The 57,671-nt window shown below is 44.6% G+C and carries 52 protein-coding genes, 4 tRNA genes, 1 other RNA gene and 12 pseudogenes (1 of these 69 running past the window's edge); 26 read left to right on the top strand and 43 right to left on the bottom strand.

Going from position 1 to position 57,671, the window contains the following annotated elements; all coding sequences use genetic code 11:
• The 16 genes and pseudogenes from A5N84_RS13215 to A5N84_RS10175 form a co-directional block, all read right to left on the bottom strand.
• A pseudogene (locus A5N84_RS13215) lies at positions 1-1,149 on the bottom strand (HlyD family type I secretion periplasmic adaptor subunit); it reaches 268 nt to the left of the window's first position.
• 6 nt (positions 1,150-1,155) lie between these two features.
• Positions 1,156-3,279 carry a type I secretion system permease/ATPase gene (locus A5N84_RS01970; protein WP_072281075.1) on the bottom strand — a complete coding sequence of 708 codons (2,124 nt, stop codon included), beginning with the start codon at positions 3,277-3,279 and terminating at the stop codon, positions 1,156-1,158.
• 286 nt (positions 3,280-3,565) lie between these two features.
• Positions 3,566-3,862, bottom strand: a complete 297-nt coding sequence (locus A5N84_RS01965; RefSeq protein ID WP_072281074.1) for an RNA recognition motif domain-containing protein — start codon at positions 3,860-3,862, stop codon at positions 3,566-3,568.
• Positions 3,863-4,088: 226 nt separating this feature from the next.
• Positions 4,089-4,685, bottom strand: a complete 597-nt coding sequence (locus tag A5N84_RS11350) for a protein kinase family protein (protein ID WP_233119855.1) — start codon at positions 4,683-4,685, stop codon at positions 4,089-4,091.
• Positions 4,577-5,721, bottom strand: a pseudogene (locus A5N84_RS09380) (AarF/UbiB family protein). The gene A5N84_RS11350 and the pseudogene A5N84_RS09380 overlap by 109 nt, the downstream one beginning before the upstream one ends.
• Complete coding sequence (locus tag A5N84_RS01950) at positions 5,721-6,320, bottom strand: ubiquinone biosynthesis accessory factor UbiJ (protein ID WP_072281071.1); 600 nt, start codon at positions 6,318-6,320, stop codon at positions 5,721-5,723. Before A5N84_RS01950 ends, A5N84_RS09380 begins: the two are co-directional and overlap by 1 nt.
• 1 nt (position 6,321) lies before the next feature.
• Positions 6,322-7,086, bottom strand: a complete 765-nt coding sequence (ubiE, locus tag A5N84_RS01945) for a bifunctional demethylmenaquinone methyltransferase/2-methoxy-6-polyprenyl-1,4-benzoquinol methylase UbiE (RefSeq protein ID WP_072281070.1) — start codon at positions 7,084-7,086, stop codon at positions 6,322-6,324.
• Entirely contained in the window at positions 7,083-7,436 is a 354-nt protein-coding gene (locus A5N84_RS01940; RefSeq protein WP_072281069.1) for a gamma-butyrobetaine hydroxylase-like domain-containing protein, read from the bottom strand. Before A5N84_RS01940 ends, ubiE begins: the two co-directional genes overlap by 4 nt.
• A complete protein-coding gene (locus A5N84_RS01935; protein ID WP_072281068.1) occupies positions 7,433-8,089 on the bottom strand; it encodes an HAD family hydrolase in 657 nt (218 codons plus the stop codon). Before A5N84_RS01935 ends, A5N84_RS01940 begins: the two co-directional genes overlap by 4 nt.
• Positions 8,076-9,089 (bottom strand): UDP-N-acetylmuramate dehydrogenase, encoded by a 1,014-nt coding sequence (murB, locus tag A5N84_RS01930; protein WP_072281067.1) that lies wholly within the window; start codon positions 9,087-9,089, stop codon positions 8,076-8,078. The genes A5N84_RS01935 and murB overlap by 14 nt, the downstream gene beginning before the upstream one ends.
• On the bottom strand, positions 9,089-10,480 hold the full coding sequence (locus A5N84_RS01925) for a sigma-54-dependent transcriptional regulator (protein ID WP_072281066.1): 1,392 nt from the start codon (positions 10,478-10,480) through the stop codon (positions 9,089-9,091). Before A5N84_RS01925 ends, murB begins: the two co-directional genes overlap by 1 nt.
• Before the next feature lie 50 nt (positions 10,481-10,530).
• Entirely contained in the window at positions 10,531-11,703 is a 1,173-nt protein-coding gene (locus A5N84_RS01920) for a sensor histidine kinase (protein ID WP_072281065.1), read from the bottom strand.
• Positions 11,700-11,981 (bottom strand): hypothetical protein, encoded by a 282-nt coding sequence (locus A5N84_RS01915; protein WP_143324783.1) that lies wholly within the window; start codon positions 11,979-11,981, stop codon positions 11,700-11,702. The genes A5N84_RS01920 and A5N84_RS01915 overlap by 4 nt, the downstream gene beginning before the upstream one ends.
• The gene (locus tag A5N84_RS01910) at positions 11,978-12,307 is read right to left on the bottom strand and encodes a hypothetical protein (protein ID WP_072281063.1); all 330 of its coding nucleotides are present in this window, start codon (positions 12,305-12,307) and stop codon (positions 11,978-11,980) included. The genes A5N84_RS01915 and A5N84_RS01910 overlap by 4 nt, the downstream gene beginning before the upstream one ends.
• Positions 12,294-12,920: an RsmE family RNA methyltransferase gene (locus tag A5N84_RS01905; protein WP_072281062.1), complete on the bottom strand. Its 627-nt coding sequence runs from the start codon at positions 12,918-12,920 to the stop codon at positions 12,294-12,296. Before A5N84_RS01905 ends, A5N84_RS01910 begins: the two co-directional genes overlap by 14 nt.
• A gap of 12 nt (positions 12,921-12,932) precedes the next feature.
• Complete coding sequence (locus A5N84_RS10175; protein ID WP_158008613.1) at positions 12,933-13,094, bottom strand: hypothetical protein; 162 nt, start codon at positions 13,092-13,094, stop codon at positions 12,933-12,935.
• 45 nt (positions 13,095-13,139) lie between these two features.
• Here A5N84_RS10175 and xth point away from each other — a divergent pair.
• The 5 genes and pseudogenes from xth to purB all read left to right on the top strand — a co-directional run bounded on the left by xth (position 13,140) and on the right by purB (position 17,507).
• Positions 13,140-13,912: pseudogene (xth, locus tag A5N84_RS01900) on the top strand (exodeoxyribonuclease III).
• A gap of 219 nt (positions 13,913-14,131) precedes the next feature.
• Entirely contained in the window at positions 14,132-14,293 is a 162-nt protein-coding gene (locus tag A5N84_RS11345; RefSeq protein WP_233119850.1) for a hypothetical protein, read from the top strand.
• Positions 14,275-15,048 carry a 3-phosphoserine/phosphohydroxythreonine transaminase gene (gene serC / locus A5N84_RS01895; protein ID WP_233119849.1) on the top strand — a complete coding sequence of 258 codons (774 nt, stop codon included), beginning with the start codon at positions 14,275-14,277 and terminating at the stop codon, positions 15,046-15,048. Before A5N84_RS11345 ends, serC begins: the two co-directional genes overlap by 19 nt.
• 3 nt (positions 15,049-15,051) lie before the next feature.
• Positions 15,052-16,059 (top strand): quinone-dependent dihydroorotate dehydrogenase, encoded by a 1,008-nt coding sequence (locus A5N84_RS01890; RefSeq protein WP_072281061.1) that lies wholly within the window; start codon positions 15,052-15,054, stop codon positions 16,057-16,059.
• A 49-nt stretch (positions 16,060-16,108) separates the two neighbouring features.
• Positions 16,109-17,507: pseudogene (purB, locus tag A5N84_RS13210) on the top strand (adenylosuccinate lyase).
• Positions 17,508-17,754: 247 nt separating this feature from the next.
• On the opposite strand, the gene A5N84_RS01880 reads toward purB, so the two are convergent.
• Genes A5N84_RS01880 through A5N84_RS01870 form a run of 3 tightly spaced genes read right to left on the bottom strand, consistent with a single transcriptional unit; the run spans position 17,755 to position 20,320 of the window.
• Positions 17,755-18,435 (bottom strand): hypothetical protein, encoded by a 681-nt coding sequence (locus A5N84_RS01880; protein WP_072281060.1) that lies wholly within the window; start codon positions 18,433-18,435, stop codon positions 17,755-17,757.
• Positions 18,422-19,690: a M48 family metalloprotease gene (locus A5N84_RS01875; RefSeq protein WP_072281059.1), complete on the bottom strand. Its 1,269-nt coding sequence runs from the start codon at positions 19,688-19,690 to the stop codon at positions 18,422-18,424. Before A5N84_RS01875 ends, A5N84_RS01880 begins: the two co-directional genes overlap by 14 nt.
• Positions 19,691-19,729: 39 nt before the next feature.
• Complete coding sequence (locus tag A5N84_RS01870) at positions 19,730-20,320, bottom strand: LemA family protein (RefSeq protein ID WP_072281058.1); 591 nt, start codon at positions 20,318-20,320, stop codon at positions 19,730-19,732.
• 139 nt (positions 20,321-20,459) lie between these two features.
• Between A5N84_RS01870 and metA the strand changes: the two genes are divergently transcribed.
• The 3 genes from metA to A5N84_RS01855 all read left to right on the top strand — a co-directional run bounded on the left by metA (position 20,460) and on the right by A5N84_RS01855 (position 22,001).
• Complete coding sequence (metA, locus tag A5N84_RS01865; protein ID WP_072281057.1) at positions 20,460-21,515, top strand: homoserine O-succinyltransferase MetA; 1,056 nt, start codon at positions 20,460-20,462, stop codon at positions 21,513-21,515.
• 60 nt (positions 21,516-21,575) lie between these two features.
• Positions 21,576-21,924, top strand: an RNA gene (gene rnpB / locus A5N84_RS01860) — RNase P RNA component class A.
• A tRNA-Arg gene (locus A5N84_RS01855) sits at positions 21,925-22,001 on the top strand.
• 5 nt (positions 22,002-22,006) lie between these two features.
• Here A5N84_RS01855 and A5N84_RS01850 read toward each other — a convergent pair.
• Positions 22,007-22,774 carry a methyltransferase domain-containing protein gene (locus A5N84_RS01850; RefSeq protein ID WP_072281056.1) on the bottom strand — a complete coding sequence of 256 codons (768 nt, stop codon included), beginning with the start codon at positions 22,772-22,774 and terminating at the stop codon, positions 22,007-22,009.
• Positions 22,775-22,846: 72 nt separating this feature from the next.
• Here A5N84_RS01850 and A5N84_RS01845 point away from each other — a divergent pair, with 72 nt between their 5' ends.
• On the top strand, positions 22,847-23,659 hold the full coding sequence (locus tag A5N84_RS01845; protein WP_072281055.1) for a ferritin-like domain-containing protein: 813 nt from the start codon (positions 22,847-22,849) through the stop codon (positions 23,657-23,659).
• Positions 23,660-23,860: 201 nt separating this feature from the next.
• Here the strand turns inward: A5N84_RS01845 and A5N84_RS01840 are convergent, their stop codons facing one another.
• From A5N84_RS01840 to A5N84_RS01810, 7 genes are all read right to left on the bottom strand, one after another.
• Positions 23,861-24,412, bottom strand: a complete 552-nt coding sequence (locus tag A5N84_RS01840; protein WP_072281054.1) for a hypothetical protein — start codon at positions 24,410-24,412, stop codon at positions 23,861-23,863.
• Positions 24,405-25,361, bottom strand: a complete 957-nt coding sequence (gene pfkB / locus A5N84_RS01835) for a 1-phosphofructokinase (protein ID WP_072281053.1) — start codon at positions 25,359-25,361, stop codon at positions 24,405-24,407. Before pfkB ends, A5N84_RS01840 begins: the two co-directional genes overlap by 8 nt.
• Entirely contained in the window at positions 25,358-27,784 is a 2,427-nt protein-coding gene (gene ptsP, locus A5N84_RS01830; RefSeq protein ID WP_072281052.1) for a phosphoenolpyruvate--protein phosphotransferase, read from the bottom strand. Before ptsP ends, pfkB begins: the two co-directional genes overlap by 4 nt.
• A 234-nt stretch (positions 27,785-28,018) precedes the next feature.
• Complete coding sequence (locus A5N84_RS01825) at positions 28,019-28,759, bottom strand: alpha/beta fold hydrolase (protein ID WP_072281051.1); 741 nt, start codon at positions 28,757-28,759, stop codon at positions 28,019-28,021.
• 8 nt (positions 28,760-28,767) lie between these two features.
• Complete coding sequence (locus A5N84_RS01820; RefSeq protein ID WP_072281050.1) at positions 28,768-30,459, bottom strand: potassium channel family protein; 1,692 nt, start codon at positions 30,457-30,459, stop codon at positions 28,768-28,770.
• A 4-nt stretch (positions 30,460-30,463) separates the two neighbouring features.
• A complete protein-coding gene (locus A5N84_RS01815) occupies positions 30,464-30,928 on the bottom strand; it encodes a DUF6394 family protein (RefSeq protein WP_233119847.1) in 465 nt (154 codons plus the stop codon).
• Positions 30,906-31,847, bottom strand: coding sequence for a lysophospholipid acyltransferase family protein (locus A5N84_RS01810; protein WP_233119846.1), 942 nt, complete (start codon positions 31,845-31,847; stop codon positions 30,906-30,908). Before A5N84_RS01810 ends, A5N84_RS01815 begins: the two co-directional genes overlap by 23 nt.
• A gap of 155 nt (positions 31,848-32,002) precedes the next feature.
• Here A5N84_RS01810 and A5N84_RS01805 point away from each other — a divergent pair, with 155 nt between their 5' ends.
• Positions 32,003-32,581, top strand: a complete 579-nt coding sequence (locus A5N84_RS01805) for a Maf family protein (RefSeq protein WP_072281047.1) — start codon at positions 32,003-32,005, stop codon at positions 32,579-32,581.
• On the opposite strand, the gene sppA is transcribed toward A5N84_RS01805, so the two are convergent.
• On the bottom strand, positions 32,540-33,481 hold the full coding sequence (gene sppA / locus A5N84_RS01800) for a signal peptide peptidase SppA (protein ID WP_072281046.1): 942 nt from the start codon (positions 33,479-33,481) through the stop codon (positions 32,540-32,542). The genes A5N84_RS01805 and sppA overlap by 42 nt on opposite strands.
• A 33-nt stretch (positions 33,482-33,514) precedes the next feature.
• On the bottom strand, positions 33,515-34,447 hold the full coding sequence (locus A5N84_RS01795; RefSeq protein WP_072281045.1) for a pseudouridine synthase: 933 nt from the start codon (positions 34,445-34,447) through the stop codon (positions 33,515-33,517).
• 192 nt (positions 34,448-34,639) lie between these two features.
• On the opposite strand from A5N84_RS01795, the gene A5N84_RS01790 reads away from it, so the two are divergent.
• The 6 genes and pseudogenes from A5N84_RS01790 (at position 34,640) to A5N84_RS13200 (ending at position 39,718) form a co-directional block, all read left to right on the top strand.
• Positions 34,640-35,122, top strand: a complete 483-nt coding sequence (locus tag A5N84_RS01790; RefSeq protein ID WP_078055514.1) for a c-type cytochrome — start codon at positions 34,640-34,642, stop codon at positions 35,120-35,122.
• Between the two features lie 106 nt (positions 35,123-35,228).
• On the top strand, positions 35,229-36,209 hold the full coding sequence (locus tag A5N84_RS01785) for a TRAP transporter substrate-binding protein (protein ID WP_072281044.1): 981 nt from the start codon (positions 35,229-35,231) through the stop codon (positions 36,207-36,209).
• An 86-nt stretch (positions 36,210-36,295) separates the two neighbouring features.
• Positions 36,296-36,838 carry a TRAP transporter small permease gene (locus A5N84_RS01780; RefSeq protein WP_072281043.1) on the top strand — a complete coding sequence of 181 codons (543 nt, stop codon included), beginning with the start codon at positions 36,296-36,298 and terminating at the stop codon, positions 36,836-36,838.
• Positions 36,835-38,231 (top strand): annotated as a pseudogene (locus A5N84_RS13205) (TRAP transporter large permease). Before A5N84_RS01780 ends, A5N84_RS13205 begins: the two are co-directional and overlap by 4 nt.
• A gap of 212 nt (positions 38,232-38,443) precedes the next feature.
• Positions 38,444-38,520, top strand: a tRNA-Ile gene (locus A5N84_RS01770).
• A gap of 432 nt (positions 38,521-38,952) precedes the next feature.
• Positions 38,953-39,718, top strand: a pseudogene (locus A5N84_RS13200) (3-hydroxybutyrate dehydrogenase).
• Positions 39,719-39,846: 128 nt separating this feature from the next.
• On the opposite strand, the pseudogene A5N84_RS01760 reads toward A5N84_RS13200, so the two are convergent.
• The 12 genes and pseudogenes from A5N84_RS01760 to A5N84_RS01710 form a co-directional block, all read right to left on the bottom strand.
• A pseudogene (locus A5N84_RS01760) lies at positions 39,847-40,059 on the bottom strand (hypothetical protein); the annotation flags it as partial.
• A gap of 144 nt (positions 40,060-40,203) precedes the next feature.
• Positions 40,204-40,807 (bottom strand): annotated as a pseudogene (lipB, locus tag A5N84_RS13195) (lipoyl(octanoyl) transferase LipB).
• Entirely contained in the window at positions 40,807-41,118 is a 312-nt protein-coding gene (locus tag A5N84_RS01750; protein ID WP_072281042.1) for a YbeD family protein, read from the bottom strand. Before A5N84_RS01750 ends, lipB begins: the two are co-directional and overlap by 1 nt.
• The gene (locus A5N84_RS11310) at positions 41,118-41,444 is read right to left on the bottom strand and encodes a hypothetical protein (protein WP_233119854.1); all 327 of its coding nucleotides are present in this window, start codon (positions 41,442-41,444) and stop codon (positions 41,118-41,120) included. Before A5N84_RS11310 ends, A5N84_RS01750 begins: the two co-directional genes overlap by 1 nt.
• Before the next feature lie 120 nt (positions 41,445-41,564).
• Positions 41,565-42,145 (bottom strand): annotated as a pseudogene (locus tag A5N84_RS11305) (D-alanyl-D-alanine carboxypeptidase family protein); the annotation flags it as partial.
• A gap of 126 nt (positions 42,146-42,271) precedes the next feature.
• Positions 42,272-42,877 carry a septal ring lytic transglycosylase RlpA family protein gene (locus A5N84_RS01740; protein ID WP_233119842.1) on the bottom strand — a complete coding sequence of 202 codons (606 nt, stop codon included), beginning with the start codon at positions 42,875-42,877 and terminating at the stop codon, positions 42,272-42,274.
• Positions 42,878-42,930: 53 nt separating this feature from the next.
• The gene (gene mltB / locus A5N84_RS01735) at positions 42,931-43,911 is read right to left on the bottom strand and encodes a lytic murein transglycosylase B (protein WP_072281040.1); all 981 of its coding nucleotides are present in this window, start codon (positions 43,909-43,911) and stop codon (positions 42,931-42,933) included.
• Positions 43,908-44,995, bottom strand: a pseudogene (rodA, locus tag A5N84_RS01730) (rod shape-determining protein RodA). Before rodA ends, mltB begins: the two are co-directional and overlap by 4 nt.
• Before the next feature lie 46 nt (positions 44,996-45,041).
• Positions 45,042-46,928, bottom strand: coding sequence for a penicillin-binding protein 2 (gene mrdA, locus A5N84_RS01725; protein ID WP_072281039.1), 1,887 nt, complete (start codon positions 46,926-46,928; stop codon positions 45,042-45,044).
• Positions 46,925-47,407, bottom strand: a complete 483-nt coding sequence (locus A5N84_RS01720) for a hypothetical protein (protein ID WP_143324782.1) — start codon at positions 47,405-47,407, stop codon at positions 46,925-46,927. The genes mrdA and A5N84_RS01720 overlap by 4 nt, the downstream gene beginning before the upstream one ends.
• Positions 47,408-47,414: 7 nt before the next feature.
• Positions 47,415-48,317 (bottom strand): rod shape-determining protein MreC, encoded by a 903-nt coding sequence (mreC, locus tag A5N84_RS01715; RefSeq protein ID WP_072281037.1) that lies wholly within the window; start codon positions 48,315-48,317, stop codon positions 47,415-47,417.
• A gap of 12 nt (positions 48,318-48,329) precedes the next feature.
• Positions 48,330-49,385 (bottom strand): rod shape-determining protein, encoded by a 1,056-nt coding sequence (locus A5N84_RS01710; protein WP_072281036.1) that lies wholly within the window; start codon positions 49,383-49,385, stop codon positions 48,330-48,332.
• 82 nt (positions 49,386-49,467) lie between these two features.
• Here A5N84_RS01710 and gatC point away from each other — a divergent pair, with 82 nt between their 5' ends.
• From gatC to gloA, 3 genes and pseudogenes are all read left to right on the top strand, one after another.
• Positions 49,468-49,776: an Asp-tRNA(Asn)/Glu-tRNA(Gln) amidotransferase subunit GatC gene (gatC, locus tag A5N84_RS01705; RefSeq protein WP_233119841.1), complete on the top strand. Its 309-nt coding sequence runs from the start codon at positions 49,468-49,470 to the stop codon at positions 49,774-49,776.
• Positions 49,777-49,792: 16 nt separating this feature from the next.
• The gene (gene gatA / locus A5N84_RS01700) at positions 49,793-51,247 is read left to right on the top strand and encodes an Asp-tRNA(Asn)/Glu-tRNA(Gln) amidotransferase subunit GatA (RefSeq protein ID WP_072281035.1); all 1,455 of its coding nucleotides are present in this window, start codon (positions 49,793-49,795) and stop codon (positions 51,245-51,247) included.
• An 18-nt stretch (positions 51,248-51,265) separates the two neighbouring features.
• Positions 51,266-51,738, top strand: a pseudogene (gloA, locus tag A5N84_RS01695) (lactoylglutathione lyase).
• Between the two features lie 53 nt (positions 51,739-51,791).
• On the opposite strand, the gene rpiA reads toward gloA, so the two are convergent.
• A complete protein-coding gene (gene rpiA, locus A5N84_RS01690; RefSeq protein ID WP_072281034.1) occupies positions 51,792-52,451 on the bottom strand; it encodes a ribose-5-phosphate isomerase RpiA in 660 nt (219 codons plus the stop codon).
• Between the two features lie 19 nt (positions 52,452-52,470).
• Between rpiA and ilvA the strand changes: the two genes are divergently transcribed.
• The 7 genes from ilvA (at position 52,471) to A5N84_RS01660 (ending at position 57,103) form a co-directional block, all read left to right on the top strand.
• Complete coding sequence (gene ilvA, locus A5N84_RS01685) at positions 52,471-54,006, top strand: threonine ammonia-lyase, biosynthetic (protein WP_072281033.1); 1,536 nt, start codon at positions 52,471-52,473, stop codon at positions 54,004-54,006.
• A 44-nt stretch (positions 54,007-54,050) separates the two neighbouring features.
• Complete coding sequence (locus A5N84_RS11295) at positions 54,051-54,302, top strand: DUF2959 family protein (RefSeq protein WP_233119839.1); 252 nt, start codon at positions 54,051-54,053, stop codon at positions 54,300-54,302.
• A complete protein-coding gene (locus A5N84_RS01680) occupies positions 54,265-54,699 on the top strand; it encodes a DUF2959 family protein (protein WP_233119838.1) in 435 nt (144 codons plus the stop codon). Before A5N84_RS11295 ends, A5N84_RS01680 begins: the two co-directional genes overlap by 38 nt.
• Positions 54,686-55,417, top strand: a complete 732-nt coding sequence (locus tag A5N84_RS01675) for a phosphatase PAP2 family protein (protein WP_072281032.1) — start codon at positions 54,686-54,688, stop codon at positions 55,415-55,417. Before A5N84_RS01680 ends, A5N84_RS01675 begins: the two co-directional genes overlap by 14 nt.
• Before the next feature lie 98 nt (positions 55,418-55,515).
• Positions 55,516-55,590, top strand: a tRNA-Gly gene (locus A5N84_RS01670).
• 43 nt (positions 55,591-55,633) lie between these two features.
• Positions 55,634-55,707: transfer RNA gene (locus A5N84_RS01665), tRNA-Cys, on the top strand.
• Positions 55,708-55,942: 235 nt separating this feature from the next.
• The gene (locus A5N84_RS01660; RefSeq protein WP_072281031.1) at positions 55,943-57,103 is read left to right on the top strand and encodes a tyrosine-type recombinase/integrase; all 1,161 of its coding nucleotides are present in this window, start codon (positions 55,943-55,945) and stop codon (positions 57,101-57,103) included.
• Positions 57,104-57,466: 363 nt separating this feature from the next.
• On the opposite strand, the pseudogene A5N84_RS01655 reads toward A5N84_RS01660, so the two are convergent.
• Positions 57,467-57,671, bottom strand: a pseudogene (locus tag A5N84_RS01655) (transposase); the annotation flags it as partial.

The raw sequence follows: 57,671 nt of genomic DNA, 5'->3' as shown, positions 1-57,671 counted from the left end.
ATTTTAATAACTGCTTGCTGTCCAGTATGAACAAAGCCAATATCTTTATTAAGAATGCGAACTTTTACAACCAACTGGAAATTATCTGGCACAATAACCATCAATGGCTGCGCTGCTGTAACTACGCCTCCTAATGTATGAACCGCTAATTGTTGTACAGTTCCACTTACAGGGGCTTTTAGGGTCATTAAAGCTTGTCGTTGTTTGGCTTTGAGTAGCTCAATAGATAATCCACGCAATTGCTCTTCTGCTTTATGAAGCGCATCGGAAGTATCGCGCCGTAGCATTTCTGTATTAACTCGCTGACTTTCTTTTGCCTCATCAATAGCTGCCATTATTTGCATAAGCTGTTTTTTGTTTGCTTTTTTGGTCATTCTGATTGGCAAGAGATTTGCTTTTTTGCTCTAAGTAAACGTGTTCGGCGATAAACTTTTGTTGCGCTAATTTGGCTAAATCTTCTGTTTTACGATTTTCTATATTACCCAGCTCTTTTAATTTGCTTATTTCACTGCGTATAACTTCCGCTTCTGCTTCATTTTGGCGAATACGCGCGCGAATCTGTTGGTCTTGTGCCAGCCAAGCCTGATATTGATTATTCAGTAATATTTGTTCGCTCAAACGTTGAGAATCTGCAATGGGTAATTCTGGAGATAATAGCGGAGGTTGTCGAGTTTCTAGTGCTTGTAATAATGCTTCATACCGCCATTTAGCCAATTGAGCGGTTTGTCGCGCGTTTTCAACTTGATTTACATCACTATCACTTCCCAAAGCGCTTAAAATAATCAAATGCTCGCCTTGTTTTACCACCTTGCCATCTTGTACATTAATTTCCTTAACTTCCGCGGTTTCTAGGGATTGAATAACCTTGCTTTGCCCATTAGGTTCTGTTTTACCTTGCGCAACTGCCACAATATCTAATTGACCAAACCATGCCCAAATAATCGCTAAAAACATAAACAATATAATTAAGCGCGCCACCCACTTAGGCGCTGCAGAAACTGGTGATTCTGTTAATTCTAAATGGGCAGGCAAAAACTCATATTCATCCTTTTTCCTTTTAGGCGGGTCTAGCTCATGTCTTACTTGCCAAACACTACGCCAAGTAGCGATATAGCGTTTTATTAAATCTATAAATGCCTGCTTATGAATAGTCATCTAACGATTTTGTAGCTGATATAAATAATGATAATACCCCTCTTTATGAGCCAACAATTCATCATGCCGACCCATTTCAATAATCTTACCTTTATCCATTGCGATAATACGATGTACGTGGCGCACTGTAGAAAGTCGATGTGCGATAATTAATACTGTACGATTTTGACAAATTGCCGCCATATTTTTCATAATGGCGAATTCAGATTCATAATCTAGCGCACTGCTTGCTTCATCTAAAATCAAAATACGTGGATTAACAACTAAAGCTCGTGCAATAGCGACTCTTTGGCGTTGTCCACCTGAAAGTCCCCCTCCTTGTTCCCCTACAATCGTATCGTAACCCTCAGGAAGCGCCATAATAAATTCATGTGCACCTGCTAGCTTTGCTGCTGCAATAATTCGCTCTAAATCCATAGAAGAATCGCTTAAAGCGATATTGTCGCGCACACTTGCATTCATTAAAACATTGTCTTGCAACACTACGCCAATCTGGCGCCGCAACCATGCAGGGTCTGCCAGTGCCAAATCATTGCCATCAATCAATATTCTTCCTTGCTCTGGCACATAAAGCCTTTGTACTAATTTAGTTAACGTGCTTTTCCCTGAGCCAGAGCGCCCAACAATTCCCACAACCTCACCTGCAGCAATTTGTAAAGAAAAATCCGATAAAATCAATTGCCCATCAGGACGATATCGAAATCCCACCGCCTCAAATGTAATCTCCCCACGAATAGGCGGTAAATTAAGACGCGCACTAGAATATTCAGTTGGTGTATTCAGAATATCTCCCAAGCGCGCTACAGAAATGCCAACTTGCTGAAAATCTTGCCATAATTGCGCCAAACGAATAACAGGCGCTGCCACCTGACCTGCTAACATATTAAAAGCAACTAATTGACCAACCGTCATTTTGCCCTCAATAACCAATTTTGCACCAAAATATAGTGTTGCAATCGTTACCCCTTTTTGGATTAACGCAATTCCTTGTTGACCAATAGTCGCTAATTTGGTTACGCGAAAACTTGTTTGTACATAGCCTGCTAACTGCTTATCCCAGCGACGGGTCATTTGTGGTTCTACAGCCATTGATTTAATTGTAGCTAATGCCGTTACAGACTCAACTAAGAAAGATTGATTATCCGCATAACGCGCAAATTTATCATTTAACCTAACCCGCAACATTGGACTAATAATTGCAGACCACAATGCATATAAAGGCAAAGAAATAACCACAACCATAGTCAGCCAAGCACTATAAAACCACATTACCGCAATAAAAATAATCGAAAATACTAAATCTAAAATAGAAGTAAGCGCTTGTCCTGTTAAAAAATTACGTATTTGCTCAAGCTCTCGCACCCGCGCTACAGTATCTCCCACACGTCGAGATTCAAAATATCCTATCGGCAACCGCAATAAATGACGAAATAAGCGCGCCCCAAGTTCAACATCAATTCGTGAAGTCGTATGCGCAAAAATATAAGAGCGTAAACCATTTAATATGACCTCAAATAAAGTCACAATAATAAATGCAACAACAATAACATTAAGCGTACTAAATCCCCGATGCACCAATACTTTATCCATCACCACCTGAAAAAATAAAGGCGTAATTAAAGCAAATAACTGCACCACCACTGATACCGCCAAAACTTCTAATAAGATGCGACGATATTTAATAACTGCAGGAATAAACCAAGTAAAATCAAATTTAGCTAAAGAGCCTAAAACTGAAGCCCTAGAAGCTACTAAAATCAACCGCCCTGAAAATTCAGCTATAAACTCAGCCTTATTTAATATCTTAGATTTTCCAAGTATCAAATCTTGAATCAGATATTGTTCACCATCAATCCTTGCAAGAATAAAATGCCGCCCATCCTCACGCCAAATCACAGCAGGCAATGCTAATAAAGGTAAACGTGCCAATTTAGCCGAAATTACGCGCACTTTTAATCCTAAAGACTTTGCCGCCAATAGCCACTGCATTTGTGATAAATCATGTCCATCTTCAGAAAACTGATGTAAAACATCTGCGCTATTGACCGCAATTCCATGATAATGCGCCATAATTATTAAAGCATTAAGTGCAGTAGACGACTGATTAGATGAGGAATTAAGCATAAATTTAGATGGAAATTAAATCTATAAAATAATACTTATTCTTACAGAAAAATTACAGATTAGTCAATATATAACTAACCTAAACAGAATATTAATTCTAATGAATAAATTATGATCCATTTTATGGAAAAATCTTTATAAGACTAATAAATTAATCATAAGAGATATAATCTAATCATATTTCACTGGATAAAATTATTAACAATAACGAGTTTTTACTTTGAAATAAGCTAGATACAAAAAAACGGGCTATTGCCCGTTTTTTACGCTTAAAATCGATAACGACTTACCAACGATTATCACGTCCAAAAGATGAACGTTCACGACGTGGATTGTCTTCACGAGGGCGTGCTTCATTTACGCGAAGGTTACGACCGCCAACATCTTTGCCATTGATTTCTTCAATAGCTTTCTTGGCAGCTTCAGCATCAGGCATTTCAACAAAGCCAAAACCTTTTGAGCGGCCACTGTCGCGCTCTTTGATGATGCTGGCATTTCGTACTTCGCCATAAGCTGAAAATAGCTCACGCAAATCGCTGTCTGTTGATTGGTAAGATAAATTACCGACATAAATATTTGTCATTCCTAAAACCCTAAAAAATGCGTTAATCTCAAATACTAGCAATACCGTAACGCAAAAAGTATTGATAGCGACTTACCTAAGGTAAGTTCTCGCGAAGTAGTATAATGGAATTACCCCACAAAGGCAAAGCAATTTTTTAAAAATAACCATTTGATTTCACAAAAAAATATAAAATAAAACTTTATTTTTCTATTGCATTAAGCGCAATGCCATATTTTTAATTGATTTAGCGCTTGGATAATAGGAGTTGCCACAATCCACAAATACCCAATCCTATAACACACCACCACTTAACTCCATATTCACTTTCTGGCAAATACGCAAAGAAGCTTGCTGCAATTAATAGCATTGCCCCAGAAATTGATGAAACATTTATATATTTATCTGAATTATTATGCTTGGTTTTTTTGATTGTATTATTTGCTTTAGCGCGCCGTTCTTCTACTAAATAATTGAGCAATTCCGAAGTTAAAATTGGAATTTTAGGTAGCAAAATAGAATAGTCATGCGCATTTTCGCGTAATTTTTTTAATCCTGCCTTAGGCCCAACCTGTTGTTTCATCCAATCTTCTAATACAGGTTTTGCTGTCTTCCATAAATCTAGCTCTGGATATAAGCGCCTGCCTAAACCTTCAACATTAAAAAATGTTTTTTGCAACAATACCAATTGCGGTTGTACTTCCATATTAAAGCGTCTAGCGGTTTGAAATAGCGTTAATAAAAAAGCGCCAAAAGAGATATCTTTGATAGGTTTACCAAAAATTGGTTCAGATACTTTGCGGATGGCTGCTTCAAAGTCAGTAATGCGCGTATCACTTGGCACCCAACCTGATTCAATATGCAGTTCTGCCACACGTCGATAATCGCGATTAAAAAAGCAAGAAAATTTTCTGCTAAATAATGTTGGTCTTCGGGGGTAAGAGAACCCATAATGCCAAAATCAACCGCACAATATTTAGGATCGTTTGGATTGCTAATATCAACAAAAATATTACCTGGATGCATATCTGCATGAAAAAACTATCTCTAAATACTTGGGTGAAAAATATTTCCACGCCACGCTCACCCAATAATTTCATATTTGTACCTGCTGCCTTTAGCGTGTCCAAATTGGCGATATTTTCTGCAAAAATGCGCTCTTGTACTAGGATATTTTTACGGCAATATTGCCAATAAACATCTGGCACATACAACAATTCAGAGCCTGAAAAATTCGCTTTTAATTGGCTTGCATTAGCAGCTTCATACATTAAATCCAGTTCTTTTTCAAAACTTTGCTCAAATTCGCTCACAACTTCCACAGGGCGAAGACGTTTACCATCACGCGTTTTTGCAACCAATTTTGCTATTATATACATCACTGCAATATCTTGTGCGGCAATTTTTTCTACATTAGGTCGCAATACTTTTACTATTACCTCTTCCCCGCTATGTAAAGTTGCTGCATGTACTTGCGCTACTGAGGCAGACGCCATCGCTTCTGGCGCAAACTTGCGAAAGAGTGCTTCAACTGGCTGATTTAAGCTTTGCTCAATAATTGCATTGGCTTGCTCTAGTGAAAAAGGCGGTACTTTATCTTGTAACTTACTCAGCTCTATCACAATATCAACGGGCAATAAATCTGGGCGTGTAGACAGTGTTTGCCCAAGTTTGACAAAAACAGGCCCTAAACGCTCTAATGATAAGCGCAAGCGCGCGCCTAGTGTCCGCTCAGTTTTATCACGTCGATAATGCGCTGGATGTAAGTATGCTAACCAACGGATAATGCGAAAACTCCCTTGATTTGGCAAATAGTGATCCAAATGATAATAAATGGCTACGGAGAAAATACGATATAAACGAGCAATAGAAACCAACATTAAATGTTTTCCAAAGTATTAATTTGCGCTTCAAGCTTATCAAGCGTTGCGCGAAGTTGTGCCAATTGTTTTTGATATGTTGAGAATTCTCGGCGTTGTAAAAATCCGTGCGTCTCATCTGCAAAATAAGCCTGCAATTGTTGCTTAATTTGCTGTTGTGCTTGATTGCCCAATGCTTGAGTTTCCAATAAGGCATTGTATAAAATCCCGCCTAATTTCTCGCCGAAGCGCTGCTCTAGTGCATAACTAAAATTCGGCTTTAATGTACTCATCACTTGTTGAAATTGTTGTGCAGCGTATAAATCGCCTTCAATATACAACCTATCCTCACTATTAGCTTGTTTACGCTCACTAAAAAGTTGTAAAAATGCGCTTAAACTCCCTTTTAGTTTCACATCACACATTGCGGTAGTTTCTATCTCAATTTTAAGCCGCGCATTATCAATTAAGAAAACCCAAGGCTTATCCCGTAAATTAAGCTCAATACTAACGCGCTTACCATTTAGAGGTTGCAACTTTTCTGCTGCTTGGGGGTCAAGCTGCAGCGCTTGATTTAGCACCGTTTGTATCAGTGTTTCATTTAAAAATTTCTCTAACATCTCAAACCTTCACGCCTTTATGAATAGCAACAATACCATTGGATAAATTCTGATATTCACATGCGCTCAACCCTGCCTGTGCAAACATTGTTTTGAGGGTTTCTTGATCTGGATGCATCCGAATTGACTCCGCCAAATATTGATAACTATCGCTATCTTTAGCGATTAACTCACCCATTTTGGGCAAGAAAGTAAAAGAATACCAATCATAAACCTTTGTAAATACGGGAGATTGCGTCTTAGAAAATTCCAACACCAACAACCGCCCCCCTTTTTTTAATACCCGTGCCATTTCATTCAGCGCTTGTTGCTGATTGGTTACATTGCGAAGTCCAAATGCCATAGTAATCAAATCAAAACTCTCATCAGCAAATGGCAAGACTTCAGCATTGGCTAACACAAACTCTAGATTTTGCAAATATCCCTTATTAATCAAGCGCTCACGCCCTATATTTAGCATTGAGGCATTAATATCGCTCACAACCAATTTGCCAACCACATCACCGCCAACCTCTGCAGCGCGCATTTTTTTAGCCAATCGTAAGCTAATATCGCCCGTACCAGCGGCAAGGTCGAGCACCGCCTCACCGCTTTTAACCTCAGTTTGCCATACATACCAATCTTTCCATAGACGATGCACCCCCAAAGACATCACATCATTCATCACATCATATTTTTTTGCTACAGAATCAAAAACCTCACCCACTCGCTCGGTTTTCTCCTCCATTGCGACTTTCTGATAGCCAAAATGCGTTTGCTCTTTCATAATTTATCCTGTTGTTTATTTTTTAATTCAGTGAGATAGCGCATCCAATAATGACGGTGATTTTGCGCTAAATCATGCAAAATATCCCACGAATACAATCCACTATCATGCCCATCGCTAAAGACCAAACGCACCGCATAATTGCCAATAGGAACAATCTGCTTAATGGTTACATCCTCCTTACCCGCCAAAATATTCCACTGTCCGCCATGCGCCCGCACCTCTGCCGAAGGTGAACACACGCGCAAATACTCTGCCGAAAGCGGATAACGCATTTGTTCAAAAACAACTGTTAGCGTATCCCCTTGTTTATTTAAAGAAATTTCCTGAGGAATCAGCGGTTGACTCATAAAAGATAATCCAATAAAAATTTAGGATGACGAATAACCGCGGTTACTCGCTGTGTAAGCTCATCTGATGCTCTACCATCGGGACGATATAACAAAACTTTTGCCTGTGCGGCACAAGCCGCCTCACCTCCTACATCAGAATCTTCAAGCACTAGTAAAGACTCAGGCGCCACCCCTAAAAGAGCCATTGCGCGCTCATAAGCTTCGGGATTAGGCTTAGCTTCATTTACATCATCTAGGGTAATAATCACGCGAAAATACGCCAACAAATCAGGGCGCGTTGAAGAAAAATCACGCAACACACCCTCTTGCGAATCCGCCGTTACCAATGCTAAGGGATAGCCTTGGTCATAGAGTGTTTCAATTACTGATTCTATTCCAGAAATAAAGGTTAATTTTTCTTCTTGAAATGACCGCTCACAGGCTTTAATCCATTGTTTTACAAACATTTCAGGACTCACCTTATCTTGAACTGCCTCTTTTAAAATCGCAATGACTTTTGGCATTGACATGCCTTGAAACTGGGCCAAAAACTCTAAAGAAAACATCAAATCATGTTGCGCCAATGTTGCTAGAAGCGCCTGATGATAAATCCGCTCAGAATCAAAAATCACACCATCCTTATCAAAAGCCACCGCCTCAATCTGTGCCATCAAAACGCTCCTTATTCTGCCCAATCAGCCTTGGTTCAATTGTCAACGTAATGCCAAAACGCGCCTGAACGCCTGCAATAATTTTTTGCGCAAATGCATAAATCTCATCTCCTCCACCCTCATAATTAATCAAAACCAACGCATGATGTGCATAAATCCCCACATTCCCCTCACGATAGCCCTTAAACCCACAACGTTCAATAAGCCAAGCGGCGGGGATTTTAACACGATTGTCATCAACAACATATCTTGGCACATCGCTATAACTTTCCTCTAAGTGCAACAAAACCGCCCTATCTACCACAGGATTATGAAAAAAACTCCCTGCATTTGGCAAAATCTTAGGGTCTGGCAGTTTATTCTGACGAATTGCCACCACCGCGAAAAAAACCGCCTCAATCGAATTAAGTGGCATAGGATACTGCGCAAGTTCTGCATAATCCAAGCGCAAAATAGGATTTTTACGCAACACAAACACCACCGCCACAATCACATAACGCGTCAACCAGCGCGATTTAAAAAAACTCCCACGATAAACAAACCCACACTCTGAGGCTTGCAGACAGACCCACTCTCTTTTCCAGCGGTCATACGCCTCCACCTGCGCAATCACCTCACAAACCTCAACCCCATAAGCGCCGATATTTTGCACTGGCGCAGCACCCACCGTCCCTGGAATTAGCGCTAAATTTTCCACCCCACCCAAACCACGTACGACCATTTCCTGCACAAACGCATGCCAATTCTCCCCCGCCATCGCGCGAACCCACACATACGCTTTATTTTCATCCACCACCGACACCCCAAACAAATTCAACCTCACCAAACGCTCCTCCACCCATGGTAAAAACACCACATTACTACCAGAGCCAATCACCACATCCCCTGCATTGAGCGCCTGTAATTCCTCTTGCGCTTCAATAATCATCAACTCACGCGCCACTGCCTGCCCAGCCAGCGTATGCCAATCCTTTAATTCCACCTCATGAAATACTTGCATCAATCAATTCCAAACTTTTTCAATTTATAACGCATCGCACGAAAACTAATTCCCAACATCTCCGCTGCTTTAGTTTTATTTTGCCCACAATCTTCTAAAGCTTTCAGCAGCAACTGTTTTTCCATATCGTGCATATACTCTTCTAAATCATCAGGAATTTTTTCCTCTCCTTCTAAGGACAACCCCTCTTCGCCCAAAGATTTTTGCTGTAATGATTGCGTCAACACAATATCATCAGCATCAATCCTGTCCCCTTCAATAAAAGTTAGTGCGCGCTCTAAAATATTTTCCAATTCACGAACATTTCCGGGAAAATCATAATGTTGAAGCTTATTGATTGCCTCTTGAGTCAATTCCACTGCACGATACCCAGACTCGCTAGCCAAGCGCGCCAATAAATGTTGTGCCAGCAATACAATATCCTCTCCTCGCTCTCGTAAAGGCGGAATAAATAAGCCAATCACATTCAAGCGATAATACAAATCCTCACGGAATTCTCCTGCGCTCACCTTTTTTTCTAAATTATGATGCGTTGCGGAAATAATCCGAACATCCACCGCCTCCTCACGGTCTCCCCCAATTGGACGCACCGCACGCTCTTGAATAGCACGCAACAACTTCACCTGCATTGATAACGGCAAATCCGCCACCTCATCTAAAAACAACGTCCCCCCATTAGCGGCAACAAACAAGCCATCTTGGTCTTGATTGGCGCTTGTAAAAGCGCCTTTTTTATAGCCAAAAAACTCACTTTCCACCAAATTTTCAGGAATGGCGCCACAATTAATCGCCACAAAAGGGGCTTGCGCTCTTGCACTCTGCTCATGAATAGAGCGCGCCACAATCTCCTTCCCCGTTCCTGATTCACCATTAATAAATACAGGTGCTTGCGACAGCGCCACCTTAGCAATCATATTTCGCACGCGCTCCATCGAAGCCGTCTGCCCAATGAGCGTCATTTGTTTAGCATTAGCACCTTTAACGCCTGCTTTTACCTCCTGAGATTCGCGCGCCTTTAGTGCTCGTCCATTTTTCTGCTGCATTGCCTGCTTTGCCACCGTCCGCAGCTGCTTTAACTCAAAAGGTTTATTAATAAAATCAAATGCCCCAAGCTTTAATGCGCGAATTGCCATATCCATATTGCCATGCGCTGTAATCACACAAACAGGCGTATTGGCATAATGCTTTTGCACATGCGCCAACAAATCCAACCCATCTCCATCAGGCAAGCGCACATCACAAATCACAAAATCATAACGGTTGGTTTTTAACTTTTGAATCGCTGATTTCACGCTATAAACCGCATCACAGACCACACCCTGACCTGCTAATGCTATTTCAATTAACTCACAAATATCTTTTTCATCATCAACAATCAAAGCATTTGCCATAGCATCCTCATTTAAAGTTAAGTTCTACTAATGCCTAATAGTGTAACACTTTAACTAAAATTAAGCGTTTTTTGCGCCTCTTGCGCAATAAAACGTTCCACAATGATTCTAAAACAAGCGCCTGTTTTTCTTGGCACATATATAATTTGTGCCTGATTAGCCAAACACATCTCACGCACTAAATAAAGCCCCAACCCCGTTCCCCTATTATGTTTGGAAAAAAATGGCTCAAAAATCAAATCGCGGTCTTCTTCTGCCACCCCCTTCCCATTATCCGCCACATCCAAATAAATCAAGCGCCCCACCTCACTAACCTGAGTTGTAATATCAATTTCCACCTGTTCAACCCCAGCATAGCGAATGGAATTCATAATAAAATTATTTAAAATCTGGCTTAAATGCCCCTCATCAAAATATACTGAATATTGCTGTGTTTTATCCAAATGCATCCGCACAACCGCCGCCTTTGTCAACGCATCAGAGCTCGCCTGAGAAACAATAGTTTTTATAAACGTATTTAAATGAATCAACCGCTTATTGCGTGAAGCGCTTTGAAATAAATTCAAAATATCGCTAATAATCACATTCATCCGCTTAGCATTATTAATAATTTTCTCGGCTAGAAAATTCACCTGCTTATCCTCACTAGATTCCATCAAAATATCCGCCGCACTTTGCACCGATGCCAGAGGATTACGAATTTCATGCGCAATACTTGCCGTCAACCGTCCTAGCGAAGCCAAACGCGTCTCACGCACCCGCTCCATACTTTCCTCAATCCCCTCTAACGTAATAAGCGTCAATTCCGTCTCTCGATGTTGATGCAAGGTATTAAAACTCACACTATATTGCCCCTTTGGCAAATCAATCGTCCGCACATTGCTAAATTGCAAATGAATCCAACGCGCAAACCGCTTTGCCAACGCCTCAGAAAACAACACCAACTCCCTAGGGGGTACAGCCTCTGCTGCAATATTAAAAATCTTCCGCGCCTGCTGATTAAGCGTAATCACCACCCCAGCACGATTAACCACCAACAACCCGCTTTGGATATCCTCAATAATCGAATCATTTAATTGTCTAAGTTGTTTATTATAAAAATAATTCAACTCTGAAAGAATTTTATTATCCCGCGCCTGACTGGCTAAAAATCCAACCCCAATGACCAAAACAGCCAACAACACGCTAAACAAAATCGGCTCAATCAACCCATTAAAATTCAAGCGAATATCGCCAAAATCTCCCTAAACCGCTGCCATTGAGACTGCTCTTCCAATACCCGCACCCCCACCTGAGGCAACACCAACACCAGCAAATAATACACAAACAACATCCCCCCCAAAGCCACCCCAGTCACCACACTCTCATAAAAAGTCAACGTCAGCACCGACAGCAACAGCGAGCATAAAATAATCACCACCCCCACATTAACCACAGCCTGCTCAAACAACATCCCCACCAAAAGCGATAATAAAATGGACTCCACCACCGCAACACTCACAAACAATCCAGCGCGCCCCCCCAATGACGCAACCAAGCATTACTTGCCAACAAAAAACTTACATACACCGCCAACAAAAACCAAAAAAACAACGACAAAGTGAACTCAAGTTCCTGTATACGCAACAATTCAGGGGACAACGCAAAATCGCTATCCAACATAAAAAAAGAAAAAGACAGCAACAGCGTAAAAGCTAAACGTACAAAATTAATATTCCTTAACAGCTTAGCGCGATAAACATCAATCTCCTGCGCTGCAAACTCACGCACCAACGACGGATCATGCAAAGGCAAAAATGGCAACGGACGTGGCTTAGGTTGAATCATCACCAGCCTCCTCACCCAAAACAAATTGCGCACGCAACACCGCCGCCACCGACGCCGTATCTGCCCGTAAAATCCTTTTTCCCAACTTCTGCGCCCGCCAGCCTCTATCTCTAGCAAACGCCACCTCCTCTGGCGTCCATCCCCCTTCAGCCCCCACCAACAACGACACCTCTTCCACCCGCACCCCCTCATCTAATGCCTCATCAACCTCATACGGAGAGAAAATCCAACGCAACCCAGACGCCATCTCAACCCCTTGAGAGAACTCAACAGGTGGCGTTATCGCCATCAACCTAGCACGACCACATTGCTGCGCGCTTGCAACCGCCACCCCCTGCCAATGCGCCAGCTTAGAATCCAAACGCGCCCCCTTAAGCACCACCTCACAGCGCGACGCCATCACAGGCACCAAACGACATACCCCCAACTCCACCGCCTTTTGCACCACTTTATCCATCGTATCGCCTTTTAAAAGAGCGGCATAAAGCACCACAGGCACCGCCAACTCATTCTCCAACGCCACCTGCTCCCCTATCCTCACCACCGCCTGAGCGCGCGACACCGCCTCCAACACCCCCACATAATCAAATCCATCCCCATTAAACAACACCACCTCAGCCCCTTTTCAAGCGCAACACCTTATCCACATACCGCAACACCTGCCCTCAAGCACCACATCTGCCCCCACTGACAACCCCTCATCCACATATAAGCGAATTTTCCGCACAACATCCTCCAAAACAAAAAACAGCGCTCCATGCGCCAAAGTAGCGATTTTCCCACACATTGACTATACTTTTCAGCCAATTTCACACACGGAACACCACCCCTTATGAAAATCACCAGCTGGAACGTCAATTCACTCAACGTCCGCCACCCCCAAGTCCTACAATATCTAAACAACTACGCCCCCGACATCCTAGGACTACAAGAACTCAAACAAACCGATGAAGCCGTTAACAGCCAAGCCTTCATAGACGCTGGCTATCATATCGCCACCTACGGACAAAAAACCTACAATGGCGTTGCCTCATTAGTCGCCACCCCCTAACCGACATCCAGCGTGGATTCCCCAACCATAACGACCCCCAAGCACGCGCCATCGCCGCTACCATCAACAACGTCCGCATCATCAACCTCTACGTCCCCAATGGAAAAGCCGTTGGCGATGAAAAGTATCATTACAAACTACAATGGCTCACCGCCCTACAACACTACATCGAAAACCAACAACAACACTACCGCCACCTCGTCATCCTAGGGGATTTCAACATCGCCCCTCAAGACATAGACGTCCACGACCCCAAAGCTTGGCAAGACAAAATCCTCTGCTCTGCTCCCGAACGTCAAGCCCTACAAAACCTTCTAGCCCTCGGCTTTACCGACGCCTACCGCCAACAACACCCCACCACCCAAACCTTCAGCTGGTGGGATTATCGTAAAGGCGGACTACAACGCAATAACGGACTACGCATCGACCTCACCCTCTGTAGCAACAACCTAAACATCACCGCCAGCGACATCGAAATCGACCCAAGACGCTGGGAACGCCCCTCAGACCACGCCCCAGCCTACGTCAAAATCACCCCGCCACAAACTCTATAAATCGCTATAATACCCCCTCAACAACCCCAAAAGGCATCACCATGACCCAATTTTCCAACCGTATCGACAACTTCTGCGCCGGACCCTGCACCCTTCCCCTCCCTGTATTACAACAAGCCCAAGCCGAACTGCTAAACTTTCAAAACAGCGGCATGTCGCTTATGGAAATCTCCCACCGCTCCAAATTATTTGAACCCCTCCACTACCAAACCCTAGAGCTTGCGCAAACGCTTATCAACGCCCCCCGCCAGCTTCATCCCCCTACTCCTTACAGGCGGTGCCAGCCAACAATTTGCCATGAGCGCACTAAACCTCCTCCCCCCTGGTAGCAATCAAGTTGGCGCACTCATCAACAGTGGCGTATGGGCAAACAAAGCCTAGAAGAAGGACAACGCATCGCCCCTATCGTTGAAATCTGGAATGGACAATCCACCCAGCACACCACCCTCCCTAACCATAGCGAACTCCTCTACCCCGAAAACACCCGCTACCTCCACATCACCAGCAACGAAACCATCGACGGCATCCAATATCACCACTATCCCGACACCCCCCATCCACTCGTTATCGACGCCTCCTCCGACTACTACGCCCGCCCCATTGCATGGGAAAAATGCGACCTCGTCTATGGTGGCGTGCAAAAAAACCTCGCTCCTGCAGGACTCACACTCATTTTTATCCGCAAAACACTCCTACAAGAGCGCCCCGACCTCCCCAAATACTTCAACTACAAAACCCACGCCGACCACGACTCCCTCTACAACACCCCCCCCACATGGCAAATCTATCTCCTAAACCTCAGCCTAAAATGGATGCAACAACAAGGTGGCATCACTCATTTTCAACAGCTTGCCCAACAACGCGCCCAACTCCTTTATAGCGCCATAGACCAAAGCGACTTTTACACCAACCCCATTGCGCCTCAATACCGCTCCCACATGAACGTTATCTTTCGCACCCCAAGCGAAACCCTAGACACCCAATTTTGGCAAACCGCCGAAACCCAAGGACTTAGCGGACTCAAAGGACATCGCATTGTGGGAGGCATTCGCGCCAGCCTCTACAACGCCCTAAGCCTAGACAGCGTCCACCGCCTCATTGAATTCATGCACCACTTTGCCAAACAACACGGATAACCCATGCTCTATCGCCTAGCCAAACCCCTCCTCTACCGCCTAGAGCCCGAAACCGCCCACAACCTCACCCTAAAACTCCTAGCGCTCTGCCCAGCCCTCATTCGTCCCCAATCCTACCCCGACCCCTGCACCCTCATGGGACTCACCTTCCCCAACCGCCTAGGCATCGCCGCAGGACTAGATAAAAACGCACACGCACTAAAAGCCCTAGACAACAGTGGCATAGGCTTTATTGAAATCGGCACCCTAACCCCGAAACCGCAAAGTGGCAATCCTAAACCGCGCCTCTTTCGCTTAACCCAGCAACAAGCCATCATTAACCGCATGGGCTTTAATAACGACGGCGCAAGCAAAGTCTGTGCCCGCGTTGCGCTCATTAAAGACAACCTAAAAGCGCTCATTGGCATCAACATCGGCAAAAACAAAACCACCCCCAATGAACATGCAATCCACGACTATCAACAAGCGCTACACATCGCCTATCCCCATGCCGACTACATTACCATCAACCTCTCCTCTCCCAACACTGAAAACCTCCGCGACCTCCAACATGGGCAAGCACTCGCCACCCTCCTAAGCGCTTTAAAAAAAAACCAACACCAACTTCATGATATTTACCAACGCCACGTTCCCCTAGTTGTTAAAATCGCGCCTGATAATAGCCCTCAAGCACTCGAGCAAATCCTAGAAACGCTCCACACTCACGAAATAGACGGCATCATTGCCACCAACACCACCATCAACCAACAAAGCCTCCCCCCTCATCTCCAACAACAAGGCGGACTTTCAGGCGCGCCTCTAACCGCCCCAAGCACTGAAATTTTACGCCACATCCGCCGCCAACTCCCCGACATCCCCCTCATTGCCTCTGGTGGTGTGATGAGCCCTAAAGACCTACAAGACAAGCTCAACGCTGGCGCCGACCTCGTTCAGCTTTACAGCGGACTAATCTACCAAGGCCCTGCACTCATCAAACACTGCTTACAAAGCCTCAACCCACCCCAAAGCTAATCTCAAGCAATAATCATACCCCTTACAAACAAAACATCAGGAACATCACATGAACACAAATATCAACAACACCCTAACCCCTTTAACCGCCATCTCCGCTGTTGACGGGCGCTATCACGACAAAACCGCCCCACTCAATACCTTATTTAGCGAATATGGACTGATTAAATACCGCTATCAAATCGAATTACGCTGGTTGCAAACCCTTGCCAATTATAAAGACATCAAAGAACTCACCCCCCTCACTGCCGACGAACAACAACACATAGACCAACTCGCCACACAATTTAACCTAGAAACCGCACAAAACATCAAAACCATCGAACGCACCACCAATCACGACGTCAAAGCGGTTGAATACCAACTCAAACAAGACCTCAGCCAACACCCCAGCCTAAAGCAAAAAATCGAATTCATTCATTTTGCCTGCACCTCAGAAGATATTAACAATCTTGCCTACGCCCTCATGCTCAAAGACGGACGCGACCTCATCCTCCAGCACCTTCAAACCCTTGCACACGACCTCAGCCAACTCGCCCATAGCCAAAGCCACACCCCCCATGCTCGCCCGCACACATGGACAACCTGCAAGCCCCACCACCCTCGGCAAAGAACTCGCCAACGTACATCATCGCCTAAGCCGTCAAATCCAACAGCTCCACAGCCAACCCATTCTTGGCAAACTCAACGGCGCTGTAGGCAATTTCAACGCACACCACATCGCCTACCCGCACATCGACTGGATAACCCTTGCCAAAACCTTTGTTGAACAAACCCTAGGACTGACCTACAACCCCATGACCACCCAAATAGAGCCTCATGACTATATCGCCGAACTTCTACACACCCTAAGCCGTGCCAATACCATTCTTCTCGACTTCAGCCGTGATATCTGGGGTTATATCAGCCATAACTATTTCAAACAAAAAATCATCGACGGCGAAATTGGCTCATCCACCATGCCTCATAAAGTCAACCCCATCGACTTTGAAAACGCCGAAGGCAACTTAGGAATTGCCAACGCCCTTTATCAACACCTCGCAGGCAAACTCCCCCTCTCACGCTTTCAACGCGACCTAACCGACTCCACAGTCCTAAGAAGTTTAGGCACAGCCTTTGGGCATAACCTCATCGCCCTAAGCGCACTTAAAAAAGGCATGCACAAACTACAGGTCAACCCCCAAGCGCTAGAGAAAGACCTCGCCGCCAACCCTGAAATCCTCGCCGAAGCCATTCAAACCGTCATGCGACGCTATAACATCCCCAAACCCTATGAAAAACTCAAAATCCTCACCCGTGGACAACGCATTAGCGAAGAAACCCTCAGCCAATTTATCGACAGCCTCGAACTTCCCCCAGAGGCAAAAGAACGACTCAAAACCCTCAAACCCCATCAATACATCGGGCTTGCGCAAACGCTCACCCAAAACAACCTTCCCAATCCCTAAACCAAATGCAAAATATAGCGCTTATAGTTGGAGAAGTGAAAAAGTAGTACAAGGCGGCGAGCCGCAGACAGTACAGATAGTACGGCAAGGCGAGCCAACGCCGTAATACTTTTTCAATTCTTCGACTATATAAGAAAAAAGATGCCCTTTTATAACAGGCATCTACAAACTCTCTAGCAATAAACCATTTCTAATTTCAAAAAACACAATCCCCGTCAAACAGTTGATTGCCACCACAAGTCAACCATCATTCTCGCAATAAAATCTGCACCAACTCAAAAGCAAAAATCGCTTGCAAATTTGGTTGTTCTAAAGACGCCAACCCCTCTTCAAGCCCCACCAACAACATCTCAGCAAATGACCGTTTTAGTCCCCGCAAAGTCAACAAATCCGCACGCAACCTGCGCCAACCCTCCGCCTGTCGCCAGTCTACCCACTCAAACCCCGCCCCTTTTATCGGCAACGACCGCTCACACAACCACGTAAATATCGCCTCCGCCTTTTCAGGTGATTGCGCAAATGCACAAGCTAAAAACCCCAGCACCCTTGCAAGCTCCGCCTGCAACTGTTGATAATGCACAGACTCGCGCACAGCCTCTCGTCTAGACAACCCCTCCACCAACACCACCCAGCAACACCATTCATAAAAAGACCTGCGCCCATCTAAATCCATCACCACCGCCACATCCGACAACAAAGCCCGTTTCTCACTTGCAGAGCAATCCTTAAGGCGCGCACAAAGAGAGGCAAACACCCGAAGCTGTGCCACAGGATGCACCTCCCCCAGCTTCGCAACAGCCGCGCGTGCTTGTGATAAACGCGTTTGATTGACGCGCTTTGACTGCGTCAAGTCAAACCAACTTGCTCTTGCGTGAAAAACAAACATAGCAAATACCAGCGCTGAAATCTCTATTTCATCCACCCCCATCTCCCAGCCCCTGCGCCTGCTCAACAGCCGCCGCCAAATAGCGTTGCACCACCAAAATCGGATACCCTACCTCTTGTATAAAATCCTGCTGATAACCTCCTGCCAAAGCCCCAAGCCCATACACCGCTTGCCTTTGAATGCCAGCCTTATGGCTTTCATCTTTTCTACGCCCCAAAGCAAGCAAATTATTTTTCAATTCATAAGCCAACGCAGCAATCTCACGCGCCTCCACCACCCCCCCACAACGACGCAAACGCTCTACTAACGGCGGATGCGTCGAACCTGCCAAAAACCCCACCCCACTCTCATAATTAATAAAGAAAAAATGCGCCATCGCCTCCCTATAGCGCACCACATTAACCTCCTTAACCTGCTCAAGTGCCAACGCCTTTTTAAACACCCCAGCAAGCGCCACCGAATCTCGCACATACTCCAACGCCCGCGCATCCGCCATCCATTCCCGCTGCCGAGAAAAAGCCCCCTGAAGCGCACGCCCCACCAACAACAACACCCCACCCAACAACGCAAAAATAGAAGCGAAAAATTCCACCATCACTATATTTTTATCCACATCTAAAAACTGCATTCGCGAAGATGAAATCCGCTCCTGCCCCCATCCATCACGCCATTGACTAATCACAAAATAACCCTGCAACATCGCCGCCAAACGCGCATAAACAAACACATCCTCCGCCACAATATGCCCAAACTCATGCGCCACCAACGCCTGCAACTCCGCACGTGATAAATGCACCAACGCCCCCATCGACACCACCAGCGCCACACTCTCACCCCTCCCCCCCAACACACAAGCATTAATCCGCCCATCTCGCGCCAACACAAACACAGGCGGCACCGCCACCCCACTTGCCACCGCCAACTCCATCACCACATTATCCAACCGACGCTGCCGCACGTCCTGCTTATCCAGCGCCACCGCCCCTAATTTTTCTGCCTGCTTAACCGCATCCTCTTGCAATAACTCACGCCGCCTATCCAAATAAACCAGCAACAACGTCCCAACTGGAATCAACGCCAAAACAAACGCAACCTTAAGTGCCCATTCTTGCACCGCCTGCCCCAGCGTTTCCATGCCATCTGAGCCTATCACGTAAAATAACGCAAACACCAACCCCGCATAAGCCGCCAGCACATACACCACACCACTAAATACCACCCCAGCCCAAAACAACCACGACAACCGTCGCGATGCTTGCAAAGCCGCTTTTTGATGCAAGCGAAACAACACCGCCATTATCGCCTCCCTAACTCACGCACCAACCCAACACAACGCTCACGAATCCAAATCAATCCGCAACGTCTGACGCTTCACCGCCACATCCTCAATCTCAAGCCAAGGCAATAACGAAAATCCAAACACCCGCGCCACCATATTTTCAGGGAAAGACTCCACCGCCGTGTTATACACATTGACCACATCATTGTAGTATTGACGCGCAAAAGCCACCCGATTTTCCGTAGAACTCAACTCCTCCATCAACTGCTCAATCGTGGCATCCCCCTTAAGCTCAGGATAACTCTCAAACGTCGCCATTAACCCCCCCAGCTGCCGCCCAAGTGCCTGCTCCGCTCCAGCAAGACGCGCCAACTCCCCTTTTTCTGGCACTTTTTGCACCCCCTCCAGCACCGATTTTGCCTGATTACGCGCCGCTGTAACCTGCGTCAACGTCTCCTGCTCATGCGTTAAATACTTCTTAGCTGCCGCCACCAAATTTGGAATCAATTCATAACGTCTAGATAATTGCACATCAATTTGCGCAAACCCATTTTTAACCTCATTACGCTTTGCCACCAACCGATTATAAATCCCCACCACAAAAACCACCGCCATCACCACCAGCGCCAACCCAATCCAACCCGCCATAATCCTCTCCTTATTTCAACAAAATAAAATTTTCGCAATTATAACGAAACCTCTTGATAAAAAAATAAAAAATAAAAAATTCTTTTAACCAAGCGCCACAACCATTATCCTATAACCCCCTAATTATCTGAGTTTCTCAATGCCCCTTGTCGCCCATCACTCTCTCCCCACACTCAACGACATCCAAAAAGAAGGACAAGAAATCCTCACCCCCGAGCGCGCACTCAGCCAAGACATCCGCGAACTGCATATCGGATTACTCAACATGATGCCCGATGGTGCCCTAAAAGCCACAGAGCGCCAATTTTTACGCCTTATTGGCAACTGCAACCGCATCGCTCAATTCTACGTCCATCCCTTTACGCTTGAAAGCATCCCACGTAACAGCGCAACCCAAGACTACATCCAACAATATTACGAACCCTTTGAGCAAATCGCCGAACAAGGACTAGACGCCCTCATCGTAACAGGCACCAACCCCACCCAAGCTAAAATCAGCGACGAACCCTTCCTCCCAGCCATGCAAAACATCTTAAAGTGGGCAGATAGCAACGTTAGCTCTGTGCTCTACTCCTGCCTAGCCTCCCATGCCGCCTTTGAATACTTCTACAACATCCAGCGCCAACCGCTAAAAAACAAACTCTTTGGCGTTTACCCCCACCGCATCTTAGACCCCAACCACCCCTTACTCTCTAACATCAACACCCGCTTTGACATGCCCCACTCGCGCAAAAACGACATCGACCAAACCACCCTACAAGCCCACAATATCCCCATCCTCATTGCCAGCGAACAGGCTGGGGTTGCACTGGCAACCTCCAAAGACGGTTTTCGACATATCTACCTACAAGGACATCCTGAATACGACCAAATCAGCCTATTAAAAGAATACCAGCGCGACCTAAGCGCCTATTTTGAACAACAACAACCCCTCCCCAACCCACCAAACCACTATTTCACCGAAAAAGGACAACAAATTCTGGATGATTTTCTAAACGACGCCAGCAACGACATGCGCGACTTCCCCTATCAACAACTCAGCCAAGAAATTGACATCACTTGGCGCGATACCGCCAAAGCCATCTTTGCCAACTGGCTCGGACTCGTCTATCAACTCACCCACAGCAACCGCAAACAACAATACATGCAGGGCATTGACCCAAACAACCCTCTAAAAACATGGCGCACCCCCTAAGCGCACAAAATAATAAAAACGCATTGCCAAAATCGCCCACCGTCTATACAATCGCGCCCCTGAGTTTGCCAGACAATCGCTGACGCAAGTTGGAGGAAAGTCCGGACTCTACAGGGCAAAGTGCCGGGTAACGCCCGGGCAGCGCAAGCTGACGGCCAGTGCCACAGAAAAAATACCGCCTTTCTAAAGGCTATCTTTATAAAGGTAAGGGTGAAATGGTGCGGTAAGAGCGCACCGCAAGACTGGTAACAGGATTGGCAAGGTAAACCCCACTTAGAGCAAAACCAAATAGGAAATCAATGCGGCGGCCCGTCGTGATTTCGGGTAGGTTGCTACAGGCTATTGGTAACAATAGTCGCAGATGAATGATTGTCCACGACAGAATCCGGCTTATCGGCAAACTCAACCCGTCCTCGTAGCTCAAATGGATAGAGCATTCCCCTCCTAAGGGAAAGGTTGCAGGTTCAATTCCTGCCGAGGACACCATTATTCTAACGCCGCCAAATTTCGTGCAAATACCGCGCAACCGCCCAATAATCACGCTCTAGGCTTAACGCCAATTCACGCTCAATAATCTCCTCTAAACTATTGCGGTCTTTATCGCGTTTTTTCATATAATCATAAAAACAACGAACGCCACTGGTTTTAACTAACTGCATAGATAAAGCGCTTAAATCTGTTTGCACTTGCTGACACTCTCGCGGAAAATCAGGCGTTAATTTAGCCGCATTTTTACTTATCAAAGCATCAGATAAATAGTCGAAATTACCAAAAACATGTTGCGCAAAAACCAGCGCCTGACGATTGTAATACATCAAAGACAACAAACCATCAGTACGCAACACCTCCCAACATCCATGTAATAACGCGCCACCCTCCTCTACCCATTCCAGCAAAGCATGACAAAACACCATATCCACACTCTGCGCAGGCTGGGCAGATAGGCAAGCCACCGCCTCCCCCTCTACCAGCGTCAACCTATCACTCAATCCTCTTTCTTCAGCCAAAGCTTGCGCCTGATTTAACATCGCCTGAGAATGGTCAATTAACACCACCTCATGCCCAAGCGATAAAGCCCACATCGCCATCTGTCCTGCGCCCCCTCCTACATCGACCAAGCGCAAACGCCGTCCACCTTGCAAATATGGCGCTAAATCACGCTGTAATACCGCCAAGCGGATTTTACCTTTTGGGCGCGTATAAATATTTTTTAAAAAATGCGCGCCAATTCGGTCAAAATACACCCTTTCCTCAGCCATATTTCCTCCAAAAATAATAGTCAGCCTGCATGCTGGGCAGTACAATAAGCGCTTTAAAAAGAGCTTATCCCTATGACCGACCTTAGTAACAATCTCTATCACGTTATTTGGCAAGCCCTAACAGAACGTGATGTACACAAAAAAATCACCATGGTACGCATGCTTTATGATGCTTACAACGACCAACTCTATCATCGCACCCCTTATCCCGTAGAAAGCATTACCGATGCTGGCAGACCAAAACGCCCACTCTTAGTTGCCCCAAAAGACGTAGCGCCTCGTCGTTTAGGAAGTCGTAAAGGCATACAAGCCATGCTCCATGCCATTGCTCATATTGAGTTTAACGCCATAAATCTAGCGCTTGATGCCGCCTATCGCTTTCAGCAAATGCCCGAAGCGTATTATCACGACTGGCTACTGGTCGCTAAAGAAGAAACTTACCATTTCAGCTTAATTTGCCAACGTTTAGCACAATTAGGCGCACAATATGGGGATTTTTCTGCACATGCTGGATTATGGGAAGCCTGCGTTGAGACGGAATATGATGTTATGGTGCGCATGGCACTTGTCCCCAGAGTAATGGAAGCGCGCGGACTAGACGTTACCCCAGCCATTCAGAAAAAACTACGCGCCAATGGTGAACATCGCAGCGCTGATTTACTTAATATTATCTATCGTGATGAACACAACCACGTCGCTATTGGGTCTAAATGGTTTAAATACTGTTGCGCGCAACGCCAACTAGACTACCGCAAAACCTTTGCAGAGCTTTTAAAAACCTATCTTAAAGCTAAAATCAAAAAACCCTTTAATATCGAAGCACGCCTACAAGCAGGCTTTGATGATTTAGAAATGGCGCTATTAGACAAAATCAGCGACACCTAAACTTTTTCCAGAAAATGCGTAACCAAATAATAAAATAAAGCCAAACTGGACATTATTCATCAAAACAACATCCAATTTGACTTAATTTAATCTTTTAATCTTAAACTGCTAACGTTCTCTATATTTCAAAGCGCTTGTGTTAGCGCATAAATAATATTTACAACCAAGAACAAACAAACTTAACAGAACCCAAAATATCGATTAATCCAACATCCACAATACCAATACAATCAGCAGTATTACCACTGCAGCAATCCACTTAATCGGCAAAGCGTTTTTATCTTCATCTAAATCATCTATATTTTGCAAAAGTTCTGGTGCTTCAGTGATGCCAGAACTTTCCTGCTCCACCGCTTTATGAATTAAATCCTTAGCATTATTTGCTGATGCCTGCTCTTGCTCTTTATTTGCTTTTAAAGATTCTCCCCCTTCAAGTTCATTTGAAGATTGTGTTGCAATCTCGCGCGCCGCATCTGTTTGTGAATCCTCTAATGAATTCATCGCTGTCAATACCATCAATGGATTGACCACCGCATCACGAAGGCAAAATTGCACCACTTGCATGTTATCCAATGTTTGCTCAACTTCTCCTAGAATTAGGATTTTGCTACATTCTTGCAAAGTATTTTTTGCAATCGCGCCCCCATGTTGAAAGATCAACTCCTGTTGACTTTGCTGTTTTAAGCGAATAAAAGCCAAATATGCCTGCGCTGAGCCTTCTTTAGCGCTAATGTAAATTAAATATTTACTCATTGTGCCAATCCTCTTCATTAGTAATGACTACTTGTGCTTTTAATTCATCGAGCTGTTGCTCATCTGGCAAATAAGAGCCCATATGCATAATATTAGCGACACTATAGGCGGTTGAACGTCTGGCAATATTATCTAATTCACGATTAAGCAATACACCACGAATCACACCTGCCACCATCGCATCCCCCGCACCAACTGTACTTACGACTTTAATTTTAGGCGGTTGAGCATGGAGGGCTTGATCTTTTGTTACAAACCACGCCCCCTTACGCCCCATCGACACCACCACCATCTCAACGCCATTATTAATAAATTCACGTGCTTGTTGCAAAATCTCCGTATGCGTTTGCAAATCTTTCCCACAAAACTCACGCAACTCATGAATATTAGGCTTAATCATATGAGGCAACACTTTAGCTTTCATCACCTCTTGCAACGCCTCACCGCTGGTATCAACCACAACCCACTGGCACGCTTGCCGATATTTCTCAACCATCTGCGCATAAAAATCACGCGCAATCCCTTTAGGCAAAGAGCCACCAAACATTAATACCGTATCTTCTTTAACTTCTTTTTCTAGATACTCCGCCAAAGCTTCTTGCGCATGTTTAGGCACTTCATAGCCAGGCATATTAATGTCAGTTGTCTCACCATTACTATCATCTACAATCTTAATACAGGTGCGCACCTCACCAGCAAAGCGTACAAAATCATCACGCACATTATGCTTAGTAAAGACACGCGTAAAATGATAGTCGTTCTCTTTTCCCATCCAGCCTGTAACCACAGCATCAATGCCAGCATCATTTAAGTTAATCGCGACATTTAAACCCTTACCACCAGGATTTACATCTAAAGTTTGTCCACGATTAACAACGCTACGCTGCCAATGGCTAGCGTGGATGGTTACATCTAAAGCGGGATTTGCTGTTACGGTAATAACCTTCATGATAGCTCCTGAGTTAATAAACTACGTACCGCTTTGGCATCTGTGAGCGTTAAAGCTTCTTTTGCCACGCGCTCCAAATCTTTCAGATTATGCTGACGCAGAACTTGCTTTATGCTAGCAATCGCATTAATGCTCATAGACAACTCACGCACCCCTAAGCCAACCAATACTTTTGCCGCCGTTTCATCCCCAGCTGCGCCACCACAAACACCAACCCATTTACCATGCGCTTTTGCCGCCTCACAAGTCATTGCAATCAGACGTAATACAGAAGGCTCAAGCGCATCAGCCTGCTTAGCCAATTGTGGATGCATTCTATCCATCGCTAGCGTATATTGTGTTAAATCGTTTGTTCCCACACTAAAGAAATCCACTTCTTGTGCAAACCATTGCGCCTTAAGCGCGGCTGAAGGCACTTCAATCATAATTCCTACAGGGAACTTAGGCGCTTGTAACGACTCACGCACCTCATCTAACATCTGCTTAGCGCGACGCCAATCATACGCCGTTGCAATCATGGGAAACATCACATGCACATTGTCATAATCTTTTGCAACCTTACAAATAGCGCGTAATTGTGGTTTAAATAAATCTGGGCGCTCAAAGCATAGCCGAATCCCGCGAATTCCTAAAAAGGCATTATCCTCATGGCGCAAATTCAAATACGCCACTTCTTTATCCCCTCCAATATCAAGCGTGCGAATAATCAGTGGGCGACCTTCTAGCGCTTTTGCCATTTCGCGGTATTCCGCCTCCTGCTCTTCCTCACTAGGGATTTGTTCGCGCTCTAAATATAAAAACTCCGTCCGCATTAAGCCAACGCCCTCAGCGCCTGAATCAATAGCGCCTTCCACACCATCTGCGCGATTGATATTGGCAGAAATATTGATTACCTCACCATCAGCAGTTTGCCCAGCTTTATGGCGCGATTGTCTGGCAACATTAAGTTTTTCACTAAAGGCCTTTTGCGCTTGCTCAGCAGATTGCAATTGCTCTGCATTAGGCTCCAAATACACCCGACCATTACTCCCATCAACCACCACAATAGAATCTTGTGCTAAAAAAGTAAGCGCATTTTCAAGCCCCACTACAGCAGGAATTCCCATCCCACGCGCAATAATCGCGCTATGACTTGTTGCACCGCCTTTTTCCGTAATCATTGCCAATACTTGGTCAGGATTTAAACGCGCGGTATCACTTGGTGTTAAATCTTCTGCCACCAACACCACAGGACTAGAGAAATTCAACGACTGAGCTTTAACCCCCAACAACGCGCGCATCACACGCTCGCGAACATCCAACATATCCGCACTACGCGCTGCCAAATGCGCATCACTTAATTCTGTAAACATCTGAATGCGCGCATTTGACACACTCAAATAAGCCTGCGCGGCATTTTTACCCTCATTAATAAGTTCTACCGTTTCCTCAACGATTTCCTTATCTTGCAATAATTCCAAATGTGCATCAAAAATTGCGGCTTTATCCGCACTCAATTTATCACTTACCTCATCAATCATTGAATGAATATCACGCGCTGCTGCACTAATTGCCTCATCTAATTTGCGCGCCTCCATCAATGGCGAATCACTTTGTGTTGGGATTTCATATTGCGTTTGTCCAAAAAGATGCACCTGACCAATCGCCAAACCAGTAGAAGCGCCCACCCCTTCAAACATTGTTAGCCCTTCAGGAGCTTGCCATAAGCCATCATTATTTTTAGCGGTATCTTGTTGCGTCCCATGATTGGCTTGTAAATCATCGCCCAATCCTTCTTTAATCGCCTCAACCACTTTTTCTAACACACGCTCATTATCACTAGAGACCACCACCTGCGCATGTTGTGTTAATCCCAATGCCAACACATCCATCATTTTAGCCAAATCAATCGTTTGCCCATCTTGTGTTGTTAAACTCACTGGCACATTAAGTTGTTTGACCAATTTCGTTAAGCGTGTGGCAGGGCGTGCATGCCAACCCTGTGGATTAGGAATGCGGACTAACTGCGCGTAAGCATATTTGCCTTCTACCATCGCCTTAGAGGAAGAATCAGCATTTTGGCTACTAGCGCTATCTTTTGAATTGATAGAATTTTCCTGAGCGCTATTAACAGCCCCAGCCTCATTTAAATCATCCCCCAAACCACTTTCAATCGCTTTGACAATCTCCTCAACCGCTTGAGCATTATCACTAGAAATTGTGATTTGTGCATTTTGCGTTAGCCCTAAACTCAAAATAGCCATCATTCGCGATGGGTCAATGCTTCGCCCATCCTCAGCTATCAAACGCACTGGTTCAGAGAATGTTTTTACCAATTTAGAGAGTTTTGTAGCAGGGCGCGCGTGCCAGCCTTGTGGATTAGGAATGCGGACACTTTGATTGTGTGCGAATGGTTGATTATTTGCTTGCATATTGTTTGTCATAGATATTTATCCCAAAGCTAAAAAAAATTATTGCTGGTGTTGATATCGTTTACCCAACGCCAAAAATCTATACTAAAAAAGAAGTCAGCTTCGCTTTGCTCTTAGAGAAGTGTTTAAGAACACCATTCTAAATCATAAAACATTAGCCATAAAAGGTTAGCATTCTACCCTATTTTCACTATGCCGTGTTTTCATTTCAAACCAAGCCATAAAAACAGCCTACGTTATAAAATACTACCCTACAAAACGCCGTATCTCTTGAGCAAAAGCCTCACTGCGCCAAGTATTGCTCGCCGTAATATGGGTGGCATTTGGCAACACCCATAAACTTGCATTAGGCATTGTTTTATACATCGCCAACGCATCTTCTAGTGGGGCTACAGGGTCTCGGTCGCCCGTTATAATCAATACTGGTTGCTCAATTGTTGCCAAATCTTCTAAGGAATGATTATGTTCTGATGTTTTAGGATTAAGCGCCTCACTCACACGCGCAATGACTTTTTTCCAAGCCTCCTCACCGCCTTGAGGTTTATGCAAATTACTAAGCCATTGATGTAATCCAAATTTCTGCCAATAGTCAGGATTTGCCATTGAGCGCGTTTGTTGGTAGGTGCTTGAGTTTTTACGATATCCAATGCGATAAAACACCGCTTTTCTCACGCGCTCACTGTGTTTTAGGGTAAGCCACATTGCCACAGCGCCTCCCATAGAAGAGCCACAAATCGCCGCCTGTGCCACGTTTTCTGCGTCCATCATTGACAATACCGCCTCTGCCATTTCACTAATAGTAAGCGTATTTTTTTGCATCAAACTACGCCCATGACCTGGTAAATCTGGCACTAACACCCGATAATGTGCGCTTAATTTATCAATTTGCGGTCGCCATTCTTTGCCCGCCATCCCGCCACTATGTAATAAAATAAGCGTTTTTTCTCCTTGTCCAAAGCTTTGATAATACAGCGCTTCTGCTTGCATAGTTTCCTCTAGTCCAGTTTCTTTAAAATATAATTCATTACATAAGAGCGTGGCATCTCACGCCCATGAATGGCATAAAATAATTCCGCCTCATCACTCAAAGCGCGTCGGATTCTTTGTGCAATCAAAGGATTATGATAAATCACCAAAATTTGGTCGCCTTCTTGTAAGTTGGTTGCTGGTTTAGGCAATAAAATTTCTTTGCCTTTGCGCAATAAGAGAAGCGGTAGCGCATCATTTATGGTATCGGCATCATCTGAAAGCATCCATAAAGTTTGCAAGCGCAGAATATGGTCTTTTTGCAAATAAGCCATCACCGCTGGCGCTCCTTTTGGTGTAATACGAATAATAAATTGCTCGGGAATAACCTCGCCCGAAAGCGTCTGAATTTGTTGCAACAACCGCTCACCCCATTGCTCATTTTGATGGCGAATTAATGTAATCAAACGGCTGGTCATCGGACGAGCAATTTGTGGGAATACTTGACTGACGATTAAATCCGCCTCCTCCATCACTCGGTCAAATCCTGCCACCGTGAACAAGGCATTATTTGTACTGCGATTTTGTTTGCCAATGACAAATAACGACGGATGCAACATTTTCGCCGACATCACGATTGATAAATTTTCTGAATCTGAATTGCGTGCCGCGACAATCGCTTGCGCGCGCTCAATCCGCGCCTCACGCAAGGTTACATCTTCTGTGCCAATGCCTTGAATATGGTCAGCGGCATCATCATCATTGATAATAACCGTATCGACTCCTTCATAATTTAAAAAGCGCTCTAACGTTTTGCCCAACGCATCATAACCACAAATAATCCAACGCCCTGCTGGGGGTTGAGGCAGAGGCTGAAAACGATTTCCAGGGGTCTCATAAAAACGCGCAATCAATTCCGCAATGGCAGGACGGCGCAATCCAATGGTAAAACGCTCAGCAAAAATCTGATTGGTATTTACAACAATATCTGTGCCAAAAGATTTGGCGTTTGCTGTCCCGCGGCGCGTAAACGTTCGGCAAATAATTTTAAATTTCGTATGGTCTGAGGACAGCAATTTCGCCGCCAATGCCACCTTAATATTGACTGATTCTGAATCAGTAATGGCTAACACTGCGCGACAAAATACCGAATGAATCCCTGATTTTAATAAAATATCCACATCCGAAGCATCCCCTCGAATAGATAACACATGATGCAAAGAAGCGTCTAACACCATTTTATTAATCCGCGTTTCATCATGATCAATCACCACACATTGATACCCCTCTTTAAGAAGCAACTCAACCAACCGCTTCCCTGGTTCACCAAATCCACAAATAATGACAAATTTATGGCGTAGCTTCTCCACTCGTCGCATAAAACGATTTTCCTGTAGCGCCAGCTGAAAGGTTTTATCTTGTAAAAGACCAATAATCTTACCTGCGGCATAAAGCCAAGCAGGGACTGTGTAATAAATGCTAAAGGCTACCCACAATCGCTGCCAATCAGAAAACGGCACTGGAATCTCGCCATAGCCAATCGTCGTTGCGGTATAACTCACCCAATAAAAAGCCTGAAATACTGTTAGATAGGTCATTTCCCCATCTTCACCGATCATAGGAATATAAGACATTCCCAATATCGCCACCGCATAGGCACACACCAAAACCAACACCGGACGGCGCATTTGGCGAATAATTAAAGCGACAATCTCATTCACAGTGCTAACGTCTTAGCGTTGCCGCTTCAATTACAATCAAAACAACCGACACAATATTTGCCACACAAGCGCCAGCGGTAAACGATACGATTGTAGCGATAGTTGAGCCATCTAATAGCCCCACACTAAACGTCCAAACGCCAATGGCGATAAGCAACTGCGCATCTGCCACCAAACTCGTTGCCAATAACAATGCACCCAACTGTGAACGGTCGCCTAATTTCAACACGGTTGAAACCACACTCACAATAAAAGCCAAATACAATTCAATCTTATCGTGATGCTCAGGAATGTTTATATCGCCATAAACAAAACCAAAATTTAGCGTTAACGCCAACAAAATAAAAAAACCAAACCACACGCGCTCACTACGCATAATCTCTCCTAAGGGCAAAAAATGAAACCAGTGTAACCCAACATCTCGCCCATCGCCACGAAAGACAATCCTAACGCCGATTAGGATACTCATGCGCTTGACCATCAGGGCGATGTTTAAACCTACGATGCACCCAATAATACTGTTCGGGATAACGCCTAATCTCCTGTTCAAACAAACGATTAACCTCCGTCATTACCGCCACATCTGAAGCCTTTTCTCCCAAGTCCACCTCAGGATATACCCGCACCACATACCCTCGCCCCCCTCGTTCACGCCAAATAAACACTGGCACCCAACGCGCCCCCGTTTTTTGTTTTAAACGTGGCAAAATATTCACCGACGCCGCCTCAATACCAAAAAAAGGCGCAAACACACTCGCACGCACACCCATATCTTGATCTAGGGCATACCAAAGATTCTCCCCCTGCGCCAAAATGCGCAACGTCTGTCGCATATCTGTTGCCTGCACCAAGCGCGTAGCCGCGCGCGAACGCTGATGATAAATCCACGCATCAAAAAAGCGATTGCGCAACGGTTTGTACATTCCAGCCGAATCCACATTTAGCCCCAACAACCGCACCCCCAGCTCCAACAGCGTTGAATGCAATCCCAGCAAAACAACCGCCTGCTGTTTATCCTCAAGCAACGCCAAAGCCTTTTCATCTGCTTCAAAGCGACACAACCCCCGTAATCGTCTTTCAGATAAAAACCACGCCATCGCCGTCTCCATCACCCCCATCCCCAAACTACGCGCAAAAGCCCTTAACAACCGCCTTTGCCCATCTGTATCCAACTCAGGAAAAGCCTTAGCAATATTAATAGCAACAATCTTGCGTCGATAAGGCAAACACGCCAACAGCAACCGCCCCAAACCAGCGCCTAAAGCCATCCGCCCCTTCTGAGGCAACACCTGCACCACCAACCACAACCCCCCCAACAACAACCAATATCCTACAAAACGCGGATGATAGAGATTCACCTGCTCCTTAGCATATTTAGCGCGCGCCACACAATCCTCCATCAGTCAATAAAAGTAAACTCATCATGGCAACAAACACCCACCAAAACAAAAACACGAACACCCACTTATTTGCACAACACCGCCCCTTGTCAAACCCGCCAAAGCCTTTTTAAAATAGCCTTTCATTTACACCATTTATTCTCATGACCCTTCCCATTCTTTTAGCCTCCTCCTCTGTCTATCGACAAGCACTGCTCAAGCGCCTACAACTCCCCTTTCGCACACAAAGCCCCAATATCGACGAAACCCCTTACCCTAACGAAGCGCCCAAAACTCTTGTAACACGCCTTGCGCGCACCAAAGCATTCGCCATTGACAGCGCCGACACCTACATCATCGCCAGCGACCAAATCGCCATTTTAGGAACAAAACTCCTTGGCAAACCCCACACTTTTGAACGCGCTCGCGCTCAATTGCGCGCCTGTAGCGGACAAAGCGTTACCTTCTACACCGCCCTAGCGCTACGCTATAACCAACAAATCCATACAATCATCGAACCCTACCAAGTTGATTTTAAACCACTAAACGACACGCTTATTGAACAGTATCTAAAAAAAGAACAGCCCCTAGACTGCGCTGGTAGCTTCAAAGTTGAAGGACTTGGCATTTTATTATTCCAAGCCCTTCATGGACGCGACCCCAACAGCTTAATTGGATTACCCCTTATCGCGCTTAATGAACTATTTCAAATGTATGATATTTGCCTGCTCACCCAAACCTAACCAATGCCACAATTGCACGCGCATCTGCACCCCCACATCCCTAGCCAACTGTTGCCACGCAGACAAATCAGGCGAATACACCACAAAATCACTCTCTTTAAAATGCGCCTGCTTAAATTCATACATCGAACTCAACCCATCAGTCAGCCCCATTGCCACACTTTGCTCACCCGTCCAAAACAGCCCGCTAAATATCTCATCTGAATCTTGCAAGCGCTCACCGCGTCCCTCCTTCACAGCCGCAATAAATTGTCTATGCAAGGCTTGCAACAACGCCTGCATATGCTCAAGCTCTTTAGGCTTAAGCGCACGATTACCATTTAAAAAATCCTTATATTCCCCTGCTGTGAACGTGCGCGGTTCAAGTCCAAGCTTATCTGCCAACGCCTCATAACCAACACTTTGCGCAATCACCCCAATCGAGCCCACAACACTAGCAGGGTCAGCATAAATTTCATCCGCTGCCGCTGCAATGTAATAAGCCCCAGATGCACCCATATCACTAATCACCGCATAAACAGGTTTTTGATATTGCTGTTTTAATGCCCTAATAGCGCGATAAACCTGCCCCGACTGCACAGGCGACCCTCCCGGTGAATTAATATCCAACACCACTGCCTGCGCCGTTTCTTGCGAAAAAGCACGTTCTAAAGATTCAATCATATCTGGCGCATTAGCAACCGCTCCATCGCTAATTATCCCATGCACCTCCACCACAGCAACATGAGGCACAACCCCGCCTTTTAATCCTTCACCAGCAAAAAACATCTGCCAAAAAAACACCCCCATCACCGCCACCCACAACAAACGAAAAATAATTTTCCAACGTCGTCTTTGGCGTAATTCCTTGATTGCTTCCTTAGCCACCTGCGCCAATGCGCGCTCTTCATCAAATGTCATAAAACCTCCATAATAAAAAACCAAGCATAAAAACTAAGCGCCCAAACGCGCCAACAATGCCATCGCCGACTCAGGCAACGGCGCATACACAGCAATCCTTTTCCCCTCATAGTCAAAAGCCAGCTCACAAGAATGCAAAAACATCTCATGATAGCCCAAGGATTTCAGCCAACGATTAAACGCCCAATCCCCATATTTATCATCTCCTGCCAAAGGCGCACCTTGAGCGGCAACCGACACCCGAATTTGATGCGTTCGCCCCGTATCCAGACGCGCTTTCACCCACGACAACGCACAACCCTCATATTCCAACCATTTCTGCAACGTGAAAAAAGTTCGCGCAAATTTCCCATCCTCAGCCACCACCACACGCTCACCCTCTTTTTTCATTCGCAACACCACCTCCTGACTCGCCTTATCCCAACTCCCTTTAAGCAAACAGTCATAAACTTTTATCACCGCATCTGCTTGCATCGCCTGCTGAAATCCCGCCAATGCACGCCGATGTTTTCCTAATAACAGCGCTCCAGAGGTATCAAAATCCAAACGATGAGCCAACTGTGCATAATCCTCTCCCCAAATAATCTTTACCGCATCAATCACCCCAAAATCCTGCCCAGAACCCCCATGAACCGCAATCCCAGCAGGCTTATTTAACACCAAAAAATCCTCATCCTCATACAAACGCGCAGCCTCAATACGCTCAAGCCAAAAAGCAGGCACCCTCACAAGCGGCGTCTTCCCCGCGACAATCGGCGGCAAGCGCAACACATCCCCTGCCTGTAAACGCAACACAGGCTTAGCGCGCTTTTTATTTACGCGCACCTCGCCCTTACGCAACATCTGATAAATTCGCCCTTTCGGCAAAGCCGGATAGCGCGCGCGAATAAAATTATCCACACGCTGCCCTGCCTCCTGAGCAGATACCGTCACATAATGCACTTTAGAGGAATTTTCACTACTCACACCGCCTCCAATTTATCGCAAAAAACTGCACAGTTTACCCCAGCACTTCTTTGCTACACAACAAACGAGTAATGCTTGCAGATTTTTAATATCTTTGTGATAATTTGCAACGCATTTGCAAAAAAATCACCCCTATAATTAACAAACATAACGGATACGCGTATCCATATCATTCATGAGACGGAGAACTCCATGGCAACACAAACTATCCCAAAATCCGTAAAAATATTACTTGGCATTGCCGCCATTTTTATGCCTATATTTTTAATATTGCCCTTTTTCTTTTGGGGTAATAGCGATGGCAGCATTAATCTTAGTGAACAAAACTTACAAGCAGCGCGCCTACAACCCGTGGGCAAACTCGTTATCGGTGAGCCAGTAAATCCAGCTACCAGCACTGAAACCGCCGCTGCTGAATTTGATGTAGAAGCCACCTATAGCAGCACCTGCGCCGCCTGCCATGCTACCCCAGCATTAGGAGCGCCCGTCCTTGGTGATCATGATGCTTGGCAAGCACGTTTGGATAGCAAAGGTGGTTTTGATGCGCTTTATGAATCAGGATTAAACGGCGTTGCTGGTACAGCTATGACCGCTAAAGGTGGTGCAAACATCACAGACGAACAATTTAGGCAAATGGTTGAATATATGTTAGAAAACTCTAATGTCAGCTATTAACAGACCTAAAAAAATCTCTTTTAAAACGTCAAATGTGTAAAGCCTTTGACGTTTTTTTATAAAAACCGCATAATCAATAATACACAACCAAACCAAGGAGAACATAATGAAAACTCATAACCTACTCTTATCACTTGCCATCGCGCTCGCTAGCAGTAGCGCCTTAGCACAAACCAAAGTCAAATTCTCACATGTCGTTGCTGATAGCACCCCAAAAGGGCAAGTGGCATTAAAATTTAAAGAGTTGATTGAAGCGCGCTCCAATGGAGAGTTTATAGTTGAAGTATTCCCAAACTCACAACTTTATGATGACACCCGTGTACTCGAAGCTCTACTTTTAGGCGATGTAGAATTTGCTGCCCCCTCTTTATCCAAACTCGACAAACTTACTAAAAAATTGCAAGTTTTCGACCTTCCCTTCTTATTTAAAGATATGGATGCCGTTGAGCGCTTTCAGCAAAGCCCAGTTGGACAAGAGTTACTACATAGCGTCGAAGACAAAGGGAGGATTTTAGGTTTGGGCTATATTCACAACGGATTAAAACAATTTTCTGCCAACTTCCCCATCCGCGTTCCTGCCGATGTTAAAGGCAAAAAATTCCGTATTATGGCCTCAGATGTTCTTGCCGCACAATTTGAACAAGTCGATGCCATCGCATTGAAGAAACCTTTTTCTGAAGTCTTTACCCTACTACAAACTAAAGCCATCGATGGACAGGAAAGCCCATGGTCAAACACCTATTCCCAAAAATTCTATGAAATTCAACCCTACATTACCGTCTCTAACCATGGATTGCTCGATTATATGGTTTTGACCTCTAATAGTTTTTGGCAAACACTTAATGCAGAACAACAAACGCTCTTCTCAAATGCCATGCAAGAAGCTATAGCCTATGGCAATAATCTTGCCGCTGAAATCAATGAACGTGATCGTCAAACTATCGCTGAAAGTGGCTATTCAGAAATCATCGAACTCACCCCTGAAGAGCATCAACAATGGGTAGATGCAATGCAACCTGTGTGGCAGAAATTTGAAAAAGAAATTGGTAAAGAGATTATTGAGGCTGCCAAAGCCAGTAATCAATAAAACGCCAACGTGTGAATTGCACTCTGCTAAGCACAGATTGAGAAATTCATCTGTGCTTTTTTATTAACCCAATAAAGAGAAATAGAATGATACGTTTTTTTCATCGCGCTGAAGAAATCCTACTATGCTTTCTTCTTGCTTTGCTCACCTTGCAAGTATTTTTTGAAGCGATATTACGCACTTTAGGCTATGGATTTTTATGGTTAGAAGAATCCGTAAGCTGGAATGCTGCTTGGTTTGTCCTACTTGGCGCCTCCTATGGTGTGCGCACTGGTTCTCATATTGGGCTCACCGTTCTCACAGAGCGCATTGCCAATCCTATGGGCAAGAAAATTATCTCCCTTATCGCTACCGTTATTTGCATAAGTTATTGCATAATTTTTCTATACAGCGCTTGGGATTATGTTTATAAACAATACAAAATTGGTTTTGAATTAGACGATATCCCTTTGCCCATGTGGGTACCCTATTCAGGCTTATTGCTTGGATTTTTATTATTACTTTTACGCTTTATCACTGTTTTTATTAATATCATTACCAATCGCAGCAGTGGATTAACCTATGTTGATGAAGCCAAAGAAAGCCTTGAACAATTTGCAAACACAAACCAAAAGGAGCATCAATCATGATTACCGCCTTATTATTTTTCATGCTCTTTGCTTGCATGCTACTTGGTATGCCCGTTGCCATCGCCTTAGGATTTTCCTCTATTGTTGTGATTTTAATAAGCGGTTCAGGCTCATTTGCCAGCATCTCACAACAGTTTTATCACGCCACAGGTGGGCATTACACCCTACTCGCCATTCCTTTTTTCGTACTTTCTTCCGCCTTCCTAACGACTGGCGGCGTTGCCAATCGCATTATTAACTTTGCCAATGCCTGCGTTGGACATATTCGTGGCGGTTTAGCGATGGCATCGGTATTAGCCTGTATGATATTTGCCGCTGTTTCAGGTTCTTCACCTGCCACGGTTGCCGCTATTGGTTCAATCGTCATCGCAGGCATGGTCAAAGCTGGCTATCCGCAAAAATTTGCCGCTGGCGTCATCACTACCTCGGGCACACTTGGCATTTTAATTCCGCCTTCTATTGTTATGCTCGTCTATGCTGCTGCCACCCAAGAATCCGCCGCAAAAATGTTTGAAGCAGGACTTATTCCAGGGCTACTCATGGGCAGTATTCTCATGCTCACCATCTACATTGTTGCCAGCGTTAAAAAACTACCTTCTATTCCCTTCTCAGGTTTAAAAACTTATTTTCAACTGCTGCGCGCGCCTCAGGTGGATTAATGCTTATCATCATTGTTTTAGGTGCAATTTATGGAGGCATTGCCAGCCCCACAGAAGCTGCCGCCGTCTCTGCTGTCTACGCTTTTTGGGTGGCTGTTTGGGTATATCGAGATATTGGGCCACTGAAAGGCATTTCTTATCGCCTAATGAATGAATCTCTAGCACAAGCTATCATGCGAAACTTACGCCTAAGCCTACTGGCTACAATCAAAGTGTTTTATGACAAAGAAGTGCGCGCGACCATTTTAGAAGGTGCAAAAGTTAGCCTGATGTTACTTTTTATTATCGCCAACGCCATGCTTTTTGCTCATGTGCTAACCAGCGAACGCATTCCACACCATCTAGCTGAAAGCATTGTTGCCATGAATTTATCGCCATGGATGTTTTTATTTATCGTCAACATTCTTTTATTAATTGCCGGCGCATTTATGGAGCCTTCTGCCATTACGCTCATTATGGCCCCTATTTTCTTCCCAATCGCCGTGCGTCTTGGTATTGACCCCATCCACCTAGGCATCATCATGGTTGTGAATATGGAACTTGGATTACTTTCTCCGCCTGTAGGACTGAATTTATTTGTAACCTCATCGATTACCAATCGCGATCTTAGCTGGGTAATACGTTCTGTGTTGCCGTGGTTTATTTTATTACTCTTTTTCCTTGGCTTAATCACCTATATCCCAGAAATTTCCCTAAGCCTACCAAACTACCTGCAGAAACTACGCCTTGGATGAGGAATGCCAAGAAATTTAGAATAAATCTATCGATTTATATTTGCATTGTTTTAATAAAATATTTATCTTAATCCCCAACTCGGCATTGCATAAGAACATACAGCCTCTGTGCTTTTGTCAAAGTGAGAAAATATTAGAAAGGTATAAAGTAAAAAAAAAACTTAACAAATGGCGTCAAATCGGCTAAGATTGGCGCCTCTTTCAAGTCAGATGGGCCTGTAGCTCAGTTGGTTAGAGCAGGCGACTCATAATCGCTTGGTCGGGGGTTCAAGTCCCTCCGGGCCCACCATCTTTTTCTCTTAGCGTTAAAAAGCACTATCTCTATTTATTCCACATCTCCTTAAAATCCATCTTGCAAAGTAAAATCATAATTTGCTTCGCATTGATTCGGAAAACTCTGGAGTCTATTGTAGAGATTTTATAAAAATACATAAATAATTTAATAGTTACGACATATTTTATCTTAAGTAGTTTTATTTATCATTTTTCTTTATACTAAGCTACAATAAATTATTAGAAGTCTTATCAATTTATTTTTTAATATAAGTATTTTTAATACCATCATACAATACTCATTTTTAACCAAATAATCTATTCTCTTAAATGCTAGGCATCCATCATATCTTGCTATTTTTATAAAACTTTCAAAATAAATACAATTTTTAACTCAAGAATAACAAAAATGGCTTAATTACAGCACGATTTAACAGGGAAATTTGCATTGGTCACAGGTTCAGCCAGTGGTATTGGTAAAGATATCGCTCAAACCTTTGCCAAAGCAGGGGCAATCGTTGCCATCGCTGACATCAATATTGATAACGCTCAAAGCGTGGTTGATGAAATCCAAACTCAGGCGGGCAAGCCATCGCCATTGAAATGGACGTCACCGATAAAAAGGCGGTTAATGAAGGCGTACAAAAGCTGGTCGATGCTCATGGCACTGTGGATATTTTGATATCCAATGCGGGCGTTCAGGTGATTAGTCGCATTGAAAAAATGTAGTTTGATGATTGGAAAAAAATGCTTACCATTCATTTGGATGGGGCGTTTTTGACCACCAAGGCGTGTTTGCCACACATGTATAAAGATAATAAAGGTGGCACGGTGATTTATATGGGTTCGGTGCATTCGCATGAAGCCTCTTTATACAAAGCACCTTAGTAACTGCCAAACATGGCATACTTAGGCTAAATCGTGTTTTGGCAAAAAAAGGTGCTGAACACAATGTTCGTTCACACGTAATTTGCCCTGGGTTTGTCAAAATGCCATTGGTAGAAAAACAAATCCCAGAACAAGCCGCCGAAAAAGGCATCAGTGAAGAAGATGTTGTCAATGACATCATGCTTAAAGACACCGTGGATAAAGAATTTACCACTGTGGACGACATTGCCCAGTTGGCATTGTTTTTGGCGGCTTTCCCAACCAATGTGTTTACAGGTCAATCCATCGTTGCCAGCCATGGTTGGTTTATGAACTGGTTGAGTTAATAGACAGATTCATGATATTTTTTAATAAAAAGCCTCCTTGTTTAAGGGGGCTTTATCGTTATTAATAATTAAGAAAAAATTTATAATCCAGTAGTGCAATTATGAATAAAGTTGCAAACAGATGATTTTTATCTTTTTATATTAATCGCCTGTTTTATCAGACTCATAATATATTCTAAATCCTCCGTATCATTTACATTAATTTGATAATCTCCAGTTCCCAAATGACCAATACCAGAGACATCTTTTGCAAGATTTTTAGCATCATTTAATTGACCCGCTTTTAAGTTAATCCATATCTTTAAAGATTTCTTTTGAATCAAAATATCAACATTTAAATCTATCCATTACCCAACCTATTTTGATAAAGAAACATTTTCTCTCCAAAGAAATTTTATCAAAAAATTATTATGATGCTCTCTTGATAATTTTGGCTTTATAAAAATAAAAACTAAAGCCATAAAATTATTTTACTATTAATCCAATTATAGCCATTTATGCTGAAAGATTTCCGCCAGCTGTGCCTGCACGGTTGCAACGCTTAGCGGTTGTGAAGTTAAATCACGCATTTGTGTCATTTTTAACCCAGCCATACCACAAGGATTAATATTTAAAAACGGGCTCAAATCCATATCTACATTCAGTGCCAGTCCATGGTAACTACAGCCTTTGCTAATTTTAATCCAAGAGAAGCGATTTTCGCCCCCCCTTGTACATAAACCCCTGGTGCATCCGCGCGTGCAAAAGCTTCAATTTGATAGGTTGATAACAGTTCAATTAAACTATTTTCCAGTAAAGTTACTAATGCCCGCACACCAATATCTTTACGTTTAACATCTAGTAGCACATACATTACCGCCTGCCTGGTGCGTGGTAGGTAATCTGCCCTCCACGATCTATGCGAACCACCTCAATCCCTCCAGCATACAATAAATGCTCGGGCTTTCCTGCTAATCCCTGAGTATAAATAGGTGGATGCTCAACCAACCAAAGTTCATCTTCCTGCGCTGTTGTACGGGTTTGCGTAAATAAGCGCATCTGCTCGTATACGCTCTGAAAATCCTGCAATCCTAAGTTAACCACTCGCATTACAATGCCATAATCACCAAAGGTTCTGCTGTTAATGCCTGATACACCGCATCAATCGCTGCCTGCTCAGCAAACATCGCCACAATAGTAAAAGATAAAAAACGTTCGTTAGAGCTAAGTTGTTCTTTAACTTCGATTAAATCCTCTTCAACAATAGAATCCTGAACAATTTTATCCACCGCTTGTCTAAATTCAGCGGTATTTTTACCCATGATTTTAATTGGAAAACGCGTTGGAAATTTAATTAATGATTCTTGCGTTTGCGATTCAATGTTAACCAGTTGCACGCTGGGTTGCTTTTTATTCTGCATTATGACTCTCCTTTAAATAATAACTTCAACCCATGCCAACTGCGCTTAAACCATCCAGCTTGCGCCAAATCTTCCACCGCTACCGCATCGACTGTCGCATAAACTTCATCTGCAACTTTAACCGAAATACGTCCAACCGCTTGTCCTGCTGTTATGGGTGCAATAATTTGCCTAAGTGATACGCTTGCCGCCACCTTATCCTTATCTTTTTTAGCAATCACAATATTCACATCTTGTGCTGGGCGCACCGCCACCCAATCTTTTTCTCCCTTATAAACAGGGGCTTGAGTTAATACCTGATGACTACTTAATGCAGAAACTTGCATAAATTGCTCAAATCCATAATCCAATAATGCCTGACTAGCGCTATAGCGATCTTCCTCAACTTTTCCTCCTAACACCACCACAATCAAGCGCAAATCACCTCTTTTCTCCGAACTTGCTAGACAATAACCCGCGGCTTCGGTATGCCCTGTTTTAAGCCCATCAACATTTGCATTGCGATATAACAGCAAATTGCGATTTTTCTGCTCAATACGATTATAAGTAAAACTTTTTTGACTATAAAAATGATAATACTGTGGAAATTCGTAAATAATATGACGCGATAAAATCGCCAAATCTGCTGCGGTGGTAAAGTGATTATCATTGGGCAAACCTGTTGGATTCATATAATGCGTGTTATGCATTCCTAGGCGAGTCGCTGCATCATTCATCATCTGCACAAATCCCACTTCTGACCCGCCGATATATTCCGCCAGCGCCATACTCGCATCATTGCCTGATTGCACAATCACCCCTTGAATAAGCGACTCCACAGGCACTTGGAATTCACCTCTATAAACATCCGCGAACCAGGCTGTCTATAGGCTAACTCACTCACTGGCACCAGCGTTTGCATTGTTATTTTATTTTCTTCTAATGCCTTAAAAGTAAGGTAAGCGGTCATTAATTTTGTCAAACTTGCAGGCGGCAGCTGTTGATTAGCATTCTCACTGAGCAAAAATTGCCCACTCTTTGCCTCCATTAGCGCATAACTAGAGACTGGTAGCGAGGCAAGCTGCGCTTGAGTCCAAGCACTTACAAACCACAGCAACGAAAATAGAAATATCCTTCCTATGAAAAGCTTACGTTGCATATTGCCCTCTCTGGATTACCGTAATGCACGAATACTCACTTCAGCCGTGCCCTGTTTAATCACCCCCAATTCTTTTGCCGCCGCTCTAGATAAATCCAGCACACGGTCGCCATGAAAAGGACCACGGTCATTAATACGCACCACAATTGATTTCCCCGTTGTTAAATTCGTTACCTCCACCTCAGTGCCTAATGGTAATTCCTTATGCGCTGCGGTTAATTCATTCATATCATATACTTCACCACTTGCCGTTTTACGCCCATGAAACCCGGGACCATACCATGAGGCATCTCCTACTTGTTCAAATCCTTCACTATCACTTAATGTGCGATACGTTTTCCCCTTTACCGTATAAGACATTGCCCGTTGTAGCGAACGACTTTGTCTTGAGGCAGATTGACTCGCTACCTTAACATCAAATTTAAGTTGCGACAGATTATTATCAAAAGACTCTGAATGCGGATGCAGGGTGATTTTAAAAGTCTCCTCATCCTCCTCCTCTGCCACCTCTGAAATCAAACTGGCAAATAGCAACGGTTGCTCATCCAAGGCATTTTCTTGAAGAGAAGCTTTTTCATCCGTAAATAATACCTGCGCTGAAATGCCCTGTATTACAGCCAAACCCATTATATTTATTAAAAAAATCGCTTTATCATTACTCTACTCACATTAATCTATTTTTGTTTAGAAATCTCATCTGCCAGCTCAATAACCGCCATCGCATATAAAGGCGAGCTATTGTAGCGAGTTAATACTCCAAAATTATAATAAGTTAGCCACCATTGCGCTCCTTTCTCTTCTTGCAAAATCAAGCTTCCTACCTCAGGTTCTGAAATCATTTGCAGCCATTCAAGCGCCGAACCATCATGAATAATCGCCTCATCTTTTAACAAATCACTTACCGCAATACTTGGAAAATGCGACTGCCCAAAATTTGGCAAACTGGGCTGAACTGGCAAGCGCTCTACTAACTTACCACCTGAAACCCAACCGCGATTTGCCAAATAATTGCCGATACTCCCAATCGCATCCTCCACACTGCCCCACAAATCCACTCGACCATCGCCATCATAATCAATTGCATCATCAACATAACTACTTGGCATAAATTGCGCCATCCCCATTGCGCCTGCATAAGAGCCCATAATACTTAACGGATTAAAATCCTGCGCCTTAGACAAGCGCAAAAAATAATCAAATTGCTGACAAAAAAACTCCGCCCGCTGAGGATAATCAAAACATAGCGTTGCCAGAGCTTGCAGTACGGGCGTTTTACCCATCACTTTGCCATAGCGGGTTTCCACCCCCAAAATAGCCACAATAATATCTGCATCCACCCCAAATTCTTTTTCTGCTTTTTTAAGCGTCTCCCCATGCGCTTGCCAAAAAGCCACCCCATTTTCAATCCGCGATGACTCTACAAAAATCGGACGATATTCAAACCATTGTTTTGTTTTTTCTGCGGGTTTACTGATTTTACGCAACACCTCTTTATCTTTTTCAATTGCGCCCAACAAAAACTGCAAATAAGCCTCATCATAATCATGCTCTTGCGCCAATTCATGCACCATCTCCAGCGCTTCATCGTGCTCAGCATAACTTGCAAACACAGGCATACACATAAAAACGCCCAATATTGCCAACCAAAACCTCATAAATACTCCTGCTCCTGACGATAGCGATATTCACTGGCTAAATTCATTGCCAAAGCAAAGCCCGCCATCAACGACAACACCGAGCTCCCCCCATAACTAATTAACGCCAACGGCAAACCCACCACAGGCAAAATACCGCTCACCATGCCAATATTGACAAATACATTTAGAAAAAAACGTAAAAAAAAATAGTCGCCACAATAATACGAGAAAAACGATCGGTCAAGCGTGCCCCCAGATAAAGCCCCCTCAGCACCAACATCACATAAACTGCCAATAAAATCATCACCCCAGTTAATCCATGCTCTTCAGCAATAACTGCAAAAATAAAATCCGTACTTGATTCAGGCAAAAATTCCAGCTGCGACTGCGTTCCTTGCATAAACCCCTTCCCATTGACCCCCCCCGAACCAATAGCAATTTTCGATTGAATAATATGATAACCCGCCCCCCAAGGGTCTGCCTCAGGGTTAAACAGCGTCAATACCCGCTCACGCTGATAGTCCTTAATCCCAAACCACCAAAACAGCGGCACCGCGCTACTGATAAAAACCCCACCTAACAGCAAAAGCCACAGCGGTAATCCTGCTAAAAAAAGCGCAATTAATCCTGATACCCCCACCAACAACGACGTTCCCAAATCAGGCTCAATCATAATCAAGCGAAACGGCAAGGCAATAATTAACAGCGCCATAAATACTTGCCACACACTCGGCGCCTGCTCCTTACGACCCAAATACCAAGCCACCATTAAAGGAACACTTAATTTTGCGATTTCAGATGGTTGTAGCCTAACCACCCCTAAATTTAACCATCGTCTTGCCCCACCTGCATCCACCCCAATCACCACCACCAACGCCAACAACACAACCGTTAATGCATATAAAAGTGGCGTCAAGCGCTTTAACTGCCTAGCTGGAATAGATAACAACACAAAAAAAACACAAAATCCCGCGACAAAGCGCAACAACTGGCGCGCAATAATCCCTTCACTGCCCGCACTGCTTTTAAGCGTTATCACACTCCCGACCATCAAAAGCACAATCATCAGCAATAAAAACCAATCCAATCGTGCCAATACCATAAGCGGATAACCCCATAATCGATGAGAATTACCCAACGCCTGCTCTTTAGACATCCACCGCCCCTTGTAAGTAAAAATCAGCAATCAAACGAGCCAGAGGGCCTGCAGTCGAACTTCCACCCCCTCCACGTTCCACCACCACACTAATCGCAATCTTAGGCGCATCTGCTGGCGCATAAGCAATAAACATCGCATTATCCTGATGCTCTGCTGCCAAATTCTTACTCTCAATCCGCTCATTATTTTTAAATGAAACCACCTGCACCGTGCCTGATTTACCCGCCATGCGATACTTCAGCCCAAGCGCCATTTTATTGCCCGTTCCATAGGAACTATGAATAACATTTTCCATCGCCTTTTTCACCAAACGCCAATGCCTATCTTGATATACAGGCACAATCGCCACCTCATCTTTCTCGCGCACCGATAAAAATTGCCCCTCGATTGGGTCATATACCTGCTTTAGCAACCTCGGCGTAAACACCTTCCCATCACGCGCAATCAACGCCGTCATATAAGCCAACTGCAACGGCGTCGTCGTTAAAAATCCCTGTCCAATACTGATATTAATCGTATCGCCAATATACCAAGGCACCTCATATTGAGTTAGCTTCCAATCCTTAGTTGGCACAATTCCGCTTCCCTCATCAGGCAAATCAATTCCTGTTTGCTTGCCCAAAGAAAAATGCGCAGCGTACTGCGCAATCCGCGAAATTCCCAATTGATAGCCCAAAGAGTAATAATACACATCACAAGATTCTGCCAAAGCATGATTGGCATCCAAACTCCCATGCCCCGAACGTTTCCAACAATGAAACCGTCGCTTTGACGAACTCTCAGGAATTGTATAATGCCCCGAACAGAACACATGCGTCTGCTCATCAAACACCCCATAATAATACCCCGCCAACGACATCACTGGCTTAATCACAGACCCTGGCGCATACCGCCCCTTAAGAGCACGATGAAACAAAGGACCCTGCGGATTTTCCACCAAACGCTGATATTGTCGCTTAGAAATCCCATTAGTAAACAAATTCGCATCATAGCTAGGCAACGACACCAAAGCCAACACCGAACCATCTTCCACATTCAACACCACACAAGACCCCCGATAATCTTGCATAATCTCCGTGATATAGCGTTGCAAATCCACATCAATACTTAAATAAATATCCTGCCCACGATAAGCGCCCTGCTCTGACAACAAACGCACAATATTGCCATTAGCATCTGTCTCCACCTGCTGAAATCCAGGACTTCCACGCAATCTATCCTCATATTGTCGTTCAATGCCCCCACGTCCAATAAAATTAAGCCCACGATAAGCCGCCTCATCTAACGACTTTAAATCCTCACTATTAATCCGATTGGTATAACCCACCACATGCGCCAACAACGTCCCATAGGGATAATAGCGCTCAAGATAACGGTCAATCTCCACCCCTGGCAGCTGATACAACCGCACCGCCAAACGATAATAATCCTGCTCACTAATAGAATGCTTAAGCACCACCTGCTCATAGCGCCTAGATTGTTGATAGCGCTTTACAAACCCCTCTTTCTCCTCATCAGACAAGGGTAAAATAGCCGAAAACTCCTCCAACATTTGCGTAACATTTTTAATCAGCGAAGGATTAACCACCACCTGATAACGCAAAATATTCTCTGTAAGCGCGCGCCCCTTTGCATCATAAATAATCCCCCGCTCAGGCACCAAAGCCTTTATCCGCACCCGATTAGATTGAGCGCGTGTGCGATAATAATCATAACGACGCACCTGTAGAAAAAACATCCGCCACAACAATAAAAACGCCCCAACACACGTCAAAAACCCCAGCAAAAACAATCTTCTGATATACGACACACGCAACCGCTGCTCCTGCGCCTCATGCACACGCCTATGAATAGAATCTCCTTGCCAACGCTTCACGATGTCTGCGCCTTATCCACAGCCCCTCCAAAAAGCAAAACCCCCCAGCGAACCAATGGCCAACACACCACCTGCAACACCACTGGAATATACCACCCCACAGGCGCAGGAATACCCGTTAAGGCATACGCCAATAACGCGCGCACCACCACATAACCCAGCGACACCAACGCCACCAATACCAACCGCTCAATCCAAGATGAACGCAACCACAAAGGCGCTAACGGAATCACCGCCAACCCCACCCCCGCATATAACAGCGCATAAAAACCCATCGCCATTTGCGCTGAAAAATCCAACAATAAACTCATTGGCAGCACCGCCCACCACAAAGACGGCATCGGCACACGCAAAAACCACTGCATCAATAACAAAAGCACCAAATCAGGCAATAACCACCAATTAAAAAAATCATTTAACGCCAGCATCCCCAACGACACCGCCAATAACCACACAAATACCCATTTATTCTCAGACAACACTGCATTACTCCTCTATCAAGTCCGAAGGCGCAGGCGGGCCTACCATCACCCCCTCACCCAACGTCGCCTCTGATACCCGCGTATCTAACAGCAACACCTCCAACATCGACGGCAAATGCGCAATGGGCTTTAACACCACCTGCAAAAAAGACGAATCCTTATCTTGCTCAATGGCAACAACCTCCGCCACAGGATAACCACGTGGAAACACCCCCCCTAATCCTGAGCTAATCAATCTATCCCCCACCTCAATATCACTCTCATAACGCTGCCAAGGTAATACCAATTCCCCACGCTCCGCACTTCCCAACACCGTAACACGCTGTGAGGTTCGCTCTACATAAGAAGGCACTCGACTGCGCGCATCACTAATCAACATCACCCTTGCCGTCTGCTCATAAACCGCCACCACCTGTCCGACCAAACCAAACGGGTCAATAATCGGTTGTTGCAAATACACCCCATGTCGCATCCCCTTATTAATCAACACCGTCTCGCTATAACCATCAATCGCCGTATCCACTAATTCTGCAATTAACACAGGTTCAGTAACAGTTAATAACGAATCCATCAACATCCGCAGGCGTCTATTCTCTGCGCGCAAATGCCCAAACTGTTGCAACTGCGCCTTTAAGGCACGATTTTCCTCAGCAATCTTATCCAATTGCGCCAAATCCTCACGCTCATCCTGCCAGCGTTGCGACACCGAGACAAAACGACGAATTGGCGCATGCACCACCGCACTAACTGGTTGATAGACATAAGAAAAAAAAGAAGACTGCAGCGGCTCAAGCCAAGTACTGCGCCACTGCACCACCAATACCACCACCGCCAGCAGCCATACAAAAAAAGTTGGCAACAACCTTTGTTTTAGCCCTTGAATCGCTGGCTCAGACTGATAAGGCATAACATCAACGCCTTAGTGCATCAAAAACGATGCCACCCCACGCTGATCTAAAAGTTCCAACACCTTACCGCCCCCGCGCGCCACACATGTTAATGGGTCTTGCGCAATAATCACATTTAAACGCGTTTCCTCCATCAACAAACGGTCAATATCACGCAACAGCGCCCCGCCACCAGTAACCACAATTCCCCTATCAGCAACATCCGCGGCAAGTTCTGGCGGTGTTAACTCCAATGCCTGCTTAATCGCGCGCACAATACCACCCAACGGCTCCTGTAGCGCCTCCAACACCTCATTACTATTAATAACAAAACTACGTGGCGCGCCCTCCTGCTGATTTGTCCCACGCACCTCTAACTCACGCACCTCACTAGAAGGATAAGCACAACCAATTTCTTTTTTAATCCGCTCAGCCGTTGGCAGTCCAATTACAATGCCAAAATTACGTCGCACATAATCAATAATCGCGCTATCAAATTTATCTCCTCCCAAGCGCACCGAACTCGAATACACAATCCCATTGAGCGAAATAACCGCCACCTCTGAAGTACCCCCGCCAATATCAACCACCATAGAACCATACGCCTCATCCACAGGAATCCCAGCCCCAATTGCCGCCGCCATTGGTTCTTGAATTAAAAACACATCACTTGCCCCCGCGCCACGCGCAGCATCACTAATCGCCCTTTTTTCCACCTGAGTTGCCCCAGAAGGCACACAAATCAAAATCCTTGGACTACCCAAACGTAAAAAACGCCCACGGCGCCCCAAAATCTTACTAATAAAATGCGACAACATCATCGAAGTAATCTTAAAATCAGCAATCACCCCATCTTGCATTGGACGAATCGTTGATAAATTTTCAGGCGTACGCCCCAACATCTGCTTAGCCTGCGTCCCGTAAGCAACAATCTTCTTGCGCCCATCTTGCAAATCCTCAGCAATCGCCACCACCGAAGGCTGGTCTAACACCAACCCTTGCCCACGCAAATAAATCAGCGTATTTGCCGTCCCCAAATCAATTGATAAATCACTAGAAAACAAATCTCTAAAAGGATTAAATCGCATAACACTTCCCCTAATTAATCGTCAACACCCCTATCAGAAGGTGCATTTATAAAGCAGATATGATACATTTCAACGGTTTTTTTTGAAATGTTTTTTACCTATGAGCAACCTCGACCCTGAACTTATTTACAAAACCGCCCATCTGGCGCGCCTTACCTTAACTCCCAAACAGCAACAGCAAATGAGCCAAGATTTAGGCAACATCTTTGAGCTATTCGGTGCGATTAACCAACCCGAAATTAATCAGCTAGATCCACTAGGGCATCCCCTAGAACAACGCCAGCGCCTACGCGAAGATATCGCCCACACTCAAGATCTAAGTGCCTCTATCGCACAAAACGCGCCACATGCCGAAAACGGATTTATCACCGTCCCCAAAGTCATCGAATAAACTCAAGGTTATTCTCATGCATCAATATAGCCTCCGCCAACTTAGCGAAAAACTCGCTAACAAAGAATTTAGCGCTGTTGAACTCACCCAACACTACAGCAAGCGCATCCAAACCCACGACCCCGCGCTCAATGCCTTTATTACACAAACCCTAGAAACCGCCCTAGAAACCGCCCAAGCTAGCGACCAACGTCGCGCCCAAGGCAAAAGCCTCTCAGCATTAGATGGCATCCCCATGGCGCATAAAGACTTACTTTGCACCAAAAACATCCGCACCACCGCAGCCTCAAAAATGCTCGAGCATTTTATCCCCTCCTATAATGCCACCGTTGTTGACAACCTCGCACAAGCAGGGGCAGTCATGATGGGAAAACTCTCTCTTGATGAATTTGCCATGGGTTCTTCTAACGAACGCAGTTATTTTGGTGCAGTCAAAAACCCTTGGCATCACAACCACGTCCCCGGTGGGTCATCAGGTGGCTCTGCAGCAGCGGTTGCCGCGCGACTAATTCCCTACGCTACTGGCACTGATACAGGTGGCTCTATTCGCCAACCCGCCGCCTACTGTGGCATCACTGGCATCAAACCCACCTATGGCAGCCTCTCACGCTATGGCATCATCGCCTACGCTTCTAGTCTAGACCAAGCAGGGCCCATGGCAGTCAATGCTGAAGACCTTGCACTCCTTTTAAACCACATGGCAAGCTTTGACCCTAAAGACTCCACCTCTAGCGAACAACCTCGCCCTGATTTTACACAAACACTCAATCAACCACTCAACGGCATAAAAATTGGGCTGCCCAAAATTTATTTCGAACAGCTCAATCCACAAATGGCAACCCTCATTCATGCAGTTGCCAAGCAATACGAAAGCCTTGGCGCAACACTGGTTGACATTGAACTATCGCATACTGAACTCGCCATCCCCACCTACTACATCATCGCCAGCGCCGAAGCCTCCTCCAATCTCTCGCGCTATGATGGCGTGCGTTATGGCTATCGCGCCGATAACGTAGACAATCTACAAGAATTATATGAACGCAGTCGCAGTGAAGGATTTGGGGATGAAGTTAAACGCCGCATCATGATAGGCACACACGCCCTTTCTGCAGGCTATTACGACGCCTACTACGAACAAGCGCGTCGCGCACGTCGCGCCATCCTAAATAGCTTCAAACAAGCCTTTAATGAAGTGGACGTTATATTAAGCCCAACCACCCCCACCCCTGCTTTCAAACTAGGTGAAAAACTCAACGACCCTGTGCAAATGTTTTTGGGCGATTTATACACCGTCTCCATCAATCTATCGGGATTACCTGCCCTAAGCCATCCTGCAGGATTTATTGATGGACTGCCTGTTGGCGCGCAACTCATCGGCGCGCACTTTAGCGAGCCCACCTTACTCAATCTAGCGCATCAATATCAACAACACACAGATTTCCATCAACAAACCCCCACACCCTATTCTTAAATCTTAAAAGGAGTATTTATGAACACAGAAACCAAAGGATTTACCTTTAACCACACAATGTTGCGCGTTAAAGACCCTAAAGCCTCCCTTGATTTTTATACCAACATCTTAGGCATGACCCTTGTTCGTCAAGACGACCACCCAGAAGGCGAATTCAGCTTATATTTTTTGGCAAAACTGACAGAAAACGAACACCCACCCCAAGGGATGATGAAACACGCAAACAATGGGTTGCAAAGCAACGGGGAATCTTAGAACTCACCCACAACTGGGGCACTGAAAAACAAGAAGATTTTTCTTACCATGATGGCAATAAAGAACCGCAAGGATTTGGACACATCTGCTTTAGCGTGCCTGATTTTGATGCCGCTATCGCTTATTTTGATCGCCATCAAATCCCTTTTCAAAAACGACCAGAAGATGGCAACATGAAAGACATTGCCTTTATCAAAGACCCCGACGGCTATTGGATAGAAATCATCCAAGGCTAAACCTAAAAAAAGCGCCCACTTCTAGGCGCTTTTCTTTTCTCTTTAATCGCATTTTAGCGCTCAATCACCTCAACGCCATTCTCTCGCGCCACAATCAATACATCTGCGCGTTCTTTGGCAAAAATTCCCACTGTAACCACGCCAGCAATAGCATTTATTTTCTGTTCCATTGCAGGGGCATCCACAATCGATAAATAATGCACATCCAAAATCCAATTGCCATTATCAGTAACCACCCCCTCACGCCAACGCGGCTCTCCCCCCAAAGCCAATAACTGACGCGCCACATAGCTACGCGCCATTGGAATAACCTCTACAGGCAAAGCAAATTCCCCCAAAACCGACACCTGCTTTGACGCATCTGCAATACAGACGAATTTTGCCGATGCTGCAGCAATAATTTTCTCACGCGTTAATGCCGCTCCCCCCCCTTTAATCATCTCAAAGCGCTCATTAATCTCATCACAACCATCCACATACACATCCACCTCATCGCAACTATTTAAATCCCGCACCTTTAACCCCACTGACGCAAGCGCCTCTTCACTATCCTTTGACGCTGCCACAATATCTTTAGGACGAATCCCGCTATCTGCCAAGGCTTGAATAAAAAAACGCACTGTTGAACCACTGCCCACACCAAGCGTCATCCCCTCCTGCACAAAATCCAATGCCTTTTTTGCTGCTTTTTCCTTTAAAATAGCTTGTTTCATTTTCATCTCCAGTTAATTTATGTCTCATTATATTGAAAAAATCTTAACCGCCCCCGTCTATGACGTTGCCATTGAAAGCCCATTAGACGCTATGCCTCGCCTCTCTCAACGCCTTGGACATCAAATTCATTGCAAAAGAGAAGACCTTCAGCCTGTTTTTTCCTTTAAATGCCGTGGTGCTTACAACAAAATGTATCACTTAAGCGAGCAAGAGCGCAACCAAGGCGTTATCTGCTCCTCAGCAGGCAATCACGCTCAAGGCGTTGCGCTTGCCGCGCAAAAATTAGGCATCAAAGCCACCATCGTTATGCCCACCACCACCCCCAGCATTAAAGTTGATGCCGTCAAGCGCCTAGGCAAAGAATGGATCAACATCGTTTTACACGGCGATTTTTACGACGAAGCCTCACAGCACGCCAAAATCCTACAACAACAACATCAACTCACCTACATCCATCCCTTTGACGACGATTATGTTATTGCAGGACAAGGCACAATTGCTCTAGAAATTCTACGCCAACACCCACGCCCTATTGATGCCATATTTGTTCCCGTAGGCGGCGGTGGACTACTTGCAGGCATCGCCTTACTAATCAAAGCATTACGCCCAAACATTCGCCTAATCGCCGTCGAACCTGATGACGCCGCCTCTATGACCCAAGCAGTACGCCATGGAAGCCGTATCACCCTAGACTACGTTGGCGTTTTCGCTGATGGCGTTGCCGTCAAACAACCTGGCGAACACACCTTCAACATCATCCAAAAACATGTCGATGATTACATCACCGTCTCAACAGACGAAATCTGCGCCGCCATGAAAGACCTCTTCGACGACAACCGCGCCATTGCCGAACCCTCAGGCGCATTAGCAACCGCAGGACTTAAAAAATGGGCAGCCCAACAAAGCGAGAAAAACTTAAATCTCATCAGTATTGTCTCTGGCGCAAACGTCAACTTTGACCGCCTCCGCTATGTTGCCGAACGTGCAGAAATTGGTGAAAAACGGGAAGGACTTCTCGCCGTTAGCATCCCTGAAACCCCGGGTAGCTTCCTAAAATTCTGCCAACTCATTGCCCAAGACCAATCCATCACCGAATTTAACTATCGCTATCAAGACAGCAAACAAGCGCAAATCCTTGTCGGCGTCCAACTCAATAACGGACAACGCCAACTCGAACATTTTATCGACACCTTAAACACCCACGGCTACCCCACCACAGACCTCACCCACAACGACCTAGCCAAATCGCATCTCCGCTATATGATTGGTGGCGCCCCACAAAACCTAAGTAACGAATTTCTCTTTCGCTTTGGATTCCCCGAACGTCCAGGCGCTCTTCTACATTTTCTCAAAACATTAGGCAATCAATTTAATATCAGCCTTTTCCACTACCGCAACCACGGCGCTGATTATGGACGCGTTCTCTGCGCCATTCAAAGCACAAATCGCGCCCTACTTGACCAACATCTACACAATATTGGCTACGATTACGAAGAACAAACCCATAACCCCGCCTACCAACATTTCCTACAACCGCCCACCCCAAAAACATAAAATCGCTATAATAACGCCCAAAAGCCCACACATATGGAGACCCTATGCATCGCCTCATCTTATTATTAACCCTAAGCAGCCTTTTATTAGGTTGCTCTAGCGCCTACTATCACACCATGGAAAAATTCGGCATCTATAAAAACGACCTCCTCATCAGCCGTGTCGAAGATGCCCGCCACGCCCAAACCGATGCCAAAGAAGAATTCAAATCCGCTCTCGAACAATTTAGTCAGCTGATTCAATATAACGGCGGAGAACTTGAAATCGCCTTCAAAAAAACTCAACAAAGCCTATGAAAGAAGCGAAAACGCCGCAGAAAAAGTCGCGCAGCGCATTCGGGCTATCGAAAGCGTCGCCCAAGATTTATTCAACGAATGGCAACAAGAACTCAATCAATACAGCAATCCAAACCTCCGCGCCGACAGCGCCCAAAAACTCCAACAAACCAAACAACAATATCAACACCTCATCCAATCTATGAAAAATGCCCAAGCCACCATTCCACCAGTACTCACCGTATTGCACGACCAAGTCCTTTATCTCAAACATAATTTAAACGCCCACGCCATCGCAGCTCTACAAAGCGAATACTACCGCGTAGAAAATAACATCCGCCATCTTATCAACGAACTCGACGCCGCCATCACAGAAAGCGAACAATTTATCAAACGCATGCATCATGAATCCCGTTAAATCCCAACCACCCACACAACCGCCCAGCGACTTTATCCTACGCTGCTGGCCTTTTCTCACCCTCTTTAGCGCCTACCTCCTACTTGGGCTTGGCGCTCAAAGTTATTACGACAAAACCCAACTTCACCTTCTTCTTATCACACAAGAACCCAGCGGTCTAACCTATTTTTTTACCATTCTCACCTACCTAGGAGATTGGCAAATTGCCCTCCTCATTGGATTTATCATTGCCTATCGTCATCACCAACCCCATCCCTACCAAACCACACAAAATCCCTATAAACGCCACATCCTAAGCCATCTCAATGGTCTTATTTTCTATCTTATCGCCTGCCTATTACAGTTTATACTCACCCACGGAATCAAACACCTGTTTTTTAGCCAAAAACTACGCCCCATTCATTACTACCAACAACTTAACATCTCCATTCAAAATATCCCCAACCTCATCGACCAAGGCAAATATTTCCACTTCCCCTCAGGACATACAGCCATGGCATTTACCGCCTTTCTAGCGCTCGCCACCCTAAATCCCAATCGATATTTGCAAATTCTCTTCGCGCTATTAGCCATAAGCGTCGCCTACTCACGCCTTTATTTAGCGCAACATTATGTTCTTGACACCCTAGCGGGTAGCTTTATTGGCGTAATATGCGTAATCATCAGCTACTATCTTTGCCAAATACTGCTTAACAAACATCAATCCTTACAAAAATAATCTCTTTAATATCAATAGATTAAAAAATAATAAGCCAAAATAATAAAAACAATATTGACCAACCCAAAAAAAACTCTATAATGCGCCACTCAAGTTCAGCGGGAATAGCTCAGTGGTAGAGCACAACCTTGCCAAGGTTGGGGTCGCGAGTTCGAATCTCGTTTCCCGCTCCAATTTAAAGCTCCGCATCGGGGCTTTTTTTGTAAAGTGCAAAATGGCTGGGTGGCAGAGTGGTTATGCAGCGGATTGCAAATCCGTGGACGCCGGTTCGATTCCGACCCCAGCCTCCAATATCTCTTAAAACGACTTCTTGTAAGTCGTTTTTTTTATTGCCTTTTTTTGCTGTTCTAAGTTTTTTTCTTTAACGAATACAACCCATTAATCAAAATTAACCAAAAATCCGCGGACATAAAAAAACATAAATACACTTACTCGGACAACCCCTATTTTTGCAAAATGGTGTAACAAATATTGCGCACGTTTTTAATCGTTAAACTAGCATTTTTAAAAAAATGCCCGTGATTAATGAGATTAACTGAGCAAAAGATAAAGAAATACTTATTTGACAAAAAGAAAAATTTCAGAATCAGTGATGGGGGTGGTTTGTACCTTCGTTTTTTAGCAAGCAAAAATGCTGTCTGGTATTTTCGTTACAAAATTAATGGCAAAGTCAGATGGCTATCACTTGGACAATATCCACTGCTCTCTCTTTCTCAAGCAAGAGAACTCTGCCTTGAGTTGCGCTATCAAGTTTTTAAGGGATTTGACCCACTAGAGGAAAGACAAAAACAACAACAAAGTTATCAACAAACTAAAAGCTTCGAATACATTGCCCGTGAATGGTATGAAATTAACCATAAAAGCTGGAAAAACCCTAAACATATCCAGCAAACCATTAATAGCTTAGAAAACTATGTTTTCCCAAAAATAGGACATAAACCGTTAGCAGAAATTGATGTCCCACAGCTAATGCCTGTTATTAACGCTCTTTACGATAAACCTGAAACCGCAGATAGAGTAAAACGACGCATCAAAGCTGTATTCACCTATGCTATACAAACAGGAAAAGCTACTTACAATCCAGCTCTACATCTACCTATCATCAAAAAGAAAACCACAAACTACCCATCCCTGCCCTACCAAGAGCTTGGCTTATTTTTAAAACACGCCAATGACTATCCGAATAAAACCATTGCTCTTGCTTTACGGTTTTTAGTTTTAACTTTCGTTAGAAGTGGTGAATTGCGATTAGCTACTTGGGAAGAGTTTTCTAACAATCAATGGCTAATACCAGCTCACAGAATGAAAATGCAAAAAGAGCATATCGTGCCGTTATCAGATTGGGCATTGGAAACCCTAGATGAACTCAAAGAAAGTCAAAAAGAACGTACAAAATATTTATTCACAACCCGAGGCAATAAGCCATTAAGCGATATGTCTTTAAGCTCAGCTATGAAACGGATGGGTTATAAAGGAAAAGCCGTACCCCATGGTTTTAGGGCAACCGCTTCAAGCTGTTTAAACGAAAGTGGGTTATTCAATACTGACGCCATAGAGCGCCAATTGGCTCATGTTGACTCAAACAAAGTAAGAGGTGCTTACAACCGCGCCCAATATCTGGAAGAACGCCATCATATGATACAGTGGTATGCTGATTTCATACGAAAACAATATATAAATTTATAAAAAACAACACATAGATTAACATAACCCAATTTTTTCATTAGGTTATGACTTTTTGAATTTTTTAGCTACATAACGTAAGTAAAAAACATGTGGTTGATGTGGTTGATATGGTTGAACATTGATTTTAATAGTATTTTTATTTTATATGATGTGGTTGATATGTGGTTGAATAGTTTTAGTTTAATAAAATAAATAACACTTTCAGTCAAAAAGTCAGAAAATTTGAGGGCGTTCAGAAATCTGTGTCAGTTCAATCAAAGGCTCATCACCTTATCTAAGCGCCCAGGGAAATGAATAGACAACTGCATCATAGTTTGTCCCCAATTGTTGATAGGTCTTGTCCATTTCTCACCGGCATTTAACAGGGAAGCCTTTTAAACCATCGACACAGGCAATAAGAATATCTTCTACGCCACGATTGTGTAAATCCGTCAGCACAGACAGCCAATAATTGGCACCCTCACTTTCAGAGCAGTAAAGTCCAATAAGCTCTTTATGCCCCTCGGTATTGAGGGCTAACAGTGTATAGACTGCTTTATTGACATAGCGTCGCTCATCTTTGACCTTT

The organism is Rappaport israeli (genome assembly GCF_001888055.1).
Classification (GTDB): domain Bacteria; phylum Pseudomonadota; class Gammaproteobacteria; order Cardiobacteriales; family Cardiobacteriaceae; genus Rappaport; species Rappaport israeli.
Note: the sequence above shows the minus strand (reverse complement) of the source record. Positions and strands in the feature narration are given on the sequence as shown.

Bases quoted from the DNA above. Each gene is read 5' to 3' on its own strand.
- A5N84_RS01970 (WP_072281075.1), bottom strand. From the start codon at position 3,279: ATGCTTAATTCCTCATCTAATCAGTCGTCTACTGCACTTAATGCTTTA.
- A5N84_RS01965 (WP_072281074.1), bottom strand. From the start codon at position 3,862: ATGACAAATATTTATGTCGGTAATTTATCTTACCAATCAACAGACAGC.
- A5N84_RS01950 (WP_072281071.1), bottom strand. From the start codon at position 6,320: ATGTTAGAGAAATTTTTAAATGAAACACTGATACAAACGGTGCTAAAT.
- ubiE (WP_072281070.1), bottom strand. From the start codon at position 7,086: ATGAAAGAGCAAACGCATTTTGGCTATCAGAAAGTCGCAATGGAGGAG.
- A5N84_RS01940 (WP_072281069.1), bottom strand. From the start codon at position 7,436: ATGAGTCAACCGCTGATTCCTCAGGAAATTTCTTTAAATAAACAAGGG.
- A5N84_RS01935 (WP_072281068.1), bottom strand. From the start codon at position 8,089: ATGGCACAGATTGAGGCGGTGGCTTTTGATAAGGATGGTGTGATTTTT.
- murB (WP_072281067.1), bottom strand. From the start codon at position 9,089: ATGCAAGTATTTCATGAGGTGGAATTAAAGGATTGGCATACGCTGGCT.
- A5N84_RS01925 (WP_072281066.1), bottom strand. From the start codon at position 10,480: ATGGCAAATGCTTTGATTGTTGATGATGAAAAAGATATTTGTGAGTTA.
- A5N84_RS01910 (WP_072281063.1), bottom strand. From the start codon at position 12,307: ATGATTCAACCTAAGCCACGTCCGTTGCCATTTTTGCCTTTGCATGAT.
- A5N84_RS10175 (WP_158008613.1), bottom strand. From the start codon at position 13,094: ATGTGTGGGAAAATCGCTACTTTGGCGCATGGAGCGCTGTTTTTTGTT.
- serC (WP_233119849.1), top strand. From the start codon at position 14,275: ATGGGCAAACAAAGCCTAGAAGAAGGACAACGCATCGCCCCTATCGTT.
- A5N84_RS01890 (WP_072281061.1), top strand. From the start codon at position 15,052: ATGCTCTATCGCCTAGCCAAACCCCTCCTCTACCGCCTAGAGCCCGAA.
- A5N84_RS01880 (WP_072281060.1), bottom strand. From the start codon at position 18,435: ATGGGGGTGGATGAAATAGAGATTTCAGCGCTGGTATTTGCTATGTTT.
- A5N84_RS01875 (WP_072281059.1), bottom strand. From the start codon at position 19,690: ATGGCGGTGTTGTTTCGCTTGCATCAAAAAGCGGCTTTGCAAGCATCG.
- A5N84_RS01870 (WP_072281058.1), bottom strand. From the start codon at position 20,320: ATGGCGGGTTGGATTGGGTTGGCGCTGGTGGTGATGGCGGTGGTTTTT.
- metA (WP_072281057.1), top strand. From the start codon at position 20,460: ATGCCCCTTGTCGCCCATCACTCTCTCCCCACACTCAACGACATCCAA.
- A5N84_RS01850 (WP_072281056.1), bottom strand. From the start codon at position 22,774: ATGGCTGAGGAAAGGGTGTATTTTGACCGAATTGGCGCGCATTTTTTA.
- A5N84_RS01845 (WP_072281055.1), top strand. From the start codon at position 22,847: ATGACCGACCTTAGTAACAATCTCTATCACGTTATTTGGCAAGCCCTA.
- A5N84_RS01840 (WP_072281054.1), bottom strand. From the start codon at position 24,412: ATGAGTAAATATTTAATTTACATTAGCGCTAAAGAAGGCTCAGCGCAG.
- pfkB (WP_072281053.1), bottom strand. From the start codon at position 25,361: ATGAAGGTTATTACCGTAACAGCAAATCCCGCTTTAGATGTAACCATC.
- ptsP (WP_072281052.1), bottom strand. From the start codon at position 27,784: ATGACAAACAATATGCAAGCAAATAATCAACCATTCGCACACAATCAA.
- A5N84_RS01825 (WP_072281051.1), bottom strand. From the start codon at position 28,759: ATGCAAGCAGAAGCGCTGTATTATCAAAGCTTTGGACAAGGAGAAAAA.
- A5N84_RS01815 (WP_233119847.1), bottom strand. From the start codon at position 30,928: ATGAGTATCCTAATCGGCGTTAGGATTGTCTTTCGTGGCGATGGGCGA.
- A5N84_RS01805 (WP_072281047.1), top strand. From the start codon at position 32,003: ATGACCCTTCCCATTCTTTTAGCCTCCTCCTCTGTCTATCGACAAGCA.
- sppA (WP_072281046.1), bottom strand. From the start codon at position 33,481: ATGACATTTGATGAAGAGCGCGCATTGGCGCAGGTGGCTAAGGAAGCA.
- A5N84_RS01790 (WP_078055514.1), top strand. From the start codon at position 34,640: ATGGCAACACAAACTATCCCAAAATCCGTAAAAATATTACTTGGCATT.
- A5N84_RS01785 (WP_072281044.1), top strand. From the start codon at position 35,229: ATGAAAACTCATAACCTACTCTTATCACTTGCCATCGCGCTCGCTAGC.
- A5N84_RS01780 (WP_072281043.1), top strand. From the start codon at position 36,296: ATGATACGTTTTTTTCATCGCGCTGAAGAAATCCTACTATGCTTTCTT.
- A5N84_RS01750 (WP_072281042.1), bottom strand. From the start codon at position 41,118: ATGCAGAATAAAAAGCAACCCAGCGTGCAACTGGTTAACATTGAATCG.
- A5N84_RS11310 (WP_233119854.1), bottom strand. From the start codon at position 41,444: ATGCAAGTTTCTGCATTAAGTAGTCATCAGGTATTAACTCAAGCCCCT.
- mltB (WP_072281040.1), bottom strand. From the start codon at position 43,911: ATGAGGTTTTGGTTGGCAATATTGGGCGTTTTTATGTGTATGCCTGTG.
- mreC (WP_072281037.1), bottom strand. From the start codon at position 48,317: ATGCCTTATCAGTCTGAGCCAGCGATTCAAGGGCTAAAACAAAGGTTG.
- A5N84_RS01710 (WP_072281036.1), bottom strand. From the start codon at position 49,385: ATGCGATTTAATCCTTTTAGAGATTTGTTTTCTAGTGATTTATCAATT.
- gatA (WP_072281035.1), top strand. From the start codon at position 49,793: ATGCATCAATATAGCCTCCGCCAACTTAGCGAAAAACTCGCTAACAAA.
- rpiA (WP_072281034.1), bottom strand. From the start codon at position 52,451: ATGAAACAAGCTATTTTAAAGGAAAAAGCAGCAAAAAAGGCATTGGAT.
- ilvA (WP_072281033.1), top strand. From the start codon at position 52,471: ATGTCTCATTATATTGAAAAAATCTTAACCGCCCCCGTCTATGACGTT.
- A5N84_RS11295 (WP_233119839.1), top strand. From the start codon at position 54,051: ATGCATCGCCTCATCTTATTATTAACCCTAAGCAGCCTTTTATTAGGT.
- A5N84_RS01675 (WP_072281032.1), top strand. From the start codon at position 54,686: ATGAATCCCGTTAAATCCCAACCACCCACACAACCGCCCAGCGACTTT.
- A5N84_RS01660 (WP_072281031.1), top strand. From the start codon at position 55,943: ATGAGATTAACTGAGCAAAAGATAAAGAAATACTTATTTGACAAAAAG.